The following is a 48806-nucleotide window of genomic DNA, read 5'->3' as shown; positions in this document are numbered from 1 at the left end:
TCGGGCCTGGTGACGCTGACGGCGACGGTGACCGACAATGATGGCGACAAGGCCTCGCAATCACTCGACCTCGGCTCCAAGGCCACCTTCCATGACGACGGCCCGGTCTTCAATTCCGTGATGGACGCGATCGTGGCCAACCAGGCCGGCACCAGCTTCACGGGGACCTACAACGCGGCTTTCGGCGCCGACGGATTGGATCACCTGTCGCTCGCGCTGCTGGCGAGCGGCACATACAGCGGCAGCGCGGTGACTTTCGCCCAGGCCACCAACTCGGGCGTCACGACCGTTCAGGTTCAAGACGCAACCACGCACGCCGTGATCTTCACCTTCTACTACACCGAGACCGCACAGGCCGACGGCGGCGTGCTGATGCATGCCTATTCGGACACGAGCAATCCGGCAGGCAGCGCCTTCTTCACGCTCGATCTCAACGCGAACGGCACCTACGACTACACTTTGAACTCGCCGTCGGTGATCACGACGACGACCGTGACCGGAGATTCCGCCTTCGCGTCTTCCGGCGGTAGCCAGAATTCGCTTACCTCGCCGGACGGCCAACTCGTCATCACCGGCGATCTCAACGGCGTCGCAACGCAGGTCAAGGCTTCCAACGTTGGCATTGCGGTCGGCAGCAGCGGGCAGCAGATGGATCCGCATGAGACGCTGCACCTCAACTTCACGCAGGATCAGACGACAGTCAGCTTCGTTCTCAACAAGTGGGGCGGAAGCAACGGCAGCGTCGCCGACATCCAGTTCCATGTTCTCGACAATGGCGGCTCCGTCAGGGACTTCGATCTCCAGATCACGAAGCCCGCGACCGACATCACGATCAAGATCGTCGAGACCTCGGACAACACGCTTCTGACGACCAATGGCGGCGTGGCGTTCAACGCAGCGACCAGCACCTATACGCTGTATGTCAACCACGTCTACGACGACGTCAACGTCACCTATGACCATGCGGTCAGCGGCAACCCGACCTTCGCCTTCAACAACATCACCTATGGCGAGGTGACGACGATCCACGATCTGACGATGAATTTCGGTTTGTCGGCGACCGACCGCGATGGCGACACCTCGACGCTCGCCGATCCGCTGACGATCGCCACGACCTCCGCGCTGACGCTCGACGCGCATAACGCTGCCTTTGCTCCGGTCGACGGAAATGACGGCGTCGTCATTGCCGGCGGCTCAGGCAACGACACGCTGATCGGCGCTGACGGGAACGACATCCTCTACGGTGGCGCTGGACTCAACCACATGACCGGTGGCAGCGGGAACGATACGTTTGTGATCGATCCATCCAAGCTTACGGTTCACGTGGCCGACGTCATCGCAGATTATGCGCCCGGCCATGACGTCATCGACCTGTCAGACCTGCTCAAGTCCCTCGGCGCCAACGCGCCGACCACGGATCCGCAGGCCGACGCCGCCGTCAATGTTACCTTCTCCAACAATGCGGCTCACGTGATGGTCGACGACAACGGTACCGCGGCCGGCGGCAACATGGTTGAAGTGGCAACACTGACGGGAGTTGGCGTGAATTCCGCGATTACCATTCTGTATGATCACACCCACACCCACACGGAAACCGTGACTTGATGAGTGTGATCGATCGGATGACGCAAACTTGGTGGCGCTGCGGCGTAGCGCAGCGCCACGCTTCCATGCTATGCATTAGCGAACCGTGAATTTGCTTTTTGGAGAGGGACTTACATGAAGCGTTGTGCAAGATTGCTGGCTTCGGCCACGGCGCTGCTGCTCGCCGGATCGACGGGCTTCGCCGCCGACATTATCGGCGAGCCGGCGATAAACTATTGCCGCACCGTAGGCACTTCGGACCTGGTGCTGACCGACAATATGGTCGAGCTCAAGGACCATGTGGTGAAGCTGATGGACGAATCGGTCGCCGTCGCCAACAGCCCGGAATGGATCAACTCGTCACGCCCCGCCTTCGTCTGGGCCTCGGAAGCCAAGGTCGCCTGCGGCATGGCCTATGGCTATCTCAAGACGAACTACAAGGACGAGGATACGCTCAACAAATGCGAGTGCTTCCACGACCGCATGGTCGAGTATATGCACTGAGCTGACGGCCCACAGAGCACCAGCTGGCAGCGATGGTGGCCGACGGAAAGCTGCTCAAGGCGATCGCGCTAGAGCGGTTCACCGTTTCGCAGAAACGGCGAACCGTTCTAGCTTTTTGTTGTGACGCAATTCCCAACGGAAGGCTACGGCGAAGTCGCCGAGCCCGACTGCTAGGCACTTTTCCTGGAATTGCTCTTTGTTTTGACGCAATTCCGAACGGAAAACCGCAACGCACTTTTCCTGGAATTGCTTTGGCGGTCGCCTTGCTTGGCTTGGGCCAGACACCCGTCCACGCCAACTGGCTGGAACGACCGCAGCTGCGGCAGGCAATGCCCATCCACTGTGATGCGGCGCCGCAACGGAACCGCGAGACATTCAAGGCATTCGCAACCTGCCAGGCGTCGCGCTATGGCCTCGAGCCGGTGCTGGCGCATGCGGTGATGGAGATCGAAAGCGACTTCGATCCTGGCGTGCACGGCGCCGACGGCGAAGTCGGCCTGATGCAGGTCATGCCGGCAACGGCGCGCATGCTCGGCTTTCGCGGCTCGCTCGACGAGCTCGGCGAGCCGGCGACCAACATCGCGCTCGGCGTCAAGTATCTGGCGCAGGCAAACAGGCTCGCCGCGGGCGATCTTTGCACCACCGTGATGAAATATCGGGCCGGGCATGGGGAAACCCGCTTCTCGGTCCGGTCGGTCAATTACTGCCAGCGCGCACGCGCGATCCTGGCAAGGGAAGGTTTCGAGGTGACCGGACCGCTGCCGGTGGCGACGGTCGGCTTTTCCGACGGTTCGGTGGACGAGCTTGTCCCTGGCCAGGGAAAACGGGTCTGCGTGCGCCGCTTCTTCGTGCCCGGGCCGCGATACATGAGATGCGCCGAGTATCGCAGCCCGGCGCAGGCAAGAACGATCCAGGCGCTCAGGGCGCGGCTGTTCGACGGCTAGGCTGCGGCCCGAGAATGAAGCGGCGGCCCGGCAAGCAAGACGTTAAGACGAAATAGAAGATAGACCGGGACAATACCCGGCGACACTCGGGTGGACGTATGATGAGATTTGATCGGCACGATCCGCGAATATGGGCCATTGCTTTCGGCCTGGTTGCGACGCTGTGCGGATGCCAATCCAAGAGCGGCGCGTCGGACGTGCTCGATCCGGCGGCGATTGCCGCGCCCGCGGCACAAGGCAGCCCGGCGGTGCCTGCCCAGCAGGCAAGCAGTCCGACGCCGGGTAGTCCGGCGGCGCCCGCCCAGCAGGCAAGCAACGCGAACCAGGGCAACCCAGCCCAGGCCAGTACGACCCAGGGCGGCCCGACCTCGGCCGCCGCCGCGCAGGCCAACCTGACGCTCGGCTCAGGGCCGACCAAGGTGGCCATGCTGCTGCCGCTCTCGGCCGCCGGAAGCACGGGCGAGAACGGCCGCAAGATGTATGACGGCGCGCGGCTTGCGATGGCCGATCTCGGCGACAAGCTGTTGACGCTGACGATCCAGGACACGCGCGGCGACAGCGGCTACGCCAAGGACCTCGCGGTGAAGGCGATCACGTCGGGCGCGGCGAAGGTCATCATCGGACCGTCCGAGCTTGCGGCCACGCAGCATCTTGCCAAGCTCTCCGGATCGAAGCGGCCGCCGGTGCTGGCGCTGGCCGACAATTTCGCCGGCGGCCCCGGCGTCTATTCCGTGCGGTTGAGCGAAGCCGACAGTGCCGCGGCGGGCGCGGCGGCAATCGCCAGCAAGGGCGCCAAGAAATTCGTGCTGATGGTGCCGGCGGGCACCGACAGCAGCGCCATCGAATCGCGGGTTGCCAACGCGCTCAGCATCTATGGCGCCACGCTTGCGGTGACGCTGCCCTACTCAGTGACTGACGGCGCAAAGGTGGTGTCCGACATGGGCTCGCTGGTCGACGCGCCCAACGCCGTGGTCGTCGCCAGCGGCGACGGCAGCCCTGCCCCGGTGCTTGCGGCGCTGAAGGCGAAGGGCATTCCGGGCAAAGCCGTGACGCTGATCGGCACCGACCGCTGGCTCGAACGCCCGATGGATCCGCTCTACGAGGGCGCCTATATCGCGACGCTCGACCAGAGCGAGACCGGACCGATCGCCGACCGCTTCAAGGCGACCTACAACTACCAGCCGGACATGAACGTGGCCTATGCCTACGACATGGTGGCGCTGAGCGCGGGCATCGCGAGCTCAGCCGGCCCCGCCGGCTTCTCGAAGCAGGTGCTGGAGAACACGAGCGGCTTCCGCGGCTCGACCGGCCTGTTCCGCTTCCGCGCCGACGGCTCGAGCCAAAGATCGATGCCGTTCTTCAAAGTGGAAAAGGGCCAGTTGAAGCTGGTGGAGAAATCGACGTCGGGGTTTTAGAATAATTTGGGCTCTGGGGGTCTCGTTGGATTTTCTTAGAAAGCTTTTCGCCTTAGTTGCGATAGCCGCTGTCGTGGCAGGTGCGGTGGCCGTCATCGAACGCTTGGTGTTTGTCTCGCCAAAGCCGGCCGTGTCGAGCGAACCGCCACAGAAGAAGCCGGCGCCGCAACGCAGGTGGCGCCTGACTTAATCGGACAGTCTAAGATCACGCTGACTTGAGTTCTCTCAGAGTGCCGGCTTCTCTGCCGACCCAACGGATCAGGCCGATCGAGATGACGGCTATGACAGCTCCGCCAACGACGTCCATGAAATGGTGGCCGCCTTCCGGAACGGTGGCGGCGATCATCGCCGTATTGACCAGCACGGCCGGCCAAAAAAGGAATGTGCGTCGAAGGGCAAAGACGACCAAAATGCCTAGAGACGTGTGAAACGACGGGAAGGAAACCAGTCCGACCATCTCGCGCATGGTGAATTCGTAAGGCGCCAGCGAGCGAAGCTTGTGAAGGGTTTCCAAGTGCGCAAACCCGCCGACCGCCGTGAAATGGCTATAGGACGACGCCTGCGGCTGATAATAGGAATAGGCTCCGGCGGTCGGGACCAGCATTGACATTGTGGTGGTCATGAAGAGGGCAACGACCAAGGTGGCGGCAAATTCGAAGAACCGGGCCTGGCCGCTCATCGAGGCATGGAATATCAGCACCAGCGGCACCTGGTAGAGGACAGAGGCATAGCTGGCCACAAGAACCGAGGCCAGCAACGGCGACGAATTTGCCGCCTCGACCACGGCCGGCCAGTCAAAGCCAATCGACCGGTCCATCGCGGCCATGGCTCCATCCATCAGCGGACGCTGCGTAGCGGCGGCGAGAAACATATACAAGCCGTTGGCAGGCGAAAAGACGAAAAACAGCATCACGAAGACGCCGACGCACTCCAGCCCCTCCGATACTCCCGCCAATGCATTTCCAAGCGTACCAGTCGCGCGGCGCATGCTCAGATAGAGTAGTTTAGACAGGCCGAAGAACATTGCGCCAAAGGCGATGCCAAACACCGCCCCGGCCGCGATTGCGGGCGTCAGGTAAATAGCGGATCGTTGCAATAGGATGGCGTCCGAAAGCGCTAAAAGACCGATGGTGGCGACTATGACCAACAGGTATCGATGATATGCGCTCATCAAGACCACTCCCCCGAGTGATGAAAATTACTATCAATTTCCCCGAAAGCGTAACCAAATCGACCCGACCCATGGGGTCGTTTCGACTGGAGATGGTCGAGGGTGGGCCTAGTCCAGAGCCGTAGCCGTCAAAAAGAGCGGCCGGTTGGCATACAAGGCCCGAAGAGGCCTAAGGCCGTCCATCCGCATCACCCCGCGCTGTCAAATGGCATGGCTGAACTCGAAACAGCGGACTGCCTGACCTCGGCCACTGGCCCGGCGCTTACCGCGCGCGTAGCGGCAATGGAAACCAAAGCAACCGCGGCTCCGGCGAGCACATCGGCGAAATAGTGGCCGCCCTCCGGGACCGTGGCGAGGATCATAATCGCATTGATCTCGGCCACCGGCCAAAACAGGATCGAGCGCCGCAAATTGTAGGTGATGATGATGCCCAGCGCGGTGTGAAAAGAAGGAAAGCTGGTAAGCCCGATTGTGTTGCCAATCACAAATGTGAATGGCGTCGAACTCCGCAGCTGCGCGAGGGTCGAGAGATGGGCGAGACCTCCGACGCCGGTGAAATGGCTGAACATACCGCGATCAGGCATATGGAAGGAGTACGCACCCGCGGCGGGCACGGCCAGCATCAGGATGCCTGTCATAAGCCCGGAGAGTGCATTCAAGGCCACGAATTCCAACATCCGCTCACGGCCGCCACCGATCGATTGCACCAGAAAGACTAGTGGAACCTGATAGGCAAGGGCGGCGTAGCAGAAGACCATTACCGCCGCCACCGATGGCACCATGTTGGCGAGCTCGACAGTTCGGATCCAGTTGAAGCCGACCGCGGCATCAAACGACGCCAGGTAGGCGTCCATCAGCGGACGTGTGGTGTTCGCCGCGAGATACATAAACAGGAAACTCGCCCCCGAAAGCGGGATGAAGAGCACAAGAAAAGTCCCTATGTTCTCCATGGAACCGACAGTGCGCACCAAAAAGGCTTGCATGGCGTCCGGGAACCTGGGCCGCCGCATTTCCACGATCCGCGCGGCCGCAAAGAAGAATGCTACCAGAGGCACGGCTTTCAGCAGATAGACCCAGTTGGACGGGCTGAATGTCACGTCCGACAGCGGGAGCATAATGAGATCGGCTGCTACAAAGATCGCCGTCACGAAAATAATGACTGCCACGTAGCGATGGGACACTGACCGTTTCATCCCGATTCACCGTTTGGCCCATGTCGCGGACTTAGGCAGAGTTAATTAAGCTGCTCCAAGATCCCGGAACTGGTTGCCACCATGATCGCGTGGTACATCTGCAGGGCCAACGCGCAGATGGCAGCCGCGGATATCGGCACGCCGAACGGCACGACGCCCTTGCGATCCATATGCTGCACATAGTGGCGGAATATGCCGGCCGGCATCAGGAAGGGATTCTTGACCAAAGCGGCCGTGCCGATCGCGAAAACCAGCAGCGCCACGGCAAACACCATGAGATGGCTTCCGCCAATCAGAAGCGGCGTAACGCTCATCAACTTGACGTCGCCGGCACCGATTTTGTGCAAGAGCCAGAATGGAAAAAGCGCAAGAAACAGCGCGGCGCCGCCGAACGCGCTGATTCCCATTTCCAGCCATGAATGAGTTTGCAACGCCTGGAATTGCAGGGCGCCAAGCCCGAGGCAGAGCAGCAGCAGCACGTCACGGTTGGATATCTTCTGCGCGCTGAAATCTGTCCAGGCGATTCTTCCCAGCAGCAGGATGGCCAACCCCTTGAAGACGATCGAAGCGGTCAGCAAAATGGTCATGACCGTTCTATGTTCCGGACGCTGGACGATAGCAGCTTCAGATTGTTGGCAACGGTCGGATCGTTGGGCGCCAGTTCATAGGCCTTGAGGAAGTTGCTGCGCGCATCCTGCAGCTTGCCGCGCAGGAGATAGGAATAACCGAGATTGTTGTAATATTCCGGTGTCGCGCCGAGCAGCCGGTAGGCACGGCCATAGGCCATGTCGGCCAGATCGAAGCGCCTTATACGGTCGCAGGACGCGGCAAGACCTAGCCAGGCGACGCCGTCATTCGGCGCCAGCCTAGTCGCTTTGTAGAACAGGGCGCCGGCATTGCCGTAATTTTCGGAACGGAACTGCGTCTTGGCCTCGGCAACCGCCTGGTCCGAGGCGTAATAATCGACATCGCTGATCGTTTTCAGTCCATCGAAGGTATCGCCAAAGGCGGTGTAGTCGCCTTTGGCCGGCTCATTGGTGCGCACGACGCCGGTGCTGTTGCCGTCGGTCGACTGGCAACCGGCAAGCATGACCAGCAGCATGCTGGTTGCGACGGCGAGGCGCATCGGCCTTATCATTTTGTGCCCCAAGGAGCCCTCCGACTCAATTTTAGAAGATAATCATATGACGGATCAGAAGAAAATGCCCTTCATGCGAATGATCACCGGCAGCATAATGATCATCAGCACCACCGGAAAGATACACAAGCCAAGCGGGATCGTCATCTTGACGGGCAGGGAGTTGGCACGTTCTTCCGCTAGCAGGATCCGCTGGTCGCGCATCTCGGCGCTGTAAACGCGCAAGGCATCGGTGAGACTGGTGCCCAGCTCTTCCGATTGCCGGAACAACACCGCCAAGGCCTTCGCTTCATCCAGTCCGATGCGATCGGCGAGTTCACGCAACGCCTCGCGCAACGGCTTACCTGCCCGCAACTGCAGGTTCATGATCGTAAGCTGGATGCCCAGCCATTTATGCGTGCCCGCCAGTTCCTGGCTCACCCGTTCGACCGCCGCCTCGAGACTCATGCCGGCATCGGCGCAGGTAATCATCATGTCCATGAAATCGGGAAAGGCGCGACGATAGATCTGCTTCTGGGTATTTTCGAAGCGATCGAGCATGATGCTCGGAATGACGATACAGCCAAGGCCGAACAGGCCTGCGCCCGCAAAGGCGAAGATGCCAGGCAATCGCGCCGGCAATACCTTGGACAGGAGGGCATACATAAGCAGAAAGCCGATGGCGACAGCCCCAAGCCGGCAAAGCGTGTAAATGACAGGTGCGCTCGGCTGATAGAAACCAGCGCGAAAAAGCTTGGCTTCGAGAGCATCCGGCTCGTTGCGTTCCTTCTCCATCGACTTGAAGTAGGCTTCGACCGGCCTTTGCGCCGCAGCCTTGGTGAGGACATCTTGCGCCAGGATCGAGCGGCGATCCACATGCCCATCGCCGACGAGACTGTCCGTCACCAGCCTGCGCGTCTGCATCGCGGGCAGGAAAACCAGTGCGGCGAACAGGAACAAGGTCACCGCCGCCGCGAAGACGGCGAGTGAAACCAGAAAGGTCAGGTCGTTCGTGTTCGAAAGCAGGCTCATGGTCCCTCCTAGAAATCGAAAGTGACCATGCGATACATGATGTAGACGCCTAGCAGCGCCCAGCTCCCGAATGTCACGAACACCGGCAGGATCAACGGGCTACCCCAGACCTTGCCATAATAGGACGGCGCCAAGAGCATCAGGATCAGGAACATAACGAGAGGAAACAACGAGATGATCCACGCGGATACGCGACCCTCGGACGAGAGCGCCCTGATCTTCAATTTGAGCTTATGCCTTTCGCGCAGCACGGTCGACAGATTCGCCAAGATCTCGGTGAGGTTGCCGCCCGTCTTGGCCTGGATCGAGAGCGACACCGACAGCAGGTGCAGGCCCTCGAAGCCGACCCGCTCCGACAGTTTCCGCACCGCCTGCTCCATGCTGAGCCCGAAGGTGATCTCGTCGGCGACGATGCCGAATTCCGTGCCGAGCGGATCGGGCATCTCGCGCGCGACGAGACCGATCGCGACCGAAGCCGGATGACCGGCGCGGAGCGAACGGACGATCATGTCGAGCGCATCGGGCAACTGCCTGGCGAACTTCGCTATCCGCTTTTTGCAGGCCCGGCGCAGGACAAGCAGCGGCAATGCGAACCCCACCGCCAGGAAGATAAGGAAAGCCGCCGGCGCCGAGACGCCAACCAGGAACCAGAGAAGCAGCGCCAGCGCTAAACCGGCGAGAAGGAACGACATCGCGAAAGTCATCGGGTTTCCGGTTATGCCGGATCGGGTGTACAGCCGGTTCAACCAGATAAAGCTGGACGCGAAGTCTCCTGAACCGGTCAGGCCGCGCTCGCGCAGCAGGCTTTGCAGGGTCTGCTCCGCGGGCGCCTCATCGGCGAGGCGGCGAAGCCGGTGATTGACGGCGAGCAGGTGCGAGCGCCGGCGCGTGAGAGAGAGGTAAAATGCCTCGCCGGCAAGGATGACGGAGGCGGCCGCAACCACGTAGATAAAATAGAGCAGCGTTTGTCCCGTCAGCATTTATAGGGCTACCTGCGGATTGAAGGCATCCTTGGCGAAATGAAGGCCGAGCGTGGCTGCCTCGGAGGCGAAACGGGGGCGAACGCCGGTGGCGCGGAAATCGCCGATGATCGTGCCGTCGGCCGCAACGTCGCGCCGGATATAATGATAGATTTCCTGAAGCTGGACGACATTGCCTTCCATGCCAGTGATTTCCGAAATCGAGATCACGCGCCGGCCGCCATCTGAAAGACGCTGCGTCTGCACGATGATGTCGAGGGCGGAAGCGATCTGCGCGCGGATGGAGTCGTGCGACATAGGCATTCCCGCCATGCCGACCATCTGTTCCAGGCGCGATATGGCGTCGCGCGGCGTGTTGGCGTGGATGGTGGTCATCGAACCTTCGTGGCCGGTGTTCATGGCCTGCAGCATGTCGAAGGCTTCCTCGCCGCGCACCTCGCCGACGATGATGCGGTCGGGGCGCATGCGCAGCGCGTTCTTCACCAGCTCGCGCTGGCGGATCTCGCCCCTGCCCTCGACATTGGGCGGGCGCGTTTCCAGCCGGCCGACATGCGGCTGCTGCAGTTGCAGTTCCGCCGCGTCCTCGATCGTGACCAGACGCTCCTTCGACGGGATGTGGCTCGAGAGCGCATTGAGCAGCGTCGTCTTGCCGCTGCCGGTGCCGCCCGAAACCAGGATCGACTTACGCGCCTGCACGGCAATCCTCAGCATGTCGATCATCGGCTGGCGGATCGAGTTGAACGCCATCAGGCGTTCAAGCGAATAAGGGTTCTTGGAGAATTTGCGGATCGACACCAGCGGGCCATCGATCGAAACCGGCCGCACTGCGATGTTGACGCGCGAGCCGTCGTCGAGGCGCGCATCCGCCATCGGCGATGACTCGTCGACGCGACGACCGATATTAGAGACGATCTTGTTGATGATACGCAGCAGATGCGCCTCGTCGCGGAAACGGATCGAGGTTTGCTCGATGATGCCGCGACGCTCGATGAACACGCGCTCATGCGTGTTGATCATTATGTCGGTGATCGAGTCGTCCTTGAGCAGCGGTTCGATGGGGCCCAGGCCCAGCATCTCGTCGGCCGTATCGCTGGTCAGCTGATCCAGCTCGCGAGCATTCAAAGGCACGTTCCGGCCGCGCACGAATTCGCGCACGATCGGCCGGATCTCATTCAGGATCTCGTCCTTTGAAGCGTTTTCCAGCGTCGCCAGATTAAAACGGTCGATGAGATGGCGATGCAATTCGACCTTGAGGGTCAGGAAATCATCGCCCGGCGGCTCTGCTTCTGCCGCGGGAGTTGTGACCGCTCCATTCGGCGCAGCAGCCACGACCGGCGCCAGCGGCGTCTTCTGTTCATTCGGCCCTTTGATGAAGCGACCCAACATGCCGCTTACCCCCTTATATGTTCCCCAGACCGAAACTAAGCGTTAACCACGAGGGGCACAAGCGGCTTGGAGGACACATTGAACGTATTACTTGCGACATAGTTAAGAAATCGAGATTTGATAAATCGTTTTATTTTGACTTGCTTGGCACCTACCGACCAAAGTCCTAAGACGTTTGGCGGCCCCCAGAAAATCACCCCGCTAACCCCTTTAATATAAACGGATATGTCATATTTCTAATGTGGCATCCTCTGGCCACGGGTGTGGCCGAATTGTGAATGAATGGTTAAGATCGCTTGAAAAGTGAAGCGAATCAAGCTGTTGTAGAAGGTGAAAGAATCTGAAATCGAGTATTGCAAGGTTAAAGGACTGTTAATCCGTTTGACCGGTTTTTTAGCGCGACCTAGGATTGAACGTGACGGGGGATGCTTGGGTATGGGGTTCATCCTTGGCTCTGTCTCGTCGGGTTCAAACCTCCAAAGGGAGAAATTGGCATGAAGAAGCTCATGACGATGGCCCGGCAGTTCCGCGACGATGAAAACGGCGCTGCTATGGTCGAATATTCGATTCTGATCGGCATCATCACCGCGGCGGTGATCGTGTTCATCATCGGCGTTGGCATTTATGTCACCGATGCGTGGAGCACGCTGTGCAACAATCTGTTGCCGCATGATTCGAACATGACCTGCTGATCTGGGAACTGACCAGGCCCGAGGGGGGACCTCGGGCCTGGTCGAGCTGATATCGCAAGGCAATCTCGGGCCGGGTGCGATCTGACGGGCTACGGTGTGGTTGCTTGAAATGGGGCTTGGGGTAAATGCGCGCCAATACACTCATAATGATCGTGCTAGCCGGTATATTCGGCGTTTTGGCAGTCGTGCTTGTCAACATCTGGCTGGCGGGCCAGCGCAACGCAATGGCCAGCGGCGGGCAGGCCAGCACGGTGGTGGTCGCGGCAGTGCCATTGAAATTCGGCGACGCGCTGACGGCCGACAAATTGCATGAGATCGCCTGGCCGGCGGGAGCGGTGCCAACAGGCGCCTTCAAGACTGTCAAAGAGGCGATGGCCGGCGACGGCGCACGGCAGGCTCTCCAGACAATCAGCGTCAATGAGCCAATCCTGGCTTCCAAGATCACTGGCGCCGGGCAGCGCGCCACTTTGTCGGCGGTGCTTGGCGAGGGCATGAAAGCGGTTTCGATCCGCGTCAACGACGTGCTCGGCGTCGCGGGGTTTGTTTTCCCGGGCGACAGGGTCGACGTGCTGTTGACCCGCAACGTTCGCGGCGACGATGGCGCCGACAGGAGTTTCGTCGACGTGCTGCTGCAGAGCGTGAAAGTGCTGGCCGTCGACCAGGTTGCCGACGAAAGCAAGGAGAACCCGCAAGTCGTGAAGGCGGTCACGGTCGAAGTCAGCACCAAGGACGCCCAGAAGCTGACACTCGCGGCGGGCGCCGGGCAATTGTCGTTGGCGTTGCGCCAGGCTGCCGGCAGCAAGGGCGAGATGAACGAGAGGGTGACGCTGGCGGACTTGACCGGCGACACGCCGGACGATGTCGCCAAGCGCCAGGCCGAGCTTGACAGGCAGGCAGCCGAGGCAGCGGCGCGCAAGCAGGCCGACGAGAAGATCGATGGCCTCGCCAAGGCGGTCGAACGGGTCGGCAGCCAGATCGATCAGATGAGCAAGACAAAGCCGGTCACGGTCGTGGCCGCCGCGCCACAGGCTCAGCCGCAGGTGAAGGAAGTGATCAAATACGTCCAGCCGGAACCGCCGAAGCAAGCGACGGTCGGAGTTTTCCGTGGTATCAAGCTGGAAACATACGAGGTGCCGCGACAAGACTGACGAAGGTCGGCGCGGCGGGCTGCCACAGGCAGCAAATTGGGGAGACGAGTAATGCAGGGGTTTTGGGTCAGGATAGCGGTGGCCGCGCTATCCGTATTGGGCGTATCGGCGATCTCTGACGCGCCGGCTGCCGCGGCTGACCGCTTCATCGACGTGTCGAGCCCGTCGCTGCACCGCGTTTTCGTGCCCGTTTCCCAATCCGCCACGATCCAGGTGAACGCCACTTTGGGCGACATCGTCGTCGGCGACGAGAAGATCGCCGACGCACAGCCGATGACCGACAAGACGCTCTACATCATCGGCAAGGCCGTCGGCACCACCACCGTCAACCTGTTTTCCGAAGACAAGCGTTCGCTCGGCGCCATCCAGATCGAGGTGGGTCAGGATGTCAGCGACATGGCGGTCGCCATTCGCCAGGTGGCACCCAAGGCTCGAATAGAGATCGGGTCCATCAATGGCAAGGTCAGGCTCTCCGGTCACGTCAAGGACGCGGCGACACTGGCATCCATCGTGGAAGTCACGCAGCAATACGGCCCGGACTCCATCATCAATGCGGTGACGATCGATGACAGCGAACAGGTCAATCTTTCGGTCCGCATCCTCGAGGCCAAACGCAATGCCGGCCGCGATCTTGGGGTGTCGTTCAAGAGCACGAACAGCCGCGGCACGACCCGGGTGGGAACAGGCATTGGCACGGTGGATAAGGACGGAACCGAATTAGGCACTGGTGATCTGGTCACAGGCCTTCTCTCCAAGACCAACCCATTCGCGGCGCTCATCACCCGCATTATCGACAGCAATGTCAAAGTCGACTTGATCATCGAAGCACTTGAGGCGAAGGGCGTCGTTCGCACGCTGGCCGAACCGAATCTCACCACGGTTTCCGGTGAGACGGCCAGCTTCAATGCGGGCGGTGAGGTGCCGGTGCGCAGCGTCAACGCGCAAGGCGAGGTCGAGATTCTGTTCAAGCAGTTCGGCGTCAATTTGAACTTCACGCCGGTGGTGCTCGACGACGGCAAGATCCACATCAAGCTGGCGCCGGAAGTCAGCGACCTGACCGGCTTCACCGCCGCCGGCGACCCGATCTTCACCAACCGCAAACTATCGACGGTGGTCGATCTGCGTGATGGCCAGAGTTTCGCCGTCGGCGGCCTGCTCTCCAGCAAGAACACCATCCAGCAAGATCAGGTGCCGTGGCTCGGCCAGGTGCCGATCGTCGGCGCGCTGTTCAAGAATTCGAGCACGCAGAAGGAAGAGACCGAACTGGTCGTCATCGTCACGCCGCATCTGGTGCGGCCGGTAAGGCCCGGCGAACAGCTGGCGACGCCTTTCGACAAGACGAAGCCGGCCAACGATCCGGAGCTCATGCTGCTCGGCCAGCTCGAAGTCAACAAGGACATGATCCGCATGTACGAGCATGGCGAAGGCGTCACCGGACCCTATGGCCACATGCTGGATGTCAAATCGAAGGACAAGCTGGTCTATGTCAAGAAATAAGCTCCTTCTCGTTCTTCTCGGCACCAGCCTGCTCGCGGGCTGCGCGGCCGACTATCTGCACAATTACGACACGATGACGCTGGCTTCCGGCGACTCGCAGAAGGCCAACCAGCTGCTGCAGACGGTCGATCCGTATAACCCTGCCTCGAACAACACGAAGATCGAGGGCAATGGCGCACGGTCCGTCGGCGTCGTTCAGAAATACAAGCTGCCCCCAGGCGGGTCCGCGCCGACGACGAACATGACAGTCAATGTCGGGCCGTCGAGCGCAACCAGCGGGGCGAACTAAAGAGAAGGATGCAGCGCGTCGGGCGCGCGAGGACACCCGACACGAATGGAGAGTAGGGTCATGTTGGGGACCATTCGTGAATTCTGGAACGATCAGCGCGGCATAGCGATGATCCTTGTTTCCATCATGCTACCGGTTCTGGTCGGCTTTGCATTGCTGGCGATCGACATGAGCCGCGCCAACGGGCTGCACAGCGATCTGCAGAAGGGCGTCGACGCACTGGCGCTTGCCGGCGCGGCGGAACTGGATGGCAACCCGGATGCCATCACACGCGCCAATCGGGCCGTCACCAATCTTCTGGCCAACGAGACACTGTTTTCGACGTCAGGCGAGCATCCGCTCGCGCTTGCCGACGTGACCGTCACTTACCTGACCGGGATACCAGCGAACGACAACATCGCGTTGACCGCCGCCGGGCTCGATTCCAACGGCGTTAATTGGGCAAGCACGGACCCCAAGCTCGTAAAGTTCGCTGAAGTCACCGTGAACGCCTCCGGCACGACGACAGATGGAGCGGGCGCTTTCGCTACGATCTTCCCGGCGAGCTTCATCGGCGGCGGCGAAACGATGGATATGCGGCCGCAGGCAGTGGCCGGCTTCACCAACGCGCTCTGCCAGTTCACGCCGATGTTCATCTGCAATCCCTACACCTCCCTCGGCGCGCTCCAGACGGCTCTTTCGGGAACAAAGAAGCCGATGATCCTGCTCAAGGAGCAGACTGGCGGAAACAACGCCCAATATCTGCCTGGCAATTACGGGTTCCTGTCTTCGCCGGAGGGCGACAAGTCCACGGCCACCATTACCGAAATGTTCGCCGTGACGAACCCACCGGCTTGCTACAGCCAAAACGGGGTTAAGACGCGCCCGGGTAATATTCCGCCCGTCGACGCCGGCATCAACACACGCTTCGATCTCTACGACAACAGCGGGCCCTACAAGACCGATCCGACCCTCAACCCGCCGGCGCCCAACGTGCGCAAAGGCATGGTCGTCTCGAATGCCGGCAAGAAGAACTGCGCCTATTCCGCCCCAAACAGCGGTCAGGCGAACAACTACATGGCGCTCCCGAGGGACACCGGCTGCTGCGCGCAGGCGGGGGTGCCCGGCAGCGGCCTGTGGAACTTCTCCGGTTATTGGACGGTCAATCATGGCAATGCGAGCACATCCGGGGTGCTGACCGCGTGCGGCGCAAACCCCAGCCGGTACTGCGTCTACAAATACGAGATCAACAATCCGACGCTGAAAAGCGGACAGGAGAAGACGGCACCTCAGTGCAACACCACCACCCAGAGTGCCGACAGGCGGCTTCTCTACGTGGCGGTTATCGACTGCGTCAACAACAACGTCAAAGGCGGCAACCAGACGTTGCCGGTACAGGCCTTCGCCAGCATGTTCGTCACGGAACCGGCAGGAGGACCGCCGGACGCCAATATCTACGCCGAGATAGAGGACATCAGCACCGTGGTGGGCCAGAACACCCTGAAAAAGCTCCAGCGCAACGAAGCACAACTCTACCGGTGAAGCCATGCTAGCGCTCAGGCACATCATCGGGCATTTCAGGAGCGACGAAGACGGCGCCGTCCTTGTCGAGATGGCGCTGCTCACGCCCTTTTTGCTGCTGTTGTCGGCCGGGGTGTTCGAATTCTCGAATGCGCTGAACACACGCATGCTTCTTGACGCCGGCGTCAGGGATGCCGCCCGCTATATGGCGCGCTGCAGCAGCGATTGGGACACTTGCTCGGGACTGGCAAAAAACCTCGCCGTGAACGGCGCCGTGACTGGCGGCAGCGCCAGGGTCACGGGATGGACCGTAGACGAGGTTACCATCAACAAGCCAGTGTCCCTCCAGGCGATCGATCCCGCGACCGGTACCGAACTCTATCTCAGCGCCACCGCTAACGTCGATGTCGTGAAGGTCAGCACATCGTATCCGTACCAGGATCTCGGCCTCTGGTTCTATCTCGGTTTTCCTCAGCTCCACCTGTCGGTATTCCATGAGGAGCGCGTCCTCGGATGGTGATGCGGCGGCGCAGGTTCTGGGCAAGCGAATGCGGCGCGACGATGGTCGAAGCGGCCATAGCCATGCCGCTGCTGCTGACCCTCCTGCTCGGTTTCGTCGACTTCGGCTATGCCTTCTACCAATGGAACGCGGCCAACAAAGCCGTGCAAGCCGGAGCAAGACTGGCGCAGATTTCCAGCCCCGTCGCCACCGGGCTGGCCCTCGAGGCAAAGACGCCCAGCAACTCGCTGGATGTCGGCGCCGCCGTCCCGGCCAACACCTATAACTATATCTGCACGGCCAATACGGCGGGTGTAGCTTCCTGCACCTGCGGAACGGGCGCGACGTGCCTGGATGTCACTGCAAGTCAGGCCGCCTTCGACTTTATCTTCAGCGGCAACAGCAGCCGGGCTGGAATGCATTCATATCTGCCCATGCTGACGAAGTCCCAGGTCCGGATTCAGTATCAGGCTTCGGGCCTTGGTTACTGGACCCGGCCCAACGGCCCTGTGCCGACCATCACGGTCAGCATCGTCAATCATCAATTCCAGTTCTTCTTCCTGGGCGGGTTGCTCGGGTTCAACACCATCACCATGCCCTCGATGCTGAGCACGGTCACGGGCGAAGACATAAAGAGCACGTACCCATGAACGCCATCGATACCAGAGTCCTCCCGACCAAGCGCAAGCAGGTGGCGCTGTTTTCGTCGGATCCGAATTTCAAGCGCGACGTCACGACAAGGCTCGACGCGCTGGCGATCTATGACGTCAAGATTTCGGAGGCGGCCGAGTTCCTGAAGGGGCCGCCGGTCGACAGCCGTCCCGGCATCATCATCCTCGATCTCGGCAATGGCGAACTGCTCGGCAGTCCGGGGGTGGTCGAGGCGCGCTCGGCCTGGGCCTCGGTGCCGCTGATCGCGATTTCCGATGAGCTCACCTCGGAGCAGACGCGCGTTCTGGTGCGCATGAACGCCTCCGACTGGCTGCACAAGCCGCTCGACGCCAAGGAGTTGCTCAACGCCGTCACTTTCCACGACACCGGCAATCAGGGCACCAAGAGCCGCATCGTCACCTTCATCGCCGCGAGCGGCGGCGCCGGCGCTACGACGCTGGCGATCTCGGCGGCGGAGCATCTGGCCTCGAAGTCGGCCGAGCGGGCGGCCTCGACCTGCCTCGTCGACCTCGACTTCCAGAGCGCCAATTGCGGCGCCTATCTCAACCTGTTCAACCAGTTCGACCTGACCGGCATCATCGGCCAGCCGGACCGTCTCGACGTCGAGCTCATGGACGTCATCAAATTGTCGCGGCCGTCCGGCCTCACGCTCTATTCCTTCGAGCGCCCGCAACTGCCATTCGAGCCGCATGGTTCCGACTTCGTCTTCAAGCTGCTCGATCTCGTCGCCTACCGCTTCGACGACATCGTCATCGACCTGCCCAACATCGAGACGCCGTGGCATGACTCGGTGCTGCGCACGAGCGACGAGATCTTCATCGTCTTCGAGCTCAATGTCGCCTCGCTCAGGCAAGGCAAGCGCCTCTACAAGAAAATCCGCGAATTGCGCGGCAACAAGGTCAGCATCACGCTGGTCGCCAACAAGCACAAGCGCAAATGGTTCGGCAACCACTTCTCGCGCAGCGAGCTGGAGAAGATCTTCAAGGCACCGAACATCAAATCGCTGGCGCTGGACAACGCGCTCTTGGCCGACGCGCTGAATCGCGCCATCCTGCCTTCCGAGGTGGACGGGCGCGCGCGCTTCAACAAGGATCTCAAGCGCATGTTCAAGGAACGGCTGGACAATGCCCAGCGCTAGGCGCTTCGCCTGCAAAACGCGCGTCGGCGTCGGCCTCGCCGGCGCCTTGCTGATCGGCGTTGGGCTGGCGCTGGGGTGCGACGTGGCGACGGCCGGATCGGGCCTGCCGCCGCTGCCCGCCATGGGTCCTAGCCTGCGCAAGGCGGTCGGCTTCCAGACCAGCGAGCAGCCCGGCACGATCATCATCCGCAAGAACGAGAAGGCGCTCTATCTGGTGACGGGCCAGGGCCAGGCGCTGCGCTACCAGATCAGCGTCGGCCGCGACGGCTTCGGCTGGACCGGAACGGTCAAGGTCGCGTCCAAGACCGAATGGCCGGAGTGGCGCCCGCCCAAGGAAATGCGCTCGCGCCGGCCGGAGCTGCCGGCGATGGTGCCGGCCGGCCCCTACAACCCGCTCGGCGCCCGGGCGCTCTATCTGTCGCGCGATGGACGCGATACACTCTATCGCATCCATGGCACCAACGATCCCAAGGGCGTCGGTTTCGACGGCACGTCCGGATGTTTCCGGCTGACGAACACCGATGTGATCGATCTCTTCAAACGCGTCGCGGTGGGCGCAAAGGTGGTGGTTGAATGACGATGATCAGCGAGCCGGACGCTCCGGCAATCGAACTCGGTCAAAGGGAAGCCGTGCCCGGAAAACCCAGCCGGGGCAAGCTCATCGCTACCGTCGCGGTTGGCGCCGCGCTCGTCACCTTCGTCAATGTGACCGCCGCCGTCTATCTCTATCGCGGCGTCAACGAGCTCAAGACGATGGAGGCGCGGCTGGAGCAGCTCGGCCAGTTCGAGCAGCGAATCGGAGCCCGCATCGACACGGTCAACAACGGTTTCCAGAGCCGGTTCGAGACGCTGGACCGCCAGTTGCAGGCGAGTTTCGGCCAGATCAACGGCAATATCGCCAAGCTGGAGCAAGGCCAGCCCGTTGCCGCCAGCGAGCAGGCGCCCAGCGCGCCCGAACCGGCCATGCTCGACAACACCACGGTGGCGGATGCGTCCGCGGCCGGCGAAAGCGGCGCCGATCCCGCCGACGCGCAGCGCTCGTTCAAGCGGAAGGTCGCGCCTCCGGGCCCCAACCCGGCTTACCAGCGCATCCAGCAGCCCGACGGCAAGGTCTACTACAAGAAGATCAACTGATCGCGCGCGCTGTCGCCGCCGCGGCCTGAACCAGCACTACAGATCGCGCTGCAGCGCCAGGACGCGGACTGCGCGCGTTTGGGCGCGCGCCCTGGCCTCGCGCAGGAACGCGACATGGCAGTATGCGCAGGCCGCGAGACCGACGCACAGCACCAGGCTGTTCTTCGCGCTGAAGTCGAGCATAAGCGAAAAGTGCCAGCCGTTCGGTATGGTGAAGGCGGCAATGGTGCTTGCCGTTTCCGCGTGGCTGCTCAGCGCGATCATCTTGCCGGCAAAGATCAGCGCGGCATGATTGGCGAGGAAGAACCCGGCGGGTCTCTTTGCATGGCAGATCATCCAAAAGGCGCCAGCCGCCAAGACAATGACGGCAGCATCGGCGGCCATCGACCCGGCAAGATACACGTGCACCTGCTGCCAGAACATCGTCGAGAACGGGCGCAGTTCCAGCCAGGCCTGCCACACGGCAGGGCTCGCCGGATAGAAGCCCAGAAGCATTGCCGCCAGTCGCTCTGCCGCCAGCAGAAGCAGCATCAGGGCCGGAAAGGCAAAGAGCAGTATCGGCTTGCGCGTCATGTCATCCCCTCGACATCCGATGACCGATTCTAGCCAGCATTGGTTGCGCGAGGCTTAACGCAACGCCTTGCTTTTCAAGGAATGTGGCTCGCGTCTAATGTATGATCGGGGTCAAAGAGCGGGGGGCGCCGTGTCGACAGGATTCAGCGCGTTGGGATCGAGCGGCGGCGCCGGCAATCGGCGCACCCCCTCGAGGGCCTGCGCGTGAGCCAGGCGAAACCGCCCGGCCGTCCGCTGCTGGCGCCGGTGCTCGGCGGGCTCGGGCTGCTCGCCGGCATGTTGCTGATCGCCGAAAGCGAGCGCTGGCTGCCACCCGAGCCGCTTTCGATCGCGCCGGTTCCGGGCGCCGGCGATGTGCGGCCGGTCTCCCAGGCCCCGATCCACGACACGCGGCCAGGCCAACCGGCGCGCAAGATCGCCGAGGATCGCATCGCGCCGCCGCCGCTCGACCCATCCGGGATCGAGCGCATCGAGCCGCGGCCGCCGCTCGGCGAACTCGGGCTCGCGCCGCTGCCGAATACGCCGATGCCGCAGGATTGGCACGAGACGCTGCTTTTTCGTCCGGTCGCGACCTCCTCGGCGGTCTTCGAAGCCATGGGACGCACGGTCGCCATCAGCGGGACGGTCGACATTGATCCCGGCAGGACCTGCTCGTTCGACAACAGCGCCTGGCCCTGCGGCCAGCGGGCGCGCGCCGCCTTCAACGCCTGGCTGCGCGGCCGGGCACTCAAATGCCTGCTGCCGCCGGATGTCGACCGCTTCGCCATCGCCGCGCCCTGTGCGCTCGGCAAGCAGGATGTCGGCGCCTGGCTGGTCTCCAACGGCTGGGCGACGGCCGCGCCTACCGGCATCTACGGCAGGGCGGAAGCGGTGGCCAGAGAGGCCAGGATGGGCATCTTCGGCCCGCCGCAATAGCGCAATTTGCAGGAAACCCGCGACCGGTTCCGCTTCCGAATTGCGTGAAAGCAGAATGGTCAGAGCGGTTCCGTTCTCCTAAGGACCGTAGACTGTTCCAACGTCCGGGCGGGTCATCAAACGCAGAAGTCGCGGCGCGCGCCGGATGCAGCGCTTCGTATGGAGAAGATGCCGATTTTGCATCAAATTGTACGCTTTCCTGACACCGAAATCGTAACGGACCTCCTGTAAGCCAATGCGTCGAACAGGAGATTTGCCCTTGCCCACGAAAACGCAGACCGCGCCGGTTCGGACATGGACGCAGGTGATCTGGCTGGCCGTGCTTGGCACCGCGGCATGCGTCGCCCTTTCGCTCGCATTGAACTACCTGCTCATGTTCAGCGACAGCCTGACGCCGTTCGTGCGCGGGGCGGTTACGGCCATCGTCGTGCCGATCGCCATCGGCCTGCCGCTGTTTGCCCTGCTCGGCTGGCAGCAGATCGAGATCCGCCGCTACCGGCAGGAACTCACCAGGTCCGGCACCTTCGACCAGTTGACCGGCTGCCTGAACGGCAAGGTGTTCACGTCGATGGTCGACAGACGGGCCGCGAGACCGGTCGGCCCGCGCTCCGGCGCCTTTCTGGTCATCCATCCGCAACATCTGGCATCGATCAACCTGCGCTTCGGTCTCGAATGGGGTGACGAGGCCTTGCGCCTTATCGCATCGGCCATCCGGTCCGCCGTGCGCAAGGACGATCTGATCGGCCGGCTCGGAACCTCGATGTTCGGCGTCTTCCTGCCGGGCGCGAGCGACCAGGACGCCAAGGAGATCGGCGAGCGCATTCGCGGCGCGGTCGGCGAGATCTATTTCGCGCCGAAAGGCGACAAGGACGTGCTTGCGATCAGCGTCGGCGGCGTCGTTTTCGAGCATGAGCTGGATTTCGAGGACATGTACCGCTTCGCCGAGGAAGGCATGGCCGAGGCCCCCGACGAAGCCGGCCTGCGGCTGTCGCATGTCAACAACTGAGCCGGCGTGATCGGTTCGCGTGTTGGCCAGGTTCGCGTGTTGGCCGGGCCCGCGCCCGCCGCTGGATCACACTGGCGCGAAAACTGGAGGCCTCGCCCGGAATCGAACCGGGATTGAAGGATTTGCAGTCCTGTGCGTGAACCATTCCGCCACGAGGCCTCGTGGGCGAGGCATCGCAATAGGTTGACGCCAGGACACCGTCAAGCACCGTGCGGTCAAACAGTTGCAGGGAAGGACTGGTGCTGCGAGAGAGGATTGAACTCTCGACCTCTCCCTTACCAAGGGAGTGCTCTACCACTGAGCTACCGCAGCCTGCGATGGCGGCGCTTCTGCCATATCGAACCGGCAAGCGCAAGGCCAAGAAAAACCCAAAGCGTCGCATGTGATTCCTGGCAACAACTATGCGGCTCGAAGCGGCACGCGCAGCTGCTCCACAGCCCGAAACCCGCCTGGCCGCCTGCTTTCATGACATCGCCGGGCCAAAATGCTACCCATGGCGGAATCGCAGCCGGCTGACCACCGGCCAGGGATCGGACGATGGACGAGAAGACAAATCCACCGAAAAAAGGCGAAGCCGAGCGTAAGGGCCGACTGGCCGAGGCTTTGCGCGCCAATCTGCAGAAACGCAAGGCGCAAGCGCGTTCCCGACGCGCGGGCGATGCCGATCAGCGGTCGGAAGGATTGCCGGCTGCTGGAAAAATGCACAAGGACTAACCGAAATCAGCCACACTGGCCGACCACTGTTGGTCAGGGTCTGGGGGAAATCCTATTTCTTGAACCAAGCCGGCCAATGGTCTAAGCCGGGCGCATCAACCGATTGAAACCGGCCTGTTCTGGCCGAGGGGACGTTTTCTTATGGATCGCATCAGAATTGTCGGCGGCAATGAGCTGGCCGGTACCATTCCGATCTCGGGCGCCAAGAACGCGGCATTGCCGCTGATGATCGCCTCGCTGCTCACAGACGATACGCTGACGCTCGAAAACGTGCCGCATCTGGCCGATGTCGAGCAGCTGATCCGCATCCTCGGCAATCACGGCGTCGACTATTCCGTCAACGGCCGGCGCGAGAAGCAGCAGGAAGGCTATTCGCGCACCATCAATTTTTCCGCCCGCAACATCGTCGACACCACCGCTCCCTATGAGCTGGTCTCAAAGATGCGCGCCTCCTTCTGGGTAATCGGCCCGCTGCTTGCCCGCATGGGCGAAGCCAAGGTGTCGCTGCCCGGCGGCTGCGCCATCGGCACGCGCCCGGTCGACCTGTTCCTTGAGGGCCTGCAGGTGCTGGGCGCCGAACTCGACGTCGACAATGGCTATGTCATCGCCAAGACCCGGAATGGCCGCCTCATCGGCAACCGCTATGTCTTCCCGAAGGTCTCGGTCGGCGCCACGCATGTGCTGATGATGGCGGCCGCGCTCGCCAAGGGCGAGACGGTGCTGGAAAATGCCGCCCGCGAGCCTGAGATCGTCAATCTCGCCGAGTGCCTGATCGCCATGGGCGCCAAGATCCATGGCGCCGGCACCTCCACCATCACCATCCATGGCGTCGAATCGCTCTCCGGCGCCCGTGTGCGTGTCATTCCGGACCGCATCGAGACCGGCACCTATGCGATGGCCGTCGCCATGACCGGCGGCGACGTGATGCTCGACGGCGCCCGGCCCGACCTTCTGCAGAGCGCGCTCGACGTGCTTGTCGAGACCGGCGCCGAGATCACGCCGACCAATGAGGGCATCCGCGTCAAGCGCAACGGCGCCGGCATTGCGCCGGTCGATGTCACCACCGCCCCCTTCCCTGCCTTCCCGACCGACCTGCAGGCGCAATTCATGGGCCTGATGACGATGGCCAAGGGCAAGTCGCGCATCACCGAGACGATCTTCGAGAACCGCTTCATGCATGTGCAGGAGCTGGCCCGGCTCGGCGCCCACATCACGCTTTCCGGCCAGACGGCGATCGTCGACGGCGTTGCCAGGTTGAAGGGCGCGCCCGTGATGGCGACCGACCTGCGCGCCTCGGTGTCGCTCGTGATCGCAGGCCTTGCGGCCGAGGGCGAAACCACGGTCAACCGCGTCTATCATCTCGACCGCGGCTTCGAGCGGCTGGAAGAGAAGCTCTCTGGCTGCGGCGCGGTGATCGAGCGGATTTCGGGCTGAGTGACCCAGGGCAAGCCTTGCGGATAAGAGCGGGCCTTACTCTGCTGGAAGGCCAATGGCCAAGGTCGGCGCCGCCCCTCATCCGCCCTTCGGGCACCTTCTCCCCGCAAACGGGGAGAAGGCCGCGACTGCAGCTTTGGCGCCTTTCCTGCAACGTTCGCAATTGACGAAATCCCTGGCGAAAAGCGTTCCTTCTCCCCGTCACTATACGGCGAGAAGTGCCCGGCAGGCCGATGAGGGCGGCACCGGCTTCGCGTGATTGCCTTAAACAGGTTCCGTGCCGAGGTTGCACGGACCGGAAAGACCGCCTAACAGAAGGCTGAAACCAACCTTCAGGTGCGAAATCCCGCATGGCAGCTCTCAAGCTCATCGCGCTCGACGACCAGGATCTGAGCATCGTCTCGGCGCATGTCCAGGACGCCGTGATGAAGGTCTCCGACCTTGAATACCTGCCGGCGGCCAAGCGCTTCGTGCTGACCATGAACCGGTTCGTCTGGGAGGCGAAATCCGGCCTGTTCCGCCAGCACAATGAACGGCGGCAAAGCGTGCTGCACTTCGACCGCGTGCTCGGCGCCAAGACCAGCGGTATTCAACGCGACAAGCCGGCCGAGGTGCTGTCGCTGCTGGCGATCAGCTTCATCGCCATCAGCAAGCCGGCCGGCATCGTCGAACTGGTGTTTTCGGGCGGCGGCACCATCATGCTCGACGTGGAATGCGTCGAGGCGCGGCTTGCCGATGTCGGCGGCTCCTGGGAAGCCACTTCACGACCCGCGCACAGGGGCTGAGGCGCAATGGCCATTACGCTCCGCCAGCAGGATATCGATTTCGAACAGCGCTTTTCGGCCTTCCTCACCACCAAGCGCGAGGTGTCGGCCGATGTCGAGGCCGTGGTGCGCGACATTATCGGGCGCGTGCGCGCCGAGGGCGACAAGGCGCTCATCGACTATACGCTGAAGTTCGACAGAGCCGATCTCGGCAAGCTCGGCATCGCCGTCTCGAAGGACGACATCGCCAGGGCCCATGAAGCGGCCGATCCGGCCACGATCGAGGCGCTCAAATTCGCGCGCGACCGTATCCGGTCGCATCACGAGCGACAGAAGCCGAAGGACGACCGCTATACGGATGCCGCCGGCGTCGAGCTCGGCTCGCGCTGGACGGCGATCGAAGCCGTCGGCCTCTATGTGCCCGGCGGCACCGCGAGCTATCCGAGCTCGGTGCTGATGAACGCCGTGCCGGCACGGGTCGCCGGGGTCGACCGCATCGTCATCGTGGTGCCGGCCACGGGCGGCGTCATCAATCCGCTGGTGCTGGTGGCGGCCGATCTTGCCGGCGTTTCGGAGATCTATCGCGTCGGCGGCGCGCAGGCCGTCGCCGCTCTCGCCTATGGCACCGAGACGATCAGGCCGGTCGCCAAGATCGTCGGCCCGGGCAACGCCTATGTCGCGGCGGCCAAGCGGCAGGTTTTCGGCACGGTCGGCATCGACATGATCGCCGGGCCGTCGGAAGTGCTGGTGGTGGCCGATGCCGACAACGATCCGGACTGGATCGCGGCCGACCTTTTGGCGCAGGCCGAGCATGACGTTTCGGCGCAATCGATCCTGATCACCGACAATGCCGAATTCGGCAAGGCGGTCGAACACGCTGTCGAACGCCAGCTTAAAGTCCTGCCGCGGGCCGAGACGGCGGCCGCGAGTTGGCGCGACTTCGGCGCGGTGATCCTGGTGCCGACGCTGGAGGCCTCGCTGCCGCTGGTCGACCGCATCGCCGCCGAGCATGTCGAGCTCGCTTTCGACGATGCCGAGGGCTTCCTTTCCAGGATGCGCAACGCGGGCGCCGTGTTCATCGGCCGGCATACGCCGGAGGTCATCGGCGACTATGTCGGCGGCTCAAACCATGTGCTGCCGACGGCGCGGTCGGCACGCTTTTCCTCGGGTCTGTCCGTGCTCGATTTCGTCAAGCGCAGCTCGATCCTGAAGCTCGGGCCGGAGCAGCTCAAGGTGCTGGCGCCCGCCGCGATCGCGCTGGCCAAGGCGGAAGGGCTCGACGCGCATGCCCGCTCCGTCGCGATCAGGTTGAACATGTAGCGATGTCGGGCCACGACCAAACCCGCAACAGGCTGATCGACGTCGAGCTCGACGAAACGATCGGACGTTCGACGCCCGACGTCGAGCACGAGCGGGCGGTGGCGATCTTCGACCTCATCGAGGAAAACAGTTTCCGGCCGGTCAATGACGACGGCGCCGGCCCCTACAAGCTGAAGCTGTCGCTGGCTGAGTCGCGCCTGGTCTTTGCCGTCGGCCGTGAGGACGGGGCTGCGGTGGTCACCCACATCCTGTCGTTGACGCCGCTGAGGCGCATCGTCAAGGACTACTACCTGATCTGCGAAAGCTATTACGAGGCCATCCGCTCCTCGACGCCCAGCCATATCGAGGCGATCGACATGGGCCGGCGCGGCCTGCACAACGAGGGCTCGCAGACGCTGATGGACCGGCTGGCCGGCAAGATCGAGATCGACTTCGACACGGCACGGCGGCTGTTCACGCTGGTCTGCGTGCTGCACTGGCGGGGTTAGATCAGGGATGACGTTTCGTTGAATCGCCGTCCTGATCCAGCTCTTTGTTGGAGCATGATCTTTTCCAGAAACCGGTTCCCACTTTTTGGGATCATGCTCTTTAGTTGGAGCATGATCTTTTCCAAAAACCGGTTCCCACTTTTTGGGATCATGCTCTAGTGGCCGCCCTGCCCCATTCGATCCTGTTCCTGTGCGGCATGAACGCCGTGCGCTCGCCGATCGCGGAGCACCTGGCGCGGCGGATGCTGCCTGCCACCTCATTCGTCGCTTCTGCCGGCGTCCACGCCGGCGAGCGCGACCCGTTCGTCGACGCGGTGCTCGCCGAGGAAGGCCTGTCGCTCGGCGAGCGCCAGCCAAAGGCATTGGAGGAGCTGGAGGACGATTATTTCGACCTGATCGTCACGCTGGCGCCGGAGGCGCATCATGCGGCACTCGAGCTCACCCGCTCGCTCGCCGTCGAGGTCGAGTATTGGCCGATGCCCGACCCGACCGATACCGGCGGCACGCGCGAGCACATCATGGCGGCCTATCGCGACGTGCGCGAGCGGCTGAAGGCGCGCATAAGTCGACGTTTTGCGGCACCGAAGGCTGAAAGCGCCCCGGATTAAGCTTGTTCACAAGCAGACGATTATCATATAGGTTCCGCGCAAATTCCGGTTGGAGTCGGATGATTTCAGGTCTATTCGACCTGAAATCATCCGACTCCAGATCAAGAGTAGAGCATGATGTCGTCCGAAAACCGCTACACACTTTTCGGCATCATGCTCTAGGCGCCGGAAGGCCCATCCAAGCAAAGGTATCGAATGCCGAAGGAAGAAGTCCTCGAGTTTCCAGGTGTGGTCACCGAACTGCTGCCCAATGCGATGTTCCGCGTGAAGCTCGAAAACGAACACGAAATCATCGCCCACACGGCCGGCCGCATGCGCAAGAACCGCATCCGCGTGCTGACCGGCGACAAGGTCCTGGTCGAGATGACGCCTTACGACCTGACCAAGGGCCGCATCACCTACCGTTTCAAATAGCAAATCGGCATCAAGCGCGATGAGCATCCTGCAGAAGCTGGTGCTTGCCTCGGGTTCGCCGCGCCGCATCGAACTCCTGCAGCAGGCCGGCATCGAACCGGACCGCGTGCTGCCCGCCGATGTCGACGAGACGCCGCTGCGCGCCGAGCATCCGCGCTCGCTGGCCAAGCGCCTGTGCAAGGACAAGGCCGAGAAGGCGCTGGCCTCGCTGAAGACCGAGGACGATTACGCGCCGGCCTTCATCCTCGCCGCCGACACGGTGGTGGCGGTCGGGCGGCGCATCCTGCCCAAGGCCGAGACGATCGACGACGCCATCAACTGCCTCGGCCTGCTTTCCGGCCGCTCGCACCGGGTCTATTCCGGCATCTGCCTGATCACGCCGGGCGGCAAGCTGCGCCAGCGGCTGGTGGAAACCCGCGTTCGCTTTAAGCGGCTGCCGCGCGAGGAGATCGACGCCTATGTCGCCTCGGGCGAGTGGCGCGGCAAGGCCGGCGGCTATGCCGTGCAGGGCCTTGCCGGCTCCTTCGTCGTCAAGCTGGTCGGCTCTTACACCAACGTGGTCGGCCTGCCGCTCTACGAAAGCGTCGCGCTGCTTTCAGGCGAAGGGTTCAAGGCGCACCAGAACTGGCACGCCGCGCGCTCATGAGCCTGGACGACAAGGTTACGCCGCTTCGACCGAAGCGGCCCTGCCCCGAATGCGGCAAGCCCTCGGCGCGCGAGCACTACCCGTTCTGCTCGGCGCGCTGCAAGGACATCGATCTCAATCGCTGGCTGAAGGGCGCCTATGTCATTCCCGGCCGCGACGGCGAAGAGGACGAAGACGACAGCCGGAAGCCGGAGCCCAAAGACTAATTGCGGGCGGCAAGCCGCCTTTCCATGGCGATTGCGGGTGATCAGATCCCGGCTTTGCCGGCAACGAGATTGCACCTTTGCCGACGTCGCTTGCGTCCTGTCATGTGCCTGCGACAATTGCCCCGGAAAATCGCCCCTTAGGCGCTGGACAGCCAAGATTCCCGTGCTATAACCCACGCGCTTTCAAGGGGTGCCGCGGCGCTTCCCTGAAATCCGGCGGGCGGCCCCCGTTAGCCGGCACAGGCCCAGATAGCTCAGTTGGTAGAGCAGCGGACTGAAAATCCGCGTGTCGGTGGTTCGAATCCGCCTCTGGGCACCATCCCCTCGTCTCCCCACGCTCACTTTCGCCGAACCTTCTACGCTTGGGTCTCCGCAAATCGCTGAATTTGCTTATCTTTTCGGCAGGAAAGATGCTCTTGGGCGAATTTCATCGCAGTTCGGCAAATTTCGTCCAACGGGGCGAGGTGTTGGTATTTTTGTTGGTATCTGAAACCCTGTTGGTATCGAAGCGCCAAAACAGGAGGTCCCACAATGGCTCTCTCCGACGTGAAATGCCGCAACACCCGGCCCGCGTCCAAGCTCCAGAAGCTATCCGACGGCGGCGGGCTGCAGCTATGGGTCCAGCCATCGGGAACAAGGCTATGGCGTCTCGCCTATCGGTTCGACGGGAAGCAGAAGTTGCTGTCCCTGGGCAGCTATCCTGTCATTTCTCTCGCGGATGCCCGCCAAGCGCGCGATGAAGCCAAACGCCTCCTCATGGCTGGTGCCGACCCGGCACAGCAGCGCAAGTTCCAGAAAGCTAGTTCGCCAAAAGACACCTTTCGCTCAATTGCGGACGAATATGTTGACAAGCTGAAGAAGGAGGGACGTGCAGACCGGACGATCAGCAAGGTCAAATGGCTGCTCGACTTTGCCTATCCGACAATCGGCGACAAGTGCATTCGCGAGATCGATACGGCCACCATCCTCATCGCTCTTCGTCGCGTGGAGGTTCGCGGTCGATACGAGTCGGCCAGGCGCCTGCGCTCAACAATCGGCACCGTGTTTCGATTCGCAATCGCGACCGCACGCGCCGAGGCAGATCCGACGATCGCCCTGAGGGGCGCGCTCATCAGTCCGACGGTCACGCCGCGTGCCGCGATTACCGATCCTAAGGCCTTGGGCGGCTTGCTGAGGGCGGTCGATGCATTTGACGGACAGCCCACAACCCGAGCGGCCCTGAAACTGATGGCGCTGCTGTTTCCTCGCCCCGGCGAGTTGCGCGCGGCAGAATGGGAAGAGTTCGATTTCGAAAGCTCGGTGTGGATCATTCCTGAAGCACGCATGAAAATGCGACGGCCGCACCGTGTACCCCTTTCAAGGCAGGCTGTAAGCGTCCTGACTTCGCTTAAACAAATCTCTGGTGGCGGATCGCTGCTCCTTCCTGGTGTTCGATCGGGTTCGCGTCCGATTTCCGACAACACGCTGAACGCCGCGCTGCGGCGTATGGGTTACGGCAAGGAGGAAGCTACCGCGCACGGTTTCCGAGCAACGGCATCAACTCTGCTGAACGAATGCGGAAGGTGGCATCCGGACGCCATAGAGCGGCAACTGGCCCACATTGAGAACAACGACGTTCGTCGCGCCTACGCCCGGGCAGAGCACTGGGATGAGCGCGTCAAGATGATGCAATGGTGGGCCGACTGTCTGGATGAACTCGAGAGCAAAAACGCGCGGGTGATCTCAATCAAGGGACGCGGCAAGTCCGCCGTCCATTCGCCACCGCGAGGGTCCACTTTGAACCCAACGTCGGCGGCCCACCAAACGCCGAGGGGAATCTCCAACCTCCGAAGATCATACTGAGGCTCAAGAGATGCCGAAGCTATACAACTAAGTGGCAGGCCCGGAGGGCGTATTTAGATTATTGATTTTATTGCGTTTTTCGTGGGCCAAAATCAGAAATCTTCCCGTATCGTTCCGTATGGTTCCGAGACCGCCCTAGTGTCGAAGGAAGGCCTTCCCTGCGCGGGCCGTGAAGGGGAATGATGCGACTGGATCGTTTCTAACCGAGCTAGGTTATTGATCAGCGGGAGTGATTGAGCGCCAGCGCTTTCAGGATTCGCGCGACCATCCAGGTGTTGTCGAAGTCGCACGGTTGGGCGTCCAAGGCACTTTGCGCAAGGGGAGACAGCCACCAACTCATCACCGGGGTGTAGAGACTCGCTCTTCCTAATGGGTTCTTGCCGGAAGATCCATGCAAAGGCTGCTCCGCCCCTTGCCCCCGTGAAGCGGCCGCAACGGATCCATTACCTTCAACTCTGCAATCTCTATGTCTCCGTAATCTTCTTTCAATCGCTGCAATTGCTCGCGCGCAGCCTCCACGTGCCCAGTCCACGCCATGTTGAGGGTCGCGAGAGGTTCGGCAAGGCGCCGCGCCATATAATCCCAAGAAGTTCCTGCCAGGCGCTGAGCTTAGTTTCCCACAACTGGTCCTGCGGTGATCCGAGTATGGGATTGCCCGCCAAATCATAGCGTTGCGAGTACCATGGCGATGACCTGAGATAAATCACTCGGGGCTTGAGTCGCTTGGCATGAAGATAGGGGAGCTGATGGTTAATCGTCTCAAGGCCGCTGTTGTCGAAATAGCCTCCATCCACGACCCGCCCAGTGATGATGTTTCGGTTCTCGTTCTCAAAGCGCAACTGTCCTGCCGAAGTGACGAACGGAAACCGTGCGCTCATAGCCACCGCGGTGGAAAGACGTTTGTCCTTGGCCTTCCCCAGTCCTCCAGACACAAAGGCCGTCAGCACATCCGACAGCGGCTCGGGCTTCGCTCTCGGATCTCTGGCGGTAAGCTCGAGGGCGTAGTGTGCCGCTCGAAACAACGGGGCACCGATCGATCGAACCCAGCAAACCGAGATTGTCCCGCAGCACAAGGCCGACCACAGTGGGGGTGAGAAAATCGCCAGCTGTCAGAAGTTGCAGGCATGCGCGCCAGCTTTTGGTAAAATCCCGGCGCGAAGATGGTGCTCCGGCCGATCGGCAAACCAGATGCTATCGGAGACCTTACATGGAGGGGCATGGTCGTCGCCTGCATCAGCCGCGTGATCATGATCTGTCCAAGCCGTGGTTCTGGCCGGCCGCCTGATCATCCGCCATGCCGGCCAGATGGTAGCCGCCCACGCCCTTGCCGAGGACGACGACAGCGGATCGCGGACTGTGCGCATTTTCTCGGCGTTGCCGGCTTTGAAGGGCCTGTGCGCGGGGATCCGATCGCGATCGCCCCAGCCGGCTTGCTACGACCGCGCGCGAATACGAAGCGATTGTCGGAGGAGCCTGGTGATGACGACCGTCGACCAAGACGTGCTCATCGCGACGCTCGATCGGTTGAGTTGACGGCAATCCGCGATCAACTCGACACCTTGCTGGACGAGCCGCCCGTTCGAAAATAAGCTTGCGCGAAGCCTTGGGCTTCCTGGTGTCGCGCGAGACCGAGCGGCGCACGTCGAGCAAGCGCGCGCAATTCCCCTTCGTGCGCGAACTGGACGGCTTCGACTACGAGAAGCGCAGCCGTCGTTGAATCGCGCACGGCGACACGCTGTTACTCCTGGGGCCACCCGGGCTCGAGCAAGACCCACCTGGCCGCAGCTCTTGGCCGGGAGGCGATCCGTCAGAATCACAACGTTCAGTTCATCACGGCCGCGACGCTGGTGGCAACGCTGGCCAAGGCCCACAACGATGGCTTGCTCGACAAGCAACTGACGATCCTGCCGCCCCCAAATGACATTGGCGGCATTTTTCTTGTCTTTGTTATCTTCCGCGGGCGCTACGATCGCAAACGGAATTCATCAAAGCTCTGCGCGCTGCGTTCATTTGCTTTTCATTGGATATCGCAACATCGCCTACGCCTTCAATAGCGGCAACCTCGTTCGACATATTTTGGCTCCGATTGAGTTTGCTGAGCAGCTTTATCGACCCTCTCATGCCGCCCTCTATTGAGGCTTCCGCAGGCCGATCACGCTCAAGCTCTTGGAAAGCAGAGGCCAAGGCGCGCCCCTCTTCAGTATGGGATTGCCTTAATTGTTCTATTAGTTTCCTGTTCTCAGGGCTCAAATTTCCATCGGAAACTTTTGCGATAGCGCGTGCAGGAGCGTTAAGCCCGTGCTCCTCGCCAAGGACAGTCATACCGCCCAAACGGCGCAAAGACTCTTTGATAATGAAATCGGTCTCGGCCCGCGAGTTCTTGTCGATGTACAACGCTAACTGGGAAAGAGCCTCGTGCGGATCTTCCATAACGTCAAGGCTCTCACGCACCACATTTTGAAGACTTTCATCCTCTAGCAACGATGGCTTACAATTGACGATTGCGTCGCTGAAGTCTGCGCGTTGGTTCTGCTTCTCATTGTTCGAGAGCGTCTCTTGGAGTTTGGCGCGAATTTCACTGCTAAGGTCATTGTATCTTTTCACAAGCACTTCAGCGGCTTGATATTTCCCGAGGCCGGGATTATCGTCTCGGAAGGTGTCCAAGGCGTTACGATCAATCTGGCTGATCTCGTGTTCCTGGAGAAGATCTGCACGTTCGACGATTTCTGAATAGCCTAACATCCTATGTTGAACGTCTCTTCCCGCAATGTTGTTGAAGATTTCCGATCTCTTTTCCGGGGGCTGAAATTCAAGCGCGTGCGTCACGGCTGCAGCTTCCGTGCCAATATGTCGACGATCCCACCCATAGATGTTGTCAGAAAAGTTATTGTTCTTGAAAGCGGTTTCAATCACCGCGTCGGAAACGAGGGTTCCGCCATCAAGATTTTCCTTATATTCTTGTAGGACCTTTGATTTGGTCAATTCATGGAGATGTCGGCTGGTGAGCGACACCCCGTGAAAGGTTTCACGCGCCTTCCATGCGTCAGTATCGTTGACCGCGTGGGTGATGATTCCATGCAGCAATTCGTTGGGTAATTTGTCCCAACCTCTTATTGCATTTGCCTCGGTCGATGCTTGCTGTTTGTTTTCGCGGTCTTCGGTCATGACACGCCTCACTAGCAAAATGAAACGCGACGAGACTGATGGATCTGCGAGCGTCGAGCAAATGCTTTCGTATTACAGCTGCAATTCAGCCCGCCTCGGCAGATCGATGAAGCCCCTCATCGAGGTCATCGCCGAATTGGAAGCCAAAGGCGTCGGTTTCCGTCCATTGACCGAGAACATAGACCCGACCAACGCCGGGCTCCCAGATCGTTGGCCGCTAGGTGGATACTCGTCTTTCATCTCGCGCCCAAACAATCCGGCCATCCCGAATGAAATAATGGCTGCGGCAGCCTCGTATCCGTCGCACCGAGGGATGCAGATCCGCTCTTCCGCCCTTCCCGACTGACGCCACCCAGCTGGGACTATCGCGCCGGACAAGACTCAGTCTGACAAGCTCGCCGCATCCACAGGGGCAGATAAAGGCCGCCGCCCATGGCGGCCCGTCGTCACCGATCAGATAGACCGTACGTGGCCTGGTTTTTTCCGGCACGTCCGCCGACATTTCGGCGCGCCAAATGTCACGTCCCAGAAGGCGATCAATGAATTGCCAGATGCGGCCAAACAAGGTCATGCCGCCGCGGCCTCGACGCTGAGCTCAGGCATGTCGAGAAGGGGGCGCACATCGCCCCGGCCGACGTGTCTGCTGAGCAGCTCGCACGGCTCACCGTCGCAATGATGGTCATAGATCCCGTGGCTGAGACTGATGGTGTGAACCGCATATTCCCCGTTGGGGTCGAGTCGGAACGGGTGGAGCCTTGCCAGCAACTCATTGACGGCCATTGACGCGATTAGGCTGTTAAGCTGGATGACGGCAGGTCTGTCCTCAGCGACGCCCTTGATGTAGCCCTCGCGGCGCAACTCGCGATAGGTGGCCGGATCTGTTCTCATCAACCCTGCCGCCCGAACCTGCTCCATCGAGTATACATGCCGGCTGTAGAGGCTGGATCCCCCGGGCTTCAAGTAGTGGACCGTGCCGCAGACCTGATCGACCCCTCCTTCGCCATCGGCCTCCAGCTTCACGCCGAGATCGAAGTAGGCCAGTCCATAGAATGTGGCGAGCCGATTGAGCATATGGCGGCCATCGACAGAATCCATGCATCCAAAGACGACGTCGCAGGATGCGATCGCGCGAATGGCATTGGCGGAGGCAAGTGAGGACGCGTAAATGCTGACCAAGGTCCCCAGCCCAAGCTCCTCGACGGCCTCCGCCATGAGATCAACCTTTAGGCGGCGCTGCTGGGCATCCTCTTTTCGACTGTTTACAATGCGATTGAGATTCTTGTCCTCCACATGATCAGGATCAACCAGGACGAGTTCGCCGACACAATTTCTCGCAAGCTGGTCTACAACGACGCTGCCCGTGCCCGAGCAGCCGACCACGCCGATACGAAGACGGCGCAGAATCTCATAGGTCCCGGCCCCGAAACTCTGGGCGATCCTTCTTGCATGGTCCGGAACCGGTCCATGGCCATACTGGTGCGGCCAGAAGCGAAGATCGTCTCCAACAACATTCACGGATGCGAATGGGGAAAAGACCCCATGCTCGCTTACTAGGCGGCCGAACACACGGTCGCCGTCCAGCATGACTGCGCTTCCATGCAGCCCATCCGCCCAGGCATGCACACTTGCAAACAGCTCACGATCCGAGGCGTCATCAATCTCCGAGAAGCGGTCATAGCCGATATGGCCATGGATCTTGATCAGCGACATGCCTCGCCTGGACGCCCGAGTGAGCAAGTCCGGGAGCATATCAGTAGGCCAGGTAACGCGATCCGGGGCCCGGTCGCATCTATCATGTGAAATCAGGTGGACCTCACTCACAATAAGGCGATGTCGCCCCTGGTCCATAGCCCTGCCGCACAGGAGCAGGGCAGCCGCCTCGAGACCGTCACCGGGAAAGAGATGTTCTCTCAGGCGCGCGTGCTGGCTGTCGTTCAGCGTAAGCGAGACCCGCATCGTCATCATCCTTTGCGCAGTTCACGCGCGAGCCAGTCGTCAATCAGGGCGAAATGCGTCGACAGGCTGTCCAGGCCCGGACGCCACGGATTGACCGAGGTCCGATGCCTGCTCCAGCGCTGCCACACCTTTCCGTCAAAGCTGTCATCGCTTGTAGCGGCGATCGCTCGCCCGTCCCTTCTCACCAGGGCCGGGCTGAAATAGACCATGTCAATCTGCGCATCCGGATAGCCGGGATCAATTCGGACGTTTACGTCGACCTTCTCCACCTTGTAGCCCACAGGCAGCGCCCATCCGTAGATGATGACGCGCGCCGTGCCGCCTTCGGCTACCAGCTCGTAGATCAGGCCCAGGCTCTCCAGCCACTCTTCATCCTCTTGCGGAAGCGAGAACTGGCGCCTACCCGCGCCGAGGCCCTCTGTCTGATCGAGCGGCAGCGTCACGAATTTCTCAACGCCAGGCTCGCGCAGATCCACACGCTCGTCCAGTTCGAGGCGCTTGGGCTGGCCCTTGTCCTTGAGGTAAAGCGCGAAATGTTCAACCGGGACCCTTCCCGCGAGCGTGAGCAGCTCGCGCGCGGTGGGCGTCGGATTGTCTATTTCAAGCTTCTGCTTGTCGATCTGTACCTTATAGGTTTCTTTCTTGTGACCCTTCTGGTCCTCATCCATAGTGACCTCCTGTTGTTGCCGACGTGTCCTAGTGCTGCTGAACCGGACAGACGCGGACAAAAGCAGTGCGTGAAATTTTTTCATGATCGATTGTCCGAAACCCCGGGAGGGGTCAGCATAGGGAACCATGGAAGCGACAAACGCCCGTTCGCTAGATGAGTATGGTTCCCCCGAGGAGGTTGCGATCGCTCTCGCAGCTCTGGGGGAGGCGGATTTTGCTCGTCTTGGGCGAATCGCTCAACTCCGCGCTCGGGGATTGCCAGGGGTGGAATGGCGCGACATCCTGCATGACGCGATACAGCGCTCGCTGGATGGAACCCGTCGCTGGCCGGTCGATGTCCCATTCGCTACTTTTCTGCGCGGAGTGATGAGGAGCATTGCCAGCGAACACTGGCGGCGGCGAACGCTTGATCGGCGCAATACCCAGCCAGCGAACGACGAAGGCTTCGCCGAGACGATCGCCTCCGACGACCCAGACCCCGAGCGAAGCGCTATCGCGCGCGGTCTGGTCGAGCAGTTGGAACGGCTGGTAGGTGACGACCGTGTTCTGTCGGGCATCGTCGCGGGCCTCGGCGAGGGACTGGATCCGACGGATATTCAGGCCCGTGTGGGACTCAGCGTCACCGAATACAACAGCGCTCGTCGCCGACTGCGAAGACTGATCACCCGCGCAACACCGGAGACGCTTGGATGAGCGACGTCAGATTCACAGCCGTGGACCCGCTTGACGCGATATTGGCGGAGATAGAGGGCGACATCATTGCCTCGCGCGATCATGACATACTCAGTTCCGTAGAGCTCAGGTCCCTGGCAAGCCAGGCAAAGGCCGTGGCGGAAGCCACCTTGCGCGCGACGCGTAGCAAGGCGACGTCTAGGCGACAGCAGCCGCGACCCGGAGCCTATGTCGGTCGACCATCCACGCATCGCGCGACATTGCGTCAGCTTCTCGTTGCCGACTCGCGCGTGAGAAAGATAGCCGGCGTATCCGAGGTGGACGCTCTCAGTGATGATGAGATTGCCTCAATTCTGGAGAGGTCCGCCAGACGGGGCTTCCTTCCACCGGAGGGCGGACAGGAGGACTAGGCTCGCACGAACCCTTCAAAGTGCTTTTGAGGTTAAAATGATTAAGATCATAGAGAAGCCAATAGGCCGCTTGAGCAAGACCCGGCGAAAGCTCGATTCAAGACAAGTTGTGAGCGCTCAGGGCAAACGGGTCAAGGCAGGGCTCGCGAACCCGGAAAGCGCTTCATTCAGCGAAGATCTCCTTGAGTCATTCGCGAGATCCGTTGCTCGCGCGCGTCGCGAGAACAAGCTGATGGCCGGGCATGGGAATGGCGACGACGACAAGGGCTAATCAGCCCCGGCTGTGGATGGTCGCCGGCCCGAATGGCTCGGGTAAAAGCACGTTCTACGATTCGACACTTATTGAGGATTTCGGTCGCTCGGTCTGGATCATTAACCCGGATCTTTTGACTGAGCGTATCATGAGCAGCGAAGGATTGCCGCTGGAACAGGCCAATCTCCAAGCGGTCAAAAGGATAATGGTCTGGTTGAGAGCCTCTTTGCGCACGCATCAGACCGTGGGCGTCGAGACTGTGTTGTCGACAGCCAAATATCGGCCGCTTGTGAGGGCTGCAAAGAGACTGGGTTTCGAGTTTCGCCTGATATACATCGTGTTGAGATCACCCGAACTCAACGTAGAGCGTGTCCGCCTGCGGGTCGCCCGTGGAGGTCACACGGTTCCACTGGACAGGGTCGTCGCCAGATTTTCCCGTTCGCTTGAGCAGCTTCCGTGGTTTATGGAGCAGGCGGATCTTGCTTATGTGTACGACAACTCTACCGCCAGGCCTAAACTTGTGGCTGAGAAATTGAAGACGGGAGAGATTGTGCTCGACCCGGAGGCGCCTGAAGTGATACTTTCAGCTATCCGGTCAATCGCAGCAACATAACATTCCTGGGAAATTTCTTCGCAATCCCTTACTGATCTTTCAATTTTTTTGACGCCGATCAAGGCTCGCGCGTCTAGCGGACAATACTCCGCGGCAAGACTTCAAGGCCGGCGACTGATGTAACCTACAATCAATCGAAGTGAATGGCTGATGACCACCGAAATCGCTGTAATCAATCGACTGGGCGTCGCGCTGGCTGCAGACAGCGCTGTGACGATTCCTGGTTACGGAGCCGACAAGGTCTTCAATACAGGGGACAAGCTCTTCGAGTTGAGCGAGCGCTACCCTGTAGCTTTGATGGTGAATGGCAGCATGGATTTCCTGGGAGTGCCCTGGGAGATAATAGCGAAGGAGTTCAGGTGCACCCCTCCGGACGGCGCGGCAACCCTGACAATCAAACAGTGGATGGAGCGGTTCCTCAATTTTCTGGCTGGCCATCCGACTGTCAAGTCTGGTGATGTGCGTCGATGGCAGGATGGTATGATCGAAGAGGAACTGGACTCCATCACCGCCATTGTCCGAGACAGACTGGAGGCTGTGGCCGCGGAGGACGGCGAACAGAACATTCATGACGTCCTGCGGGGACTTTATACAACCATCATGGCCGAACGTGTGCAGGCCTTGGCGCAAAACCCACTGCTTGAAAGTCTCGCCGGCATCACCGTAGACGCCATCCTTCCAACCGTCCGTTCAATCGTGGCCGAACTTGAAACGCAACGAATCCCGTTCGACGCCAACGCCGATCAGCGGGAGTTTTTCGCCAATGTCATCGCACAGAGACTGCTCAGTGATCTTGACCGTCTGACGGCTACCGGGCTCATCGTCGCGGGCTTCGGCGGCAAAGATCTTTTTCCCTCACTCTACGCTGTCGACATAGACGGGTTTATCGCTGGCCGGCTCCGCTATCGAGCCTCTCATGACGTCACGATTTCGCGTGGCGAGGACACTGGTACGGCGATATCTTTTGCACAGACCGATGTGGTCGACCGCCTGCTCAAGGGTACGGACAATCGTTTCATTGATGGCGCTCGGGCTTTCATCAAGGAAAATGTATCAGGAAGCCTGGAGCGGAACTTTACGCGCCTGAAGTTGAAAATCTCGCGATCGGACGGGTCGGAGATCCCTCCCAGCGACATGGGTGGACTGCTCGGTGACCTGATAGCATCGCAGTTCGAGAGCAAATTCGCAGCCAACCTTCGCACGGAATTTGAGCGCAAGTTCAAGGAAACCATTGCCCTGATGCCAAAGCAGGATTTGATTGAGCTGGCCGAAGCGCTAGTTAGTATCACGGCGATTGAACGAAAGGCTTCGGACGACGCGGGAACTGTTGGTGGTCCGATCGATGTGGCGTTGATCACTCGCGCCGAGGGCTTCGTATGGATTAAGCGAAAGCATCATTTCAAAGCCGAGCTTAATCCGCGATACATGTGGCGACGGTTTGGGAAGCACAGACGGGAGGAATCTGATGAAGAGGAGTAGGCCGGCAGCCAGTCCAGCCGGAACACTCGGTCGGTACAAGCTTACCAACCGGTACTTTGACGACTCAATCGAAAATCTCACCGCCGAGTCGATCGAGGCCTCGCTCACGGAAATAGGAGAAGCGCTCAGCAAGCGCTACGGAGCGGAACCCGTGAAACGGCCCGCCAAAACCCGGCCGGTGCAAGCCGGCAATGCTGGCCATCCGCGGGCAAAGCGCGGCCGCAAATAGACTTTCTCTCATACCATTGCAGGCTGCCGGCATCTCATCACCTGACGATGCGTTCGAATCAATTGCTCAGATTCCGCAGAAAATTCCGACTGGTCGCAACGATCCGGTGTGGATTGGCGAAAGACGATGTTGGAGGGTCATTTGGAGATCGGCAAATAGGAATCGGGTACGCTCTCTTTGGACCGTCTTGCAATCGATGCAGCCAATGTTGATTAGGCATCGCTCGCATGGCTCGATTTTTCCGAGGTCGCCACAAGCGGCATGTAAATCTGGAAGCTGATACGGTTCCAATGCGTCGACTTGCGGTAGTGATCGGAATAAGCGATTATAGCAACAGACCCCTGACGAACGCCGTCAGTGACGCATGCAAAGCTGCTTCAGCTCTCGAAAGGCGGGGCTTCGTAGCCACTCTGGTTGAAGACGCGGATCAGTCGACGATTGCCGAATGTCTTGGGTCGTTGGCAGCTGACGCTAAACAGGCCGACATCGCGCTGGTCTACCTCGCCGGTCATGCCATTGAACGAAACGGAACGGGGTACTTTCTTCCGCGTGACTTTCCATTCCCCGTATCCGCGCCGGCAGCAAGACTTTACGGGATCAGTCTTGCCCAGGCGGTAGGGGCTGTAAGTTCGGCCAATGTCGGCGTCGTCATTTTAGACGCTTGCCGAAATTGGCCCGCCTCAGTGGACGACGAAGACCTGCTTAAGCAACTTGATGCGGACGCCGCTTCCGAGCGCGAATGGCGAAATACCCTGCTGGTGTATTCGACCAGCTCCGCAAGCGCTGCAAGCGACGGCCCTCCTGGCGCGGGTAGCGAATTTTGCAAGGCCTTTTGCCAACACATCCTTGATCACAGTCTTGGTGTTGACGAGTGCTTCCGGCGAATTGCTCAGGACGTGGTTCGCCGAAGTGCGCGCCAACAGCAACCTTGGACCTACTCTAGCCTAGAACAGAGCCTTTCTTTTTCCGACCTCCCCAAATTCTATAGTACTCGAAGGCAGAAAACGCAAAACTTTGGAAGCTGGTCCGTCCCAGACCACAACCGCTCAGGCATATTTGCGGGAGCCGACAACGAAAGCATATGGCACGCGACTGCGGCCACGGTGGAACGGGTGGGCTTCATAAGGAGAAACCAAATTGTCGGCGCGGCGACACCCGGTAAGCATCTGCTTGTCGCTACCGCAAACGGTAACCTCCTTGATGCCGCGGACGGGGGCAGGTTGATGGTTGCGACTAAGTTAAAGCCAAGTCATGGCCTCGCCACCTCCCCGAATGGAACGAGTCTGGCGCTGTATGGAAATGGTAAAACACACGTCTTTTTAAACGAGAGCGGCAATCTGCGTTGGTTACATCAAATCGACACCGGGTTCGACACATATTGTTGTGCATACCTGACCGACGATCTCATGTGGCTGGCCGGAGAGAATGGTCGCATTGTTTCAGTCGATTTGCGGAAATTGGCACCAGTCGCGACCGAAGTCGTGACCTTGGGAGACCACATAAACTCTCTGACCCCCTCCCCTGACCGGAAAAGCGTCTATTGCGCAGGCCAAAAAAGTTTGCTGTCGGAGGTAGAAATCTCTGGGGCCCGTACGAGGCGGATCCTCGAAAACCATCGACCAACGACGCCTTCCGGGATCTACGCGATGCTGTCACAAATAGCCGGCGACAGCCTAATCCACACCTACCTTTTCAATCGGAATGAGTTGCCACAAACGACGATCAGCGCACTCGAGGAACGGGTCAAGGGCGTAGACTTTACCTCGTGTGCTCATGCTTTCAATTTGCCGATATTGGCGGTCGGCACCAATGAGAGCACCGTGCTGATGGTGGATACGAGGGATGGTCAGATTATCCAGGAAATCGAGGTTTCTAATGGATTTGCAGGGAACGTCGCCGGATTGACGTTCCTGTCCGACCGAGAGCTCGTCGTGTTATCCTACGATGGAACTGTGTCGTTCCTATCGGGTCGGTTTCAATAAGCTCGCCTCCCGGACACCACACGGCTGACACGTGCAGCGGCCGGCATCGCGCGGCGACAGCGACTTTTTTGAGGAACTAATCCCTCGGCCGGCTGTGACGTGACGTGACGAAATGTCGGGGGCCATGCCGACCGCCACATCGACTCGGAATTTCGGCCGCGGCATCAGGATCCGCGACGCAAATCGATTGGCCTTCCCCGGCATTCTGGAACACCATGCCGATGTTGGCGGCTTCGGTCTTGAGGCCGACCGTCTCGTCGCCACGCAGCGGTGCGCACCGCGCTGCTCGGCCATCCGAGCATCGCGCTGCGTCTGATGGTGGCGCACGCCATTGCCGGTTCGGCGCTCTGGCAGGTGCGGCTGGAGCCGCAACGTGCCGCCAGCGAAGCGGTGGCCGCAAGCGTTGCGGCATGCAAGGCCGAAACCTCCTTTGCCGAGAAGCGTCGCGAGGTCTTGACCCTGCTCGGGCACCCGGAGGAGGACGGCAGTGTCGCAGGTGGTCACGGTGATGAGTTTGCGCTTGCCACCGTCTTCGCGCGGCTGCTTGCGCTTTCCGACGACGATGTGATGCGTGTGCTTACCCTTGCGATGGCCGAGACGCTTATGGCCGGTAGCGCAATCGCTGCAGATCGATATAGTTCTGCATCGGTCCGCTGAGTTCGGGTCGTGACGGCTTGGCCGGTGCCTCGATCTCACCGCCCTCCTCGACGTCTGACCGGGCGCGGCGCGCCTCCTTGCATGACAGATAGCCTTCGTGACACTCGACCTCGCCCCGCTGCGAGACGGCGATGACGACCTTGCCGCGCTTCTTCTTCGGTGTCTTCTCGTAGTCCCATGAATGGAAATACTGGCCCGGTTCCAGCACCACGACTTCGGCCCAACCGGCCTCAAGATAGGCGGTGCGTTTCGCCGCTATGGCCTCGTTCTGCTTTTGCCAGAAGAGGTCGGCGTCAGCAAAATAGCTGTCCTCGCCAAAGAGATCGGAGACGATCAGCCCGCCATAATCCTCGATGGCGAAGAGTGCGACCTTGGTGGAGATCGATTGGCCGCCGAACAGCCATTGCTTCAATTGCCAGCCGAGCGGCGCTCGGCTGTCGGGATCGGCATAAAGCGCCAGCCAGTCCTTCTGCTGCGCTTTCGAAGCCATGGTGAGATGGCGCACCGTCTCGGTGTCGATCTCCTCGCGGCGATAGGCTTCGCGTATCTTCGGCAAGAGATCGCCAAGCGCCAGAATGCGCTTCACCTGATGCTCGGTCAGGCCAAAGGTGAGGGCAATATCGGCAACGCCGCGCCCTTCCTTGATGAGGCGCGTGAAGGTCTCCCATTGCGAAACCTCGTCGGGATCGTCACGCGCGATGTTCTCGATCAGCGAGGCTTCCAGCGCGTCGGCGTCGTCGCCATCCTCCATGATGGCGCATGGCAGCGGTTCGGCCTCGCCGCGCTCGTCGGCGACGGCCTGGGCTGCAAAATAGCGCCGCCGCCCGGCGACGATCTCAAAGCTGTCGGGTGATCCGTTGGGCCGCACCAGAAGCGGCACGAGCACGCCGCGCGCCCGCACGGACGGCAGGATGTCGGAGATATCGGGCGCGCGTTTTGAATGGCGCATGTTGGCCGCCGAGATACTCAAATGATCGATTGAAACGTGAGCAAGCTGCATGGTTCGTCTCCTTTTGCACGGGTTGAAATTGCCCTTTTCCGCGAGGCCGAAGGCCGAGCGGCGGGCGGGTTTTGCGCCTATTGGCGCGGTCGTTCCGCCCTGTCGGGCGGAAGCTCTGGCGTTTGGATTTCGAGAGCGGCGGCGGCCTGCCGCAAAAGCCGCTCGGCCTCTGTGATATGGCCGGCAGCCCGCGCGGCTTCGGCATAGACCGAGAGCGGAAACCGCGCCTCGAAGAGGAGGTCACGCTCGATGCCGAGGCCAAGCGGCCCCTTGAGGGCTTGAAGTTCGGTGAGGCTGACGCTGCCGAGTTCCGGGAAGCCCAGGCCGAGATCGCAAAGGCCGAACAGCGTGTCGCCGTCCGCGTCGAGTTCGGTCAGAAGCCAGGTCGCGGCACCTGCCGGATTGAACAGTTTGACGACCGGCAAATGGTCGGTTTCGATCTCGGCGGCTCCGTTGGCGAGCAGCCGCGCGCGCAGGTCTTCGGTGAGCAGGATCATGGCATGGCTCCTTGTCGGAATGGGATCGCGCGCGGTCATGCCGCGATCCCTTCTTGCGCGCCGCCTTTCTCGTCAGCCTGAAAGGCGAGCAGGAAATCGGCGGCTTTGGAGGCGAGGCTGGCGGCGCGAAAAATGGCGCGGTTGTCCTCGCGCAGCATGGTGAGCCATGAGCCGATATAGTCGGCATGACGCACGGTCGGCTCGATGCCGAGGGCTGAGCACGTAAACGCGGCGGTGATCTCAGCGACCAGTTCCTCGCGCGCGTAGGTCTTGGAGCCGAACGAGCCGGAGAAGTCACGGGCAAGCCGTGCCGGGTGCCCGGTCCAGTGGCCTAACTCATGCAGAGCCGTGCGGTAGTAATTGACCTGCTCGAAAAAGGCCGGCTGCGGCGGCAGTTGCACGAAATCGCAGGCGGCCGAGTAAAATGCGCGGTCACCGCCGATCCGAATATCAGCGCCGCTCGCGTGCATGAGCGCTTCGGCCTGCGGGATAATCTCGCGTTCGGGCAGCGGTTCAGCATTGCTGTAAAGGTGCTCGGGCAAGCCTTCGCACTGCGCCACATTGAAGACGGTGAAGCGCTTGAGGAAGGGTACCGCCTGCGGCTCGGCGTCTTCCGCCTTGGCGCGTTCCTTTTCGTTTTTGGGAACGAAGCGGTCGGCATGAACGATGGTCGTGCCGTGCTCGCCCTTCCTCACATTGCCGCCAAGGGAAAGCGCCTGCCGGAAGGTGAGCCAGTTCTGGCCGGGGTAGGAGCGCTCGATGACAGCGCCCCACAAGATCAGGATGTTGATGCCGGAATAGGCGCGGCTTGTGGCGGCGTTCTTCGGCAGACCAAGAGAGGCCCTCGCCCTCCCCCAAGGCTTGACCCAAGGCACACAACCGCGCTCCAGATCGGCGATAATGCGGTCGGTGATTTCGCAATAGAGGCTGCGCTTGAGCGGTTCGCCCTTTTTCGCGCCAACCTCGCCACGGGCGCTACTTCTGACGGTTTTACGCATGATCTGATCTCCGCTCGCAACTCTCGCCGCGCCCTCCCCGGAAGCGGGGTGGGCGGCGAAAACGACCGGAAAGGCCCGCCGTCAGAGGCGGCCAGCATCCGAAGGACCGAAACAAGGTGGAGGACCCGAAGCGAAGCGCAGGGTTGCGGGCCGCCGCGGCGGGCCTAGAAGGGAGAGCCGCCCACACCGCGTCGCCGGGAAGGCCTCGCCAACAAACAACGCCGCCCAAAGGGCGGCGACCGTCACAGCCCGCATGGGCTGCATGCGCCAGGGGGCGAAGCCGAATGGCCGAGACCGCCTGAGCCCGTCGAAGAAAAGCGGGCTCGGTTCACGAGCACCCGGTGCGCGCCATCAGGCGCGCAGGCGCCATCTAGGGCAACACTATTGATGTGCCAAAGAGGTTAAGCTTGGCAATCAGCTTCGCTGGGGCGGCCTGATCAACTCGCGTGGATCGACATTCAGTGCCTTTGCGAGCCGGCCCAAAACCAACACGCTTGCGGAGGCGCGCCCGCGCTCAATCGAGCCTACATAGCGCATGCTGAGCTCCGCGCGGGCTGCCAATTCCTCCTGCGTCAGGTTCTGGTCGTGGCGCACACGACGCATGTTGATCGCCATGACCTCCTTGAGATCCATGGCAAGATACCGACCAGAACGGGAACTATCGTTCTAGGAATGATCGTCCTATTCGGTATAGTGAGGCCGTTGAAAACATCGTCCCGTCAAAACCGATACAGGCCAGATGAACATTCAAGACGAAATCCCCTGATCGCAGCCGTCCCATACAAGATCCATACCGTACTCACCGACAATGGCATCCAGTTCACCACGCCTGGTGCAGGAGGCTCGGCCGTGCCGCTGATCAAGGAGGCCATCGCCAACGGCGAACGCTTCTGGGCTCATGCCTTCGAATACACCTGCGCCACCAACGACATCGAGCACCGGACCACTAAGGGCAAGCATCCGTGGACAAACGGTCAGGTCGAACGGATGAACCGCACCATCAAGGACGCCACCGTCAAGCGCTTTTACTACGAGAGCCACGATCAGCTTCGCAGCCATCTCTCCGACTTCGTCACGGCATACAACTTCGCCCGCAGGCTGAGACCCTCAAAGGTCTCACACCCTACGAGTTCGTCTGCAAGGCGTGGGCCACCCAACCCGAACGCTTCAGGCTAAACCCGCTCCACCAGATGCCGGGACTAAACATCTAGCGGGGATTGGCTGCCTCTGGGGAGAGTCAATCGATGGCTGGATCGTTGCTCGCCCTGTTGCGATGGCGGCAAATCGATTACAGCGACGGCAGGACGCTCCGAATGTGGCTGGCAAACGCCTGGACGGCTGGCGATCGCGTTGTTTCGGCAAAGGCGATCACAATGCCAAGCCGGGACAATCTCGGAAGAGGTGCGTTGAGGATGAACAGATCCGCCGGGACGGCCCTTTGCGTCATCACGCTTATCGCAAGGCCGGAGCGCGCCACCGCTATCAGGCCGGTGAGGCTGTTGCTGGCATAGGATATCTTGTAGCGCAGCCCGGCGCGGGCCATGGCGTCGCAGGCCGCCTTGTGGTCCATGGCGTTCGATGCCGGCAGGGCCAGCGGCACGGTCTCCCCCAACTCGTGCAGCTCCAATGTCGGCTTGCTGCCGACCCAGACCATCGCTTCTGTGCGCACTACCTCCTTGGAGGCATTCGCATCCGGAATGGAGACGAGCGCCAGATCGACCTGGCGCGCATGCAGCAGATTGTGCAGCTCGACAGTGGGCGCCGACACAACCTTGATCTCGATGTCCGGATAGAGGCTCCCGAAACTTCTCAACAGCGTCGGAAAGAAGGCGCTCAGATAGTCCTCCGGGCTGCCGAAGATGATCGAACCCTGCAGGCCCTTGCCGGAGAAAGCGGAAACCGCCTCGTCGTGGATCTTGAGGATGCGCTCGGCATAAGCAAGGAAGCGCTCGCCGCTGCCGGTGAGGCGCACGCCGCTGCCGCTTCGGTGGAACAGGCTCTGGCCGCCGAGGGCATGCTCGAGCCGCTGTATCTGCATCGTCACCGCCGATTGTGTACGCCCGAGCTGCGCGGCGGTTGCGCTGAGCGTCCCTGAATGCGCCGCGCGAACGAAGGTCGCCAGCAGTCTGAGGTCGAGAGGTGCAGGCATATCAGTTCAATTGATATCGGAGTCCGGCTTCTATCATTTTTACTGCTGCGCCGCCAGCCGCTAATCTTCGGGCCTGCGTTTTTGGCGAGGCTGCGAGATGTCAAGAAACCTGGACAATGCCTTCTGGTCGGCGGCGCGAAAGCACCTCATCCGATATGGAGGTTCGTTCGAGCCCGCCATCATCGAGCGAGCCGAAGGGTCGTTCGTCTACGACGCCGATGGCCGGGCCATACTCGACTTCACCTCCGGCCAGATGAGCGCGCTGCTCGGCCACGCTCATCCGAAGATCGGCGGCAACGGCCAATCCAGCAAATGCCGGGACTAAACATCTAGCGGGGATTGGCTGCCTCTGGGGAGAGTCAATCGATGGCTGGATCGTTGCTCGCCCTGTTGCGATGGCGGCAAATCGATTACAGCGACGGCAGGACGCTCCGAATGTGGCTGGCAAACGCCTGGACGGCTGGCGATCGCGTTGTTTCGGCAAAGGCGATCACAATGCCAAGCCGGGACAATCTCGGAAGCGGTGCGTTGAGGATGAACAGATCCGCCGGAACGGCTTTCTGTGTCATCACGCTTATCGCAAGGCCGGAACGCGCCACCGCTATCAGCCCGGTAAGGCTGTTGCTGGCATATGCTATCTTGTAGCGCAGCATGGCATCGCAGGCCGTCTTGTGGTCCATGGCGTTCGATGCCGGCAGGGCCAGAGGCACGGTCTCGCCGAAGTCGTGCAGCTCCAATGTCGGCTTGCTGCCGACCCAGACCATCGCTTCCGTGCGCACTACCTCCTTGGAGGCGCTCGCGTCCGGGATGGAGACCAGCGCCAGATCGACCTGGCGCGCATGCAGCAGTTTGTGCAGCTCGACCGTCGGCGCCGACACGACCTTGATCTCGATGTCCGGATAGAGGCTCCCGAAGCTTCTCAGGAGCGTGGGAAAGAAGGCGCTCAGATAGCATTCCGGGCTGCCGAAGATGATCGCGCCCTGCAGGCCTTTGCCGGAGAATGCCGAAACCGCTTCATCGTGGATTTTGAGGATGCGCTCGGCATAGGCAAGGAAGCGCTCGCCGCTGCCTGTAAGGCGCACGCCGCTGCCGCTTCGGTGGAACAGGCTCTGGCCGCCGAGCGCATCCTCGAGCCGCTGTATCTGCATCGTCACCGCCGATTGTGTAAGCCCGACCTGCGCGGCGGTTGCGCTGAGCGTCCCTGAATGCGCCGCGCGAACGAAGGTCGCCAGCAGTCTGAGGTCGAGAGGTG

55 protein-coding genes, 3 tRNA genes and 4 pseudogenes are annotated in these 48806 nt (G+C 61.1%); 41 read left to right on the top strand and 21 right to left on the bottom strand.

The window, feature by feature from the left end:
• The 4 genes from KVT37_RS33900 to KVT37_RS30020 form a co-directional block, all read left to right on the top strand.
• Positions 1–1605: type I secretion C-terminal target domain-containing protein (locus KVT37_RS33900; protein ID WP_217578640.1), on the top strand; the 1605-nt coding region annotated here is incomplete at its 5' end.
• Positions 1606–1719: 114 nt separating this feature from the next.
• Positions 1720–2088 carry a hypothetical protein gene (locus tag KVT37_RS30030; RefSeq protein ID WP_217578639.1) on the top strand — a complete coding sequence of 123 codons (369 nt, stop codon included), beginning with the start codon at positions 1720–1722 and terminating at the stop codon, positions 2086–2088.
• 329 nt (positions 2089–2417) lie between these two features.
• Positions 2418–3032, top strand: coding sequence for a lytic transglycosylase domain-containing protein (locus KVT37_RS30025; protein ID WP_217578638.1), 615 nt, complete (start codon positions 2418–2420; stop codon positions 3030–3032).
• A gap of 98 nt (positions 3033–3130) precedes the next feature.
• On the top strand, positions 3131–4447 hold the full coding sequence (locus KVT37_RS30020; protein ID WP_217578637.1) for an ABC transporter substrate-binding protein: 1317 nt from the start codon (positions 3131–3133) through the stop codon (positions 4445–4447).
• A gap of 205 nt (positions 4448–4652) precedes the next feature.
• Here KVT37_RS30020 and KVT37_RS30015 read toward each other — a convergent pair whose 3' ends face one another.
• The 7 genes from KVT37_RS30015 to KVT37_RS29985 all read right to left on the bottom strand — a co-directional run bounded on the left by KVT37_RS30015 (position 4653) and on the right by KVT37_RS29985 (position 11326).
• Positions 4653–5618 (bottom strand): phosphatase PAP2 family protein, encoded by a 966-nt coding sequence (locus tag KVT37_RS30015; RefSeq protein WP_217578636.1) that lies wholly within the window; start codon positions 5616–5618, stop codon positions 4653–4655.
• 188 nt (positions 5619–5806) lie between these two features.
• The gene (locus tag KVT37_RS30010) at positions 5807–6799 is read right to left on the bottom strand and encodes a phosphatase PAP2 family protein (protein WP_217578635.1); all 993 of its coding nucleotides are present in this window, start codon (positions 6797–6799) and stop codon (positions 5807–5809) included.
• A 53-nt stretch (positions 6800–6852) separates the two neighbouring features.
• The gene (locus tag KVT37_RS30005) at positions 6853–7398 is read right to left on the bottom strand and encodes a prepilin peptidase (RefSeq protein ID WP_254634350.1); all 546 of its coding nucleotides are present in this window, start codon (positions 7396–7398) and stop codon (positions 6853–6855) included.
• Positions 7395–7949 (bottom strand): tetratricopeptide repeat protein, encoded by a 555-nt coding sequence (locus tag KVT37_RS30000; protein ID WP_217578634.1) that lies wholly within the window; start codon positions 7947–7949, stop codon positions 7395–7397. Before KVT37_RS30000 ends, KVT37_RS30005 begins: the two co-directional genes overlap by 4 nt.
• A 54-nt stretch (positions 7950–8003) precedes the next feature.
• Positions 8004–8960, bottom strand: coding sequence for a type II secretion system F family protein (locus tag KVT37_RS29995; protein ID WP_217578633.1), 957 nt, complete (start codon positions 8958–8960; stop codon positions 8004–8006).
• Between the two features lie 8 nt (positions 8961–8968).
• Entirely contained in the window at positions 8969–9940 is a 972-nt protein-coding gene (locus tag KVT37_RS29990) for a type II secretion system F family protein (RefSeq protein ID WP_217578632.1), read from the bottom strand.
• Entirely contained in the window at positions 9941–11326 is a 1386-nt protein-coding gene (locus KVT37_RS29985; protein ID WP_217578631.1) for a CpaF family protein, read from the bottom strand. It abuts the gene before it with no gap.
• 494 nt (positions 11327–11820) lie between these two features.
• Between KVT37_RS29985 and KVT37_RS29980 the strand changes: the two genes are divergently transcribed.
• The 10 genes from KVT37_RS29980 (at position 11821) to KVT37_RS29935 (ending at position 19895) form a co-directional block, all read left to right on the top strand.
• Complete coding sequence (locus tag KVT37_RS29980; protein WP_217578630.1) at positions 11821–12018, top strand: Flp family type IVb pilin; 198 nt, start codon at positions 11821–11823, stop codon at positions 12016–12018.
• Between the two features lie 125 nt (positions 12019–12143).
• Positions 12144–13166, top strand: coding sequence for a Flp pilus assembly protein CpaB (gene cpaB, locus KVT37_RS29975; RefSeq protein WP_217578629.1), 1023 nt, complete (start codon positions 12144–12146; stop codon positions 13164–13166).
• Positions 13167–13217: 51 nt separating this feature from the next.
• Positions 13218–14663 (top strand): type II and III secretion system protein family protein, encoded by a 1446-nt coding sequence (locus tag KVT37_RS29970; RefSeq protein ID WP_217578628.1) that lies wholly within the window; start codon positions 13218–13220, stop codon positions 14661–14663.
• Positions 14650–14952: a hypothetical protein gene (locus KVT37_RS29965; protein WP_217578627.1), complete on the top strand. Its 303-nt coding sequence runs from the start codon at positions 14650–14652 to the stop codon at positions 14950–14952. The genes KVT37_RS29970 and KVT37_RS29965 overlap by 14 nt, the downstream gene beginning before the upstream one ends.
• Positions 14953–15012: 60 nt before the next feature.
• Positions 15013–16473, top strand: coding sequence for a TadE/TadG family type IV pilus assembly protein (locus KVT37_RS29960; RefSeq protein WP_217578626.1), 1461 nt, complete (start codon positions 15013–15015; stop codon positions 16471–16473).
• Positions 16474–16477: 4 nt separating this feature from the next.
• A complete protein-coding gene (locus tag KVT37_RS29955) occupies positions 16478–16972 on the top strand; it encodes a TadE/TadG family type IV pilus assembly protein (protein ID WP_217578625.1) in 495 nt (164 codons plus the stop codon).
• Positions 16966–17601 carry a TadE/TadG family type IV pilus assembly protein gene (locus KVT37_RS29950; RefSeq protein WP_217578624.1) on the top strand — a complete coding sequence of 212 codons (636 nt, stop codon included), beginning with the start codon at positions 16966–16968 and terminating at the stop codon, positions 17599–17601. Before KVT37_RS29955 ends, KVT37_RS29950 begins: the two co-directional genes overlap by 7 nt.
• Complete coding sequence (locus KVT37_RS29945; RefSeq protein WP_217578623.1) at positions 17598–18761, top strand: AAA family ATPase; 1164 nt, start codon at positions 17598–17600, stop codon at positions 18759–18761. The genes KVT37_RS29950 and KVT37_RS29945 overlap by 4 nt, the downstream gene beginning before the upstream one ends.
• Positions 18748–19338 (top strand): L,D-transpeptidase, encoded by a 591-nt coding sequence (locus KVT37_RS29940; protein ID WP_217578622.1) that lies wholly within the window; start codon positions 18748–18750, stop codon positions 19336–19338. Before KVT37_RS29945 ends, KVT37_RS29940 begins: the two co-directional genes overlap by 14 nt.
• The gene (locus tag KVT37_RS29935; protein WP_217578621.1) at positions 19335–19895 is read left to right on the top strand and encodes a hypothetical protein; all 561 of its coding nucleotides are present in this window, start codon (positions 19335–19337) and stop codon (positions 19893–19895) included. Before KVT37_RS29940 ends, KVT37_RS29935 begins: the two co-directional genes overlap by 4 nt.
• 36 nt (positions 19896–19931) lie before the next feature.
• Here KVT37_RS29935 and KVT37_RS29930 read toward each other — a convergent pair whose 3' ends face one another.
• The gene (locus tag KVT37_RS29930; protein WP_217578620.1) at positions 19932–20468 is read right to left on the bottom strand and encodes a hypothetical protein; all 537 of its coding nucleotides are present in this window, start codon (positions 20466–20468) and stop codon (positions 19932–19934) included.
• 204 nt (positions 20469–20672) lie between these two features.
• On the opposite strand from KVT37_RS29930, the gene KVT37_RS29925 reads away from it, so the two are divergent.
• Together KVT37_RS29925 and KVT37_RS29920 are read left to right on the top strand one after the other, a co-directional pair.
• A complete protein-coding gene (locus KVT37_RS29925; RefSeq protein ID WP_308642793.1) occupies positions 20673–21383 on the top strand; it encodes a thermonuclease family protein in 711 nt (236 codons plus the stop codon).
• 259 nt (positions 21384–21642) lie between these two features.
• Complete coding sequence (locus tag KVT37_RS29920) at positions 21643–22389, top strand: GGDEF domain-containing protein (protein ID WP_254634349.1); 747 nt, start codon at positions 21643–21645, stop codon at positions 22387–22389.
• A gap of 84 nt (positions 22390–22473) precedes the next feature.
• On the opposite strand, the gene KVT37_RS29915 is transcribed toward KVT37_RS29920, so the two are convergent.
• Both KVT37_RS29915 and KVT37_RS29910 read right to left on the bottom strand, forming a co-directional pair.
• Positions 22474–22548: transfer RNA gene (locus KVT37_RS29915), tRNA-Cys, on the bottom strand.
• Positions 22549–22626: 78 nt separating this feature from the next.
• Positions 22627–22701: transfer RNA gene (locus KVT37_RS29910), tRNA-Thr, on the bottom strand.
• Between the two features lie 225 nt (positions 22702–22926).
• Here KVT37_RS29910 and KVT37_RS29905 point away from each other — a divergent pair.
• From KVT37_RS29905 to KVT37_RS29850, 12 genes are all read left to right on the top strand, one after another.
• On the top strand, positions 22927–23103 hold the full coding sequence (locus tag KVT37_RS29905; protein ID WP_217578618.1) for a hypothetical protein: 177 nt from the start codon (positions 22927–22929) through the stop codon (positions 23101–23103).
• A gap of 141 nt (positions 23104–23244) precedes the next feature.
• Positions 23245–24537: a UDP-N-acetylglucosamine 1-carboxyvinyltransferase gene (gene murA, locus KVT37_RS29900; protein WP_217578617.1), complete on the top strand. Its 1293-nt coding sequence runs from the start codon at positions 23245–23247 to the stop codon at positions 24535–24537.
• Positions 24538–24592: 55 nt separating this feature from the next.
• Complete coding sequence (locus KVT37_RS29895; RefSeq protein ID WP_217578616.1) at positions 24593–24796, top strand: hypothetical protein; 204 nt, start codon at positions 24593–24595, stop codon at positions 24794–24796.
• Positions 24797–24887: 91 nt separating this feature from the next.
• Positions 24888–25322, top strand: coding sequence for a DUF2948 family protein (locus KVT37_RS29890; RefSeq protein ID WP_217578615.1), 435 nt, complete (start codon positions 24888–24890; stop codon positions 25320–25322).
• A gap of 6 nt (positions 25323–25328) precedes the next feature.
• Positions 25329–26621: a histidinol dehydrogenase gene (gene hisD, locus KVT37_RS29885; RefSeq protein ID WP_217578614.1), complete on the top strand. Its 1293-nt coding sequence runs from the start codon at positions 25329–25331 to the stop codon at positions 26619–26621.
• Between the two features lie 2 nt (positions 26622–26623).
• Positions 26624–27109 (top strand): UPF0262 family protein, encoded by a 486-nt coding sequence (locus KVT37_RS29880; protein ID WP_217578613.1) that lies wholly within the window; start codon positions 26624–26626, stop codon positions 27107–27109.
• A gap of 158 nt (positions 27110–27267) precedes the next feature.
• The gene (locus KVT37_RS29875; RefSeq protein ID WP_308642792.1) at positions 27268–27717 is read left to right on the top strand and encodes a low molecular weight phosphatase family protein; all 450 of its coding nucleotides are present in this window, start codon (positions 27268–27270) and stop codon (positions 27715–27717) included.
• A gap of 195 nt (positions 27718–27912) precedes the next feature.
• Positions 27913–28131 (top strand): translation initiation factor IF-1, encoded by a 219-nt coding sequence (gene infA / locus KVT37_RS29870; protein ID WP_006200926.1) that lies wholly within the window; start codon positions 27913–27915, stop codon positions 28129–28131.
• A 19-nt stretch (positions 28132–28150) separates the two neighbouring features.
• Entirely contained in the window at positions 28151–28777 is a 627-nt protein-coding gene (locus KVT37_RS29865; protein ID WP_217578612.1) for a Maf-like protein, read from the top strand.
• On the top strand, positions 28774–28983 hold the full coding sequence (gene yacG / locus KVT37_RS29860; RefSeq protein ID WP_217578611.1) for a DNA gyrase inhibitor YacG: 210 nt from the start codon (positions 28774–28776) through the stop codon (positions 28981–28983). The genes KVT37_RS29865 and yacG overlap by 4 nt, the downstream gene beginning before the upstream one ends.
• A 243-nt stretch (positions 28984–29226) precedes the next feature.
• Positions 29227–29302 (top strand) — tRNA-Phe (locus tag KVT37_RS29855).
• Positions 29303–29514: 212 nt separating this feature from the next.
• On the top strand, positions 29515–30825 hold the full coding sequence (locus KVT37_RS29850; RefSeq protein WP_217578610.1) for an integrase arm-type DNA-binding domain-containing protein: 1311 nt from the start codon (positions 29515–29517) through the stop codon (positions 30823–30825).
• Positions 30826–31310: 485 nt separating this feature from the next.
• Here the strand turns inward: KVT37_RS29850 and KVT37_RS29845 are convergent, their stop codons facing one another.
• Complete coding sequence (locus KVT37_RS29845) at positions 31311–31772, bottom strand: hypothetical protein (protein ID WP_217578609.1); 462 nt, start codon at positions 31770–31772, stop codon at positions 31311–31313.
• 304 nt (positions 31773–32076) lie between these two features.
• Between KVT37_RS29845 and KVT37_RS33600 the strand changes: the two are divergent.
• The 3 genes and pseudogenes from KVT37_RS33600 to KVT37_RS33890 all read left to right on the top strand — a co-directional run.
• Positions 32077–32305, top strand: a pseudogene (locus KVT37_RS33600) (IS21 family transposase); the annotation flags it as partial.
• 111 nt (positions 32306–32416) lie between these two features.
• Complete coding sequence (locus tag KVT37_RS33895) at positions 32417–32542, top strand: hypothetical protein (RefSeq protein ID WP_306797032.1); 126 nt, start codon at positions 32417–32419, stop codon at positions 32540–32542.
• A 58-nt stretch (positions 32543–32600) separates the two neighbouring features.
• Positions 32601–32879: an ATP-binding protein gene (locus KVT37_RS33890; RefSeq protein ID WP_306797033.1), complete on the top strand. Its 279-nt coding sequence runs from the start codon at positions 32601–32603 to the stop codon at positions 32877–32879.
• On the opposite strand, the gene KVT37_RS29835 is transcribed toward KVT37_RS33890, so the two are convergent.
• On the bottom strand, positions 32773–33990 hold the full coding sequence (locus KVT37_RS29835; RefSeq protein WP_217578608.1) for a hypothetical protein: 1218 nt from the start codon (positions 33988–33990) through the stop codon (positions 32773–32775). The genes KVT37_RS33890 and KVT37_RS29835 overlap by 107 nt on opposite strands.
• A gap of 91 nt (positions 33991–34081) precedes the next feature.
• Between KVT37_RS29835 and KVT37_RS29830 the strand changes: the two are divergent.
• Positions 34082–34180, top strand: a pseudogene (locus KVT37_RS29830) (recombinase family protein); the annotation flags it as partial.
• Between the two features lie 27 nt (positions 34181–34207).
• Here KVT37_RS29830 and KVT37_RS33995 read toward each other — a convergent pair.
• The 3 genes from KVT37_RS33995 to KVT37_RS29820 all read right to left on the bottom strand — a co-directional run bounded on the left by KVT37_RS33995 (position 34208) and on the right by KVT37_RS29820 (position 36614).
• Complete coding sequence (locus tag KVT37_RS33995) at positions 34208–34492, bottom strand: DUF6527 family protein (RefSeq protein ID WP_368860638.1); 285 nt, start codon at positions 34490–34492, stop codon at positions 34208–34210.
• Positions 34493–34557: 65 nt separating this feature from the next.
• Positions 34558–35700, bottom strand: coding sequence for a ThiF family adenylyltransferase (locus KVT37_RS29825; protein WP_254634348.1), 1143 nt, complete (start codon positions 35698–35700; stop codon positions 34558–34560).
• A 251-nt stretch (positions 35701–35951) separates the two neighbouring features.
• Positions 35952–36614, bottom strand: a complete 663-nt coding sequence (locus KVT37_RS29820) for a multiubiquitin domain-containing protein (RefSeq protein ID WP_217578606.1) — start codon at positions 36612–36614, stop codon at positions 35952–35954.
• Positions 36615–36879: 265 nt separating this feature from the next.
• On the opposite strand from KVT37_RS29820, the gene KVT37_RS29815 reads away from it, so the two are divergent.
• From KVT37_RS29815 to KVT37_RS29785, 7 genes are all read left to right on the top strand, one after another.
• Positions 36880–37308 carry an RNA polymerase sigma factor gene (locus KVT37_RS29815; protein ID WP_217578605.1) on the top strand — a complete coding sequence of 143 codons (429 nt, stop codon included), beginning with the start codon at positions 36880–36882 and terminating at the stop codon, positions 37306–37308.
• Positions 37305–37697 carry a hypothetical protein gene (locus KVT37_RS29810; RefSeq protein ID WP_217578604.1) on the top strand — a complete coding sequence of 131 codons (393 nt, stop codon included), beginning with the start codon at positions 37305–37307 and terminating at the stop codon, positions 37695–37697. The genes KVT37_RS29815 and KVT37_RS29810 overlap by 4 nt, the downstream gene beginning before the upstream one ends.
• A 37-nt stretch (positions 37698–37734) precedes the next feature.
• Complete coding sequence (locus KVT37_RS29805) at positions 37735–37968, top strand: hypothetical protein (RefSeq protein WP_217578603.1); 234 nt, start codon at positions 37735–37737, stop codon at positions 37966–37968.
• Positions 37946–38563: an AAA family ATPase gene (locus KVT37_RS29800; protein ID WP_217578602.1), complete on the top strand. Its 618-nt coding sequence runs from the start codon at positions 37946–37948 to the stop codon at positions 38561–38563. Before KVT37_RS29805 ends, KVT37_RS29800 begins: the two co-directional genes overlap by 23 nt.
• A 150-nt stretch (positions 38564–38713) precedes the next feature.
• Positions 38714–40042, top strand: a complete 1329-nt coding sequence (locus KVT37_RS29795; RefSeq protein ID WP_217578601.1) for a hypothetical protein — start codon at positions 38714–38716, stop codon at positions 40040–40042.
• A 456-nt stretch (positions 40043–40498) separates the two neighbouring features.
• Entirely contained in the window at positions 40499–42253 is a 1755-nt protein-coding gene (locus tag KVT37_RS29790) for a caspase family protein (RefSeq protein WP_217578600.1), read from the top strand.
• 270 nt (positions 42254–42523) lie between these two features.
• A complete protein-coding gene (locus tag KVT37_RS29785) occupies positions 42524–42910 on the top strand; it encodes a hypothetical protein (RefSeq protein ID WP_254634347.1) in 387 nt (128 codons plus the stop codon).
• On the opposite strand, the gene KVT37_RS29780 is transcribed toward KVT37_RS29785, so the two are convergent.
• From KVT37_RS29780 to KVT37_RS29765, 4 genes are all read right to left on the bottom strand, one after another.
• Entirely contained in the window at positions 42855–43910 is a 1056-nt protein-coding gene (locus KVT37_RS29780; protein WP_254634346.1) for a ParB/RepB/Spo0J family partition protein, read from the bottom strand. The genes KVT37_RS29785 and KVT37_RS29780 overlap by 56 nt on opposite strands.
• 77 nt (positions 43911–43987) lie before the next feature.
• Complete coding sequence (locus tag KVT37_RS29775; protein WP_217578599.1) at positions 43988–44407, bottom strand: DUF2958 domain-containing protein; 420 nt, start codon at positions 44405–44407, stop codon at positions 43988–43990.
• Positions 44408–44442: 35 nt separating this feature from the next.
• Positions 44443–45405, bottom strand: coding sequence for a zincin-like metallopeptidase domain-containing protein (locus KVT37_RS29770; RefSeq protein WP_217578598.1), 963 nt, complete (start codon positions 45403–45405; stop codon positions 44443–44445).
• A gap of 414 nt (positions 45406–45819) precedes the next feature.
• On the bottom strand, positions 45820–46038 hold the full coding sequence (locus KVT37_RS29765; protein ID WP_217578597.1) for a helix-turn-helix domain-containing protein: 219 nt from the start codon (positions 46036–46038) through the stop codon (positions 45820–45822).
• Between the two features lie 129 nt (positions 46039–46167).
• Between KVT37_RS29765 and KVT37_RS29760 the strand changes: the two are divergent.
• Positions 46168–46616, top strand: a pseudogene (locus KVT37_RS29760) (integrase core domain-containing protein); the annotation flags it as partial.
• Between the two features lie 77 nt (positions 46617–46693).
• Here KVT37_RS29760 and KVT37_RS29755 read toward each other — a convergent pair.
• Positions 46694–47554, bottom strand: coding sequence for a LysR family transcriptional regulator (locus KVT37_RS29755; RefSeq protein WP_217578596.1), 861 nt, complete (start codon positions 47552–47554; stop codon positions 46694–46696).
• 97 nt (positions 47555–47651) lie between these two features.
• Between KVT37_RS29755 and KVT37_RS29750 the strand changes: the two are divergent.
• A pseudogene (locus KVT37_RS29750) lies at positions 47652–47843 on the top strand (aminotransferase class III-fold pyridoxal phosphate-dependent enzyme); the annotation flags it as partial.
• A gap of 121 nt (positions 47844–47964) precedes the next feature.
• Here KVT37_RS29750 and KVT37_RS29745 read toward each other — a convergent pair.
• The coding region (locus KVT37_RS29745; RefSeq protein ID WP_217578595.1) for a LysR family transcriptional regulator at positions 47965–48806 on the bottom strand (842 nt) is incomplete at its 5' end.

It is taken from the genome of Mesorhizobium sp. GbtcB19 (genome assembly GCF_019091085.1).
GTDB lineage: Bacteria > Pseudomonadota > Alphaproteobacteria > Rhizobiales > Rhizobiaceae > Mesorhizobium.
The sequence above is the reverse complement of the archived record's forward strand: the minus strand, read 5'-3'. Positions and strand labels throughout refer to the sequence as shown.

Bases quoted from the DNA above. Each gene is read 5' to 3' on its own strand.
- KVT37_RS30030 (WP_217578639.1), top strand. From the start codon at position 1,720: ATGAAGCGTTGTGCAAGATTGCTGGCTTCGGCCACGGCGCTGCTGCTC.
- KVT37_RS30025 (WP_217578638.1), top strand. From the start codon at position 2,418: ATGCCCATCCACTGTGATGCGGCGCCGCAACGGAACCGCGAGACATTC.
- KVT37_RS30020 (WP_217578637.1), top strand. From the start codon at position 3,131: ATGATGAGATTTGATCGGCACGATCCGCGAATATGGGCCATTGCTTTC.
- KVT37_RS30015 (WP_217578636.1), bottom strand. From the start codon at position 5,618: ATGAGCGCATATCATCGATACCTGTTGGTCATAGTCGCCACCATCGGT.
- KVT37_RS30005 (WP_254634350.1), bottom strand. From the start codon at position 7,398: ATGACCATTTTGCTGACCGCTTCGATCGTCTTCAAGGGGTTGGCCATC.
- KVT37_RS30000 (WP_217578634.1), bottom strand. From the start codon at position 7,949: ATGATAAGGCCGATGCGCCTCGCCGTCGCAACCAGCATGCTGCTGGTC.
- KVT37_RS29995 (WP_217578633.1), bottom strand. From the start codon at position 8,960: ATGAGCCTGCTTTCGAACACGAACGACCTGACCTTTCTGGTTTCACTC.
- KVT37_RS29990 (WP_217578632.1), bottom strand. From the start codon at position 9,940: ATGCTGACGGGACAAACGCTGCTCTATTTTATCTACGTGGTTGCGGCC.
- KVT37_RS29985 (WP_217578631.1), bottom strand. From the start codon at position 11,326: ATGTTGGGTCGCTTCATCAAAGGGCCGAATGAACAGAAGACGCCGCTG.
- KVT37_RS29980 (WP_217578630.1), top strand. From the start codon at position 11,821: ATGAAGAAGCTCATGACGATGGCCCGGCAGTTCCGCGACGATGAAAAC.
- cpaB (WP_217578629.1), top strand. From the start codon at position 12,144: ATGCGCGCCAATACACTCATAATGATCGTGCTAGCCGGTATATTCGGC.
- KVT37_RS29970 (WP_217578628.1), top strand. From the start codon at position 13,218: ATGCAGGGGTTTTGGGTCAGGATAGCGGTGGCCGCGCTATCCGTATTG.
- KVT37_RS29965 (WP_217578627.1), top strand. From the start codon at position 14,650: ATGTCAAGAAATAAGCTCCTTCTCGTTCTTCTCGGCACCAGCCTGCTC.
- KVT37_RS29960 (WP_217578626.1), top strand. From the start codon at position 15,013: ATGTTGGGGACCATTCGTGAATTCTGGAACGATCAGCGCGGCATAGCG.
- KVT37_RS29955 (WP_217578625.1), top strand. From the start codon at position 16,478: ATGCTAGCGCTCAGGCACATCATCGGGCATTTCAGGAGCGACGAAGAC.
- KVT37_RS29950 (WP_217578624.1), top strand. From the start codon at position 16,966: ATGGTGATGCGGCGGCGCAGGTTCTGGGCAAGCGAATGCGGCGCGACG.
- KVT37_RS29945 (WP_217578623.1), top strand. From the start codon at position 17,598: ATGAACGCCATCGATACCAGAGTCCTCCCGACCAAGCGCAAGCAGGTG.
- KVT37_RS29940 (WP_217578622.1), top strand. From the start codon at position 18,748: ATGCCCAGCGCTAGGCGCTTCGCCTGCAAAACGCGCGTCGGCGTCGGC.
- KVT37_RS29935 (WP_217578621.1), top strand. From the start codon at position 19,335: ATGACGATGATCAGCGAGCCGGACGCTCCGGCAATCGAACTCGGTCAA.
- KVT37_RS29930 (WP_217578620.1), bottom strand. From the start codon at position 20,468: ATGACGCGCAAGCCGATACTGCTCTTTGCCTTTCCGGCCCTGATGCTG.
- KVT37_RS29905 (WP_217578618.1), top strand. From the start codon at position 22,927: ATGGACGAGAAGACAAATCCACCGAAAAAAGGCGAAGCCGAGCGTAAG.
- murA (WP_217578617.1), top strand. From the start codon at position 23,245: ATGGATCGCATCAGAATTGTCGGCGGCAATGAGCTGGCCGGTACCATT.
- KVT37_RS29895 (WP_217578616.1), top strand. From the start codon at position 24,593: ATGGCCAAGGTCGGCGCCGCCCCTCATCCGCCCTTCGGGCACCTTCTC.
- KVT37_RS29890 (WP_217578615.1), top strand. From the start codon at position 24,888: ATGGCAGCTCTCAAGCTCATCGCGCTCGACGACCAGGATCTGAGCATC.
- hisD (WP_217578614.1), top strand. From the start codon at position 25,329: ATGGCCATTACGCTCCGCCAGCAGGATATCGATTTCGAACAGCGCTTT.
- KVT37_RS29880 (WP_217578613.1), top strand. From the start codon at position 26,624: ATGTCGGGCCACGACCAAACCCGCAACAGGCTGATCGACGTCGAGCTC.
- infA (WP_006200926.1), top strand. From the start codon at position 27,913: ATGCCGAAGGAAGAAGTCCTCGAGTTTCCAGGTGTGGTCACCGAACTG.
- KVT37_RS29865 (WP_217578612.1), top strand. From the start codon at position 28,151: ATGAGCATCCTGCAGAAGCTGGTGCTTGCCTCGGGTTCGCCGCGCCGC.
- yacG (WP_217578611.1), top strand. From the start codon at position 28,774: ATGAGCCTGGACGACAAGGTTACGCCGCTTCGACCGAAGCGGCCCTGC.
- KVT37_RS29850 (WP_217578610.1), top strand. From the start codon at position 29,515: ATGGCTCTCTCCGACGTGAAATGCCGCAACACCCGGCCCGCGTCCAAG.
- KVT37_RS29835 (WP_217578608.1), bottom strand. From the start codon at position 33,990: ATGACCGAAGACCGCGAAAACAAACAGCAAGCATCGACCGAGGCAAAT.
- KVT37_RS33995 (WP_368860638.1), bottom strand. From the start codon at position 34,492: ATGTCGGCGGACGTGCCGGAAAAAACCAGGCCACGTACGGTCTATCTG.
- KVT37_RS29825 (WP_254634348.1), bottom strand. From the start codon at position 35,700: ATGTCGCTGATCAAGATCCATGGCCATATCGGCTATGACCGCTTCTCG.
- KVT37_RS29820 (WP_217578606.1), bottom strand. From the start codon at position 36,614: ATGGATGAGGACCAGAAGGGTCACAAGAAAGAAACCTATAAGGTACAG.
- KVT37_RS29810 (WP_217578604.1), top strand. From the start codon at position 37,305: ATGAGCGACGTCAGATTCACAGCCGTGGACCCGCTTGACGCGATATTG.
- KVT37_RS29805 (WP_217578603.1), top strand. From the start codon at position 37,735: ATGATTAAGATCATAGAGAAGCCAATAGGCCGCTTGAGCAAGACCCGG.
- KVT37_RS29800 (WP_217578602.1), top strand. From the start codon at position 37,946: ATGGCGACGACGACAAGGGCTAATCAGCCCCGGCTGTGGATGGTCGCC.
- KVT37_RS29795 (WP_217578601.1), top strand. From the start codon at position 38,714: ATGACCACCGAAATCGCTGTAATCAATCGACTGGGCGTCGCGCTGGCT.
- KVT37_RS29790 (WP_217578600.1), top strand. From the start codon at position 40,499: ATGGCTCGATTTTTCCGAGGTCGCCACAAGCGGCATGTAAATCTGGAA.
- KVT37_RS29780 (WP_254634346.1), bottom strand. From the start codon at position 43,910: ATGCAGCTTGCTCACGTTTCAATCGATCATTTGAGTATCTCGGCGGCC.
- KVT37_RS29775 (WP_217578599.1), bottom strand. From the start codon at position 44,407: ATGATCCTGCTCACCGAAGACCTGCGCGCGCGGCTGCTCGCCAACGGA.
- KVT37_RS29770 (WP_217578598.1), bottom strand. From the start codon at position 45,405: ATGCGTAAAACCGTCAGAAGTAGCGCCCGTGGCGAGGTTGGCGCGAAA.
- KVT37_RS29765 (WP_217578597.1), bottom strand. From the start codon at position 46,038: ATGGATCTCAAGGAGGTCATGGCGATCAACATGCGTCGTGTGCGCCAC.
- KVT37_RS29755 (WP_217578596.1), bottom strand. From the start codon at position 47,554: ATGCCTGCACCTCTCGACCTCAGACTGCTGGCGACCTTCGTTCGCGCG.